45 protein-coding genes and 1 tRNA gene (1 of these 46 running past the window's edge) are annotated in these 57,671 nt (G+C 43.1%); 20 read left to right on the forward strand and 26 right to left on the reverse strand.

The features are described 5' to 3' along the window. Nucleotides 1-544 carry the start of a translocation and assembly module lipoprotein TamL gene (tamL, locus tag ACFSTG_RS01270; RefSeq protein WP_380747672.1) on the reverse strand. The gene continues 2,021 nt to the left of window position 1, outside the view, so the window shows 544 of its 2,565 coding nt (coding positions 1-544); the start codon lies at nucleotides 542-544; the stop codon falls past the left edge of the window. Nucleotides 545-581: 37 nt separating this feature from the next. On the opposite strand from tamL, the gene ACFSTG_RS01275 reads away from it, so the two are divergent. Further along, a complete protein-coding gene (locus ACFSTG_RS01275) occupies nucleotides 582-1,319 on the forward strand; it encodes a TrmH family RNA methyltransferase (RefSeq protein ID WP_380747674.1) in 738 nt (245 codons plus the stop codon). Here the strand turns inward: ACFSTG_RS01275 and porT are convergent. Then, nucleotides 1,313-2,023 carry a type IX secretion/gliding motility protein PorT/SprT gene (gene porT, locus ACFSTG_RS01280; protein WP_380747676.1) on the reverse strand — a complete coding sequence of 237 codons (711 nt, stop codon included), beginning with the start codon at nucleotides 2,021-2,023 and terminating at the stop codon, nucleotides 1,313-1,315. The two genes, ACFSTG_RS01275 and porT, sit on opposite strands and share 7 nt — an antisense overlap. Nucleotide 2,024: 1 nt before the next feature. Further along, nucleotides 2,025-2,753 (reverse strand): bifunctional demethylmenaquinone methyltransferase/2-methoxy-6-polyprenyl-1,4-benzoquinol methylase UbiE, encoded by a 729-nt coding sequence (gene ubiE / locus ACFSTG_RS01285; protein ID WP_380747678.1) that lies wholly within the window; start codon nucleotides 2,751-2,753, stop codon nucleotides 2,025-2,027. A gap of 131 nt (nucleotides 2,754-2,884) precedes the next feature. Here ubiE and trkA point away from each other — a divergent pair, with 131 nt between their 5' ends. After that, a complete protein-coding gene (trkA, locus tag ACFSTG_RS01290) occupies nucleotides 2,885-4,234 on the forward strand; it encodes a Trk system potassium transporter TrkA (protein ID WP_380747680.1) in 1,350 nt (449 codons plus the stop codon). Continuing rightward, complete coding sequence (locus ACFSTG_RS01295; protein WP_380747682.1) at nucleotides 4,234-5,730, forward strand: TrkH family potassium uptake protein; 1,497 nt, start codon at nucleotides 4,234-4,236, stop codon at nucleotides 5,728-5,730. The genes trkA and ACFSTG_RS01295 overlap by 1 nt, the downstream gene beginning before the upstream one ends. Before the next feature lie 252 nt (nucleotides 5,731-5,982). On the opposite strand, the gene ACFSTG_RS01300 is transcribed toward ACFSTG_RS01295, so the two are convergent. Beyond that, nucleotides 5,983-7,173 carry a pyridoxal phosphate-dependent aminotransferase gene (locus ACFSTG_RS01300; RefSeq protein ID WP_380747684.1) on the reverse strand — a complete coding sequence of 397 codons (1,191 nt, stop codon included), beginning with the start codon at nucleotides 7,171-7,173 and terminating at the stop codon, nucleotides 5,983-5,985. Between the two features lie 18 nt (nucleotides 7,174-7,191). Beyond that, nucleotides 7,192-8,292: a fatty acid desaturase family protein gene (locus ACFSTG_RS01305; protein ID WP_380747686.1), complete on the reverse strand. Its 1,101-nt coding sequence runs from the start codon at nucleotides 8,290-8,292 to the stop codon at nucleotides 7,192-7,194. A gap of 120 nt (nucleotides 8,293-8,412) precedes the next feature. Between ACFSTG_RS01305 and rsmG the strand changes: the two genes are divergently transcribed. After that, complete coding sequence (rsmG, locus tag ACFSTG_RS01310) at nucleotides 8,413-9,042, forward strand: 16S rRNA (guanine(527)-N(7))-methyltransferase RsmG (RefSeq protein ID WP_380747688.1); 630 nt, start codon at nucleotides 8,413-8,415, stop codon at nucleotides 9,040-9,042. A gap of 56 nt (nucleotides 9,043-9,098) precedes the next feature. Here rsmG and ACFSTG_RS01315 read toward each other — a convergent pair whose 3' ends face one another. The 3 genes from ACFSTG_RS01315 to pruA all read right to left on the reverse strand — a co-directional run bounded on the left by ACFSTG_RS01315 (nucleotide 9,099) and on the right by pruA (nucleotide 28,891). Further along, the gene (locus tag ACFSTG_RS01315; protein ID WP_380747690.1) at nucleotides 9,099-16,799 is read right to left on the reverse strand and encodes a LamG-like jellyroll fold domain-containing protein; all 7,701 of its coding nucleotides are present in this window, start codon (nucleotides 16,797-16,799) and stop codon (nucleotides 9,099-9,101) included. Nucleotides 16,800-17,061: 262 nt separating this feature from the next. Beyond that, entirely contained in the window at nucleotides 17,062-26,937 is a 9,876-nt protein-coding gene (locus tag ACFSTG_RS01320) for an Ig-like domain-containing protein (protein ID WP_380747692.1), read from the reverse strand. Between the two features lie 328 nt (nucleotides 26,938-27,265). Beyond that, nucleotides 27,266-28,891 (reverse strand): L-glutamate gamma-semialdehyde dehydrogenase, encoded by a 1,626-nt coding sequence (gene pruA, locus ACFSTG_RS01325; protein ID WP_380747694.1) that lies wholly within the window; start codon nucleotides 28,889-28,891, stop codon nucleotides 27,266-27,268. A 139-nt stretch (nucleotides 28,892-29,030) separates the two neighbouring features. Here pruA and ACFSTG_RS01330 point away from each other — a divergent pair, with 139 nt between their 5' ends. Beyond that, nucleotides 29,031-29,768, forward strand: coding sequence for an NRDE family protein (locus tag ACFSTG_RS01330; protein WP_380747696.1), 738 nt, complete (start codon nucleotides 29,031-29,033; stop codon nucleotides 29,766-29,768). On the opposite strand, the gene apaG is transcribed toward ACFSTG_RS01330, so the two are convergent. Genes apaG through ACFSTG_RS01345 form a run of 3 tightly spaced genes read right to left on the reverse strand, consistent with a single transcriptional unit; the run spans nucleotide 29,760 to nucleotide 32,527 of the window. Next, entirely contained in the window at nucleotides 29,760-30,146 is a 387-nt protein-coding gene (gene apaG, locus ACFSTG_RS01335; protein ID WP_380747698.1) for a Co2+/Mg2+ efflux protein ApaG, read from the reverse strand. The two genes, ACFSTG_RS01330 and apaG, sit on opposite strands and share 9 nt — an antisense overlap. Nucleotides 30,147-30,149: 3 nt before the next feature. Continuing rightward, on the reverse strand, nucleotides 30,150-31,250 hold the full coding sequence (locus tag ACFSTG_RS01340) for a DUF3667 domain-containing protein (RefSeq protein ID WP_380747700.1): 1,101 nt from the start codon (nucleotides 31,248-31,250) through the stop codon (nucleotides 30,150-30,152). 23 nt (nucleotides 31,251-31,273) lie between these two features. Then, nucleotides 31,274-32,527 carry a type IX secretion system plug protein gene (locus tag ACFSTG_RS01345; protein WP_380747702.1) on the reverse strand — a complete coding sequence of 418 codons (1,254 nt, stop codon included), beginning with the start codon at nucleotides 32,525-32,527 and terminating at the stop codon, nucleotides 31,274-31,276. Between the two features lie 160 nt (nucleotides 32,528-32,687). Between ACFSTG_RS01345 and ACFSTG_RS01350 the strand changes: the two genes are divergently transcribed. From ACFSTG_RS01350 to ACFSTG_RS01385, 8 genes are all read left to right on the forward strand, one after another. After that, a complete protein-coding gene (locus ACFSTG_RS01350; RefSeq protein ID WP_380747704.1) occupies nucleotides 32,688-34,031 on the forward strand; it encodes a Na(+)-translocating NADH-quinone reductase subunit A in 1,344 nt (447 codons plus the stop codon). A gap of 10 nt (nucleotides 34,032-34,041) precedes the next feature. After that, complete coding sequence (locus ACFSTG_RS01355) at nucleotides 34,042-35,226, forward strand: NADH:ubiquinone reductase (Na(+)-transporting) subunit B (protein ID WP_380747706.1); 1,185 nt, start codon at nucleotides 34,042-34,044, stop codon at nucleotides 35,224-35,226. A 2-nt stretch (nucleotides 35,227-35,228) separates the two neighbouring features. Next, nucleotides 35,229-35,966 (forward strand): Na(+)-translocating NADH-quinone reductase subunit C, encoded by a 738-nt coding sequence (locus ACFSTG_RS01360; RefSeq protein WP_380747708.1) that lies wholly within the window; start codon nucleotides 35,229-35,231, stop codon nucleotides 35,964-35,966. 5 nt (nucleotides 35,967-35,971) lie between these two features. After that, entirely contained in the window at nucleotides 35,972-36,730 is a 759-nt protein-coding gene (locus tag ACFSTG_RS01365) for an NADH:ubiquinone reductase (Na(+)-transporting) subunit D (protein ID WP_380747710.1), read from the forward strand. Between the two features lie 24 nt (nucleotides 36,731-36,754). Beyond that, nucleotides 36,755-37,369, forward strand: coding sequence for an NADH:ubiquinone reductase (Na(+)-transporting) subunit E (gene nqrE, locus ACFSTG_RS01370; protein WP_380747712.1), 615 nt, complete (start codon nucleotides 36,755-36,757; stop codon nucleotides 37,367-37,369). Between the two features lie 9 nt (nucleotides 37,370-37,378). Beyond that, a complete protein-coding gene (gene nqrF / locus ACFSTG_RS01375) occupies nucleotides 37,379-38,668 on the forward strand; it encodes an NADH:ubiquinone reductase (Na(+)-transporting) subunit F (protein ID WP_380747714.1) in 1,290 nt (429 codons plus the stop codon). A 123-nt stretch (nucleotides 38,669-38,791) separates the two neighbouring features. Further along, entirely contained in the window at nucleotides 38,792-39,148 is a 357-nt protein-coding gene (locus ACFSTG_RS01380) for a Na(+)-translocating NADH-quinone reductase subunit F (protein ID WP_380747716.1), read from the forward strand. 3 nt (nucleotides 39,149-39,151) lie between these two features. Further along, on the forward strand, nucleotides 39,152-40,177 hold the full coding sequence (locus ACFSTG_RS01385) for an FAD:protein FMN transferase (RefSeq protein ID WP_380747718.1): 1,026 nt from the start codon (nucleotides 39,152-39,154) through the stop codon (nucleotides 40,175-40,177). On the opposite strand, the gene ACFSTG_RS01390 is transcribed toward ACFSTG_RS01385, so the two are convergent. From ACFSTG_RS01390 to gpmI, 6 genes are all read right to left on the reverse strand, one after another. After that, the gene (locus tag ACFSTG_RS01390; protein ID WP_380747719.1) at nucleotides 40,174-40,947 is read right to left on the reverse strand and encodes a class I SAM-dependent methyltransferase; all 774 of its coding nucleotides are present in this window, start codon (nucleotides 40,945-40,947) and stop codon (nucleotides 40,174-40,176) included. The genes ACFSTG_RS01385 and ACFSTG_RS01390 overlap by 4 nt on opposite strands. Beyond that, nucleotides 40,944-41,507 (reverse strand): HNH endonuclease signature motif containing protein, encoded by a 564-nt coding sequence (locus ACFSTG_RS01395; RefSeq protein ID WP_380747720.1) that lies wholly within the window; start codon nucleotides 41,505-41,507, stop codon nucleotides 40,944-40,946. The genes ACFSTG_RS01390 and ACFSTG_RS01395 overlap by 4 nt, the downstream gene beginning before the upstream one ends. Next, nucleotides 41,500-42,324, reverse strand: a complete 825-nt coding sequence (gene map / locus ACFSTG_RS01400) for a type I methionyl aminopeptidase (protein ID WP_380747721.1) — start codon at nucleotides 42,322-42,324, stop codon at nucleotides 41,500-41,502. Before map ends, ACFSTG_RS01395 begins: the two co-directional genes overlap by 8 nt. After that, a complete protein-coding gene (locus tag ACFSTG_RS01405) occupies nucleotides 42,321-42,731 on the reverse strand; it encodes a BT0820 family HAD-type phosphatase (RefSeq protein ID WP_380747723.1) in 411 nt (136 codons plus the stop codon). Before ACFSTG_RS01405 ends, map begins: the two co-directional genes overlap by 4 nt. Before the next feature lie 63 nt (nucleotides 42,732-42,794). Then, nucleotides 42,795-43,355: a thioredoxin family protein gene (locus tag ACFSTG_RS01410; RefSeq protein WP_380747725.1), complete on the reverse strand. Its 561-nt coding sequence runs from the start codon at nucleotides 43,353-43,355 to the stop codon at nucleotides 42,795-42,797. Then, nucleotides 43,356-44,873: a 2,3-bisphosphoglycerate-independent phosphoglycerate mutase gene (gpmI, locus tag ACFSTG_RS01415; RefSeq protein WP_380747727.1), complete on the reverse strand. Its 1,518-nt coding sequence runs from the start codon at nucleotides 44,871-44,873 to the stop codon at nucleotides 43,356-43,358. A 281-nt stretch (nucleotides 44,874-45,154) separates the two neighbouring features. Here gpmI and ACFSTG_RS01420 point away from each other — a divergent pair, with 281 nt between their 5' ends. Continuing rightward, nucleotides 45,155-45,913, forward strand: a complete 759-nt coding sequence (locus tag ACFSTG_RS01420) for a murein L,D-transpeptidase catalytic domain family protein (protein ID WP_380747729.1) — start codon at nucleotides 45,155-45,157, stop codon at nucleotides 45,911-45,913. Here the strand turns inward: ACFSTG_RS01420 and ACFSTG_RS01425 are convergent. The 4 genes from ACFSTG_RS01425 to ACFSTG_RS01440 are packed head-to-tail and all read right to left on the reverse strand — an operon-like array spanning nucleotide 45,910 to nucleotide 48,915. Continuing rightward, nucleotides 45,910-47,550, reverse strand: coding sequence for a L,D-transpeptidase family protein (locus ACFSTG_RS01425; protein ID WP_380747731.1), 1,641 nt, complete (start codon nucleotides 47,548-47,550; stop codon nucleotides 45,910-45,912). The genes ACFSTG_RS01420 and ACFSTG_RS01425 overlap by 4 nt on opposite strands. A 25-nt stretch (nucleotides 47,551-47,575) precedes the next feature. After that, nucleotides 47,576-48,055 (reverse strand): GNAT family N-acetyltransferase, encoded by a 480-nt coding sequence (locus ACFSTG_RS01430; protein ID WP_380747733.1) that lies wholly within the window; start codon nucleotides 48,053-48,055, stop codon nucleotides 47,576-47,578. Nucleotides 48,056-48,058: 3 nt separating this feature from the next. After that, entirely contained in the window at nucleotides 48,059-48,352 is a 294-nt protein-coding gene (locus tag ACFSTG_RS01435; RefSeq protein WP_380747735.1) for a GNAT family N-acetyltransferase, read from the reverse strand. Next, nucleotides 48,352-48,915 carry a ClpP family protease gene (locus tag ACFSTG_RS01440; protein WP_380747737.1) on the reverse strand — a complete coding sequence of 188 codons (564 nt, stop codon included), beginning with the start codon at nucleotides 48,913-48,915 and terminating at the stop codon, nucleotides 48,352-48,354. Before ACFSTG_RS01440 ends, ACFSTG_RS01435 begins: the two co-directional genes overlap by 1 nt. Before the next feature lie 33 nt (nucleotides 48,916-48,948). Between ACFSTG_RS01440 and ACFSTG_RS01445 the strand changes: the two genes are divergently transcribed. The 5 genes from ACFSTG_RS01445 (at nucleotide 48,949) to ACFSTG_RS01465 (ending at nucleotide 51,684) form a co-directional block, all read left to right on the forward strand. Then, nucleotides 48,949-49,401: a GNAT family N-acetyltransferase gene (locus tag ACFSTG_RS01445; RefSeq protein WP_380747739.1), complete on the forward strand. Its 453-nt coding sequence runs from the start codon at nucleotides 48,949-48,951 to the stop codon at nucleotides 49,399-49,401. A gap of 122 nt (nucleotides 49,402-49,523) precedes the next feature. Then, nucleotides 49,524-49,596 (forward strand) — tRNA-Gly (locus ACFSTG_RS01450). A 134-nt stretch (nucleotides 49,597-49,730) separates the two neighbouring features. Next, the gene (locus ACFSTG_RS01455) at nucleotides 49,731-49,922 is read left to right on the forward strand and encodes a hypothetical protein (RefSeq protein WP_380747741.1); all 192 of its coding nucleotides are present in this window, start codon (nucleotides 49,731-49,733) and stop codon (nucleotides 49,920-49,922) included. Nucleotides 49,923-49,960: 38 nt separating this feature from the next. Next, complete coding sequence (locus tag ACFSTG_RS01460; RefSeq protein ID WP_380747743.1) at nucleotides 49,961-50,782, forward strand: GNAT family N-acetyltransferase; 822 nt, start codon at nucleotides 49,961-49,963, stop codon at nucleotides 50,780-50,782. Nucleotides 50,783-50,865: 83 nt separating this feature from the next. Further along, nucleotides 50,866-51,684: a CPBP family intramembrane glutamic endopeptidase gene (locus ACFSTG_RS01465; RefSeq protein WP_380747745.1), complete on the forward strand. Its 819-nt coding sequence runs from the start codon at nucleotides 50,866-50,868 to the stop codon at nucleotides 51,682-51,684. A 61-nt stretch (nucleotides 51,685-51,745) separates the two neighbouring features. Here the strand turns inward: ACFSTG_RS01465 and ACFSTG_RS01470 are convergent, their stop codons facing one another. The 3 genes from ACFSTG_RS01470 to ACFSTG_RS01480 all read right to left on the reverse strand — a co-directional run bounded on the left by ACFSTG_RS01470 (nucleotide 51,746) and on the right by ACFSTG_RS01480 (nucleotide 55,163). After that, nucleotides 51,746-52,960: a cation:proton antiporter gene (locus ACFSTG_RS01470; protein WP_380747747.1), complete on the reverse strand. Its 1,215-nt coding sequence runs from the start codon at nucleotides 52,958-52,960 to the stop codon at nucleotides 51,746-51,748. 125 nt (nucleotides 52,961-53,085) lie between these two features. Further along, nucleotides 53,086-53,829 carry a hypothetical protein gene (locus ACFSTG_RS01475; protein WP_380747749.1) on the reverse strand — a complete coding sequence of 248 codons (744 nt, stop codon included), beginning with the start codon at nucleotides 53,827-53,829 and terminating at the stop codon, nucleotides 53,086-53,088. After that, nucleotides 53,826-55,163 carry a S41 family peptidase gene (locus ACFSTG_RS01480; protein ID WP_380747751.1) on the reverse strand — a complete coding sequence of 446 codons (1,338 nt, stop codon included), beginning with the start codon at nucleotides 55,161-55,163 and terminating at the stop codon, nucleotides 53,826-53,828. The genes ACFSTG_RS01475 and ACFSTG_RS01480 overlap by 4 nt, the downstream gene beginning before the upstream one ends. Before the next feature lie 106 nt (nucleotides 55,164-55,269). On the opposite strand from ACFSTG_RS01480, the gene ACFSTG_RS01485 reads away from it, so the two are divergent. After that, nucleotides 55,270-55,881 carry an alpha-ketoglutarate-dependent dioxygenase AlkB family protein gene (locus tag ACFSTG_RS01485; protein ID WP_380747753.1) on the forward strand — a complete coding sequence of 204 codons (612 nt, stop codon included), beginning with the start codon at nucleotides 55,270-55,272 and terminating at the stop codon, nucleotides 55,879-55,881. Here the strand turns inward: ACFSTG_RS01485 and ACFSTG_RS01490 are convergent. Next, complete coding sequence (locus ACFSTG_RS01490) at nucleotides 55,871-56,800, reverse strand: glutaminase (protein WP_380747755.1); 930 nt, start codon at nucleotides 56,798-56,800, stop codon at nucleotides 55,871-55,873. The two genes, ACFSTG_RS01485 and ACFSTG_RS01490, sit on opposite strands and share 11 nt — an antisense overlap. Then, nucleotides 56,787-57,494 (reverse strand): dipeptidase PepE, encoded by a 708-nt coding sequence (gene pepE, locus ACFSTG_RS01495; RefSeq protein WP_380747757.1) that lies wholly within the window; start codon nucleotides 57,492-57,494, stop codon nucleotides 56,787-56,789. Before pepE ends, ACFSTG_RS01490 begins: the two co-directional genes overlap by 14 nt. Between the last annotated feature and the right edge of the window lie 177 nt (nucleotides 57,495-57,671).

Genomic DNA, 57,671 nt, shown 5'->3' on the forward strand with positions numbered 1-57,671 from the left:
GGTAAGGTTCTTTTGGTTGTACATAATAATTTACGGTAGCCCTTCTTTTTTTCTGCGGAAGGATCTCATAACTGGTTTCAGCATTGAACCATCCGTTGTTCCAGTACCAGGCCTTCAGTCTTTCAGAAGATCTTTTGGTGAGACTGGTATCGACAATAGCGGGTGGCTCTCCTGTCTCCTTGATCCAGTTATTGATATTGACATAAATGTTGCCCAGACGTACCACCTGTTTTTCAGACAGTACGTTTACCAGTCTTTCCTTACGGTTTTCTTTTTTGTTCAACCAGTGATTAAATGTGGAATCGGGATTGGCCTTGGCAAGGTTGTAAAAATGTAATTGTAGTGGTATGCCGAGTATACGGGAATTTGGCTCCTGGTAAAGTTGATTGTAGATCCTCCTTTCAGAGATCTCTTCCCCGTCAACTATGATTTTGTTGTGAGTTAGTAAATGTTCATCATTTGGAACTCTTTTAACGGCATTGCAGGAAAAAAGTAAGCTTACGGTTAAAAGAATTAATGATATTTTTGCCTCAAAGTATTTCAAGTAGTGATTTTAAAGTGTTCAAAAATACAACTTTGGTATGTTTAGCAAAAGCCAATTCAAACTAATAAACAGTCTGTCTCAAAAAAAGTACAGGTATAAACACAGACTGTTTGTAGTAGAAGGAATAAAGGCTGTTTCTGAGCTGCTTGAGTCAGATCTTGAACTTCATTCATTATTTACGACCCGGGATATTTTTAAGGCTGAAAAGGAAAAAACTTTCATAATAGAAGAATCTGAGCTTAGAAAGATCAGTAACCTTATCACCCCTCAAACATCCCTGGCAGTTTTTCACATGCCCGAAGGTCACGAGCCGGTTTTAGAAGGATTGGTCGTGGCACTCGACGGAGTCCAGGATCCCGGTAACCTTGGTACTATCATACGCATGTGTGACTGGTTTGGGATTTCCCAACTTATTTGTTCTATGGGAACAGTGGACTGTTACAATTCAAAAGTGGTGCAGGCTACCATGGGTTCCATTGCAAGGGTAAAGATAATTTATACCTCCCTGCCTGAGTTGCTTGGACAGGTCCAACCCTCGATTCCTGTTTTTGGGGCTTTTTTAGAGGGGGAGAATATCTACACTCATTCTTTACCTGCAGAAGGCCTTATAGTCATGGGAAATGAGGCTTCGGGAATAACCCCTGAAGTTGAAGCTCTTATCACTACCAAACTTGTGATCCCTCAGTTTGGAAAAGAGCAAAATACAGAAAGCCTGAATGTGGCCACTGCTACTGCTATATTTCTGAGTGAATTCTGCCGGAGGCAGTTCTATTGAAAGGTAAAATTCAGGAATAATCCCCTGGAGGACATTTTGTCAACATTTCCGGTATACATACTGGCGGGGTCGTTATCATCCCTTACCAGTTCGTCATTAATGGCAAATACTCCCCTGATGGAAGGGGTGAATTTGAAGTAATACAGATAAAGATCGATCCCGAAGCCTATTTCATAATAATAGGAGTTCGTTGTCATCCTGAACTGCCCCTCATAATTATCTTCCGGGTTGTTCTCATTACTCGAAAGGTTTAGGGAAGTAGAAACTCCTCCCACCACGAAAGGCTTGAAATTGTTTATTCGGGTGGTAGAGAATTTTAATAATAAAGGAACATGGACGTATGTGGAGTTGATCTCCCTAAAGGTATCCCCATCGGCTTTCCAGAATTGAAAATTGATCCGGTTGAAAGAAACCCCTGGTTCCAGGCGTAGGTCTAAATGATCACTCAAGCGTAGATTTCCTACCAGCCCTACATTAAAACCTATTGTTCGGTCTACAGAGAAATCTTTTCCGGTAGAAGGGTTGGCACTATAATCTTTATAGTCAAAATTGAGATCATACGTATTAAATCCAAGAAAATATCCCCAGGACCAGCGTTGCATGTCAAAATTAGGATTGTTGATCACTTTATCGCCTGAAAAAATCTGGGCTTGTGCAGGTAAAATGCTTAAAAAAAATATAGCTAGGATAAGAGTCTTCTTCATATTACTTTAATGCGGAATATATGGTGGCCACTCCCATAGTTTGTGGTTTATCTTCTACCTTACTAAACCCTGTTTTTCTTAAAATATTGTTGAAGTTCTCTCCATAGGGAAAGGCAGCTGCACTTTCACTAAGATAAGAATAGGCGACTTTATCTTTAGAAAAAAGTTTTCCTATCAAGGGAAGCAGGTTCCTTGAATAAAAATTATATCCTTGTTTGAAAGGAAATTTGGTAGGTACTGAAGTTTCCAGAACTACAAGGATCCCACCCGGTTTGAGGACCCTGTAAATTTCTTCCAGTCCTTTTTCCAGGTCTTCAAAATTTCTCACCCCAAAAGCTACCGTGATAGCGTCAAAACTATTGTCGCTAAAAGGGAGAGCTTCAGAATCACCCTGTATCATTTCAATTTTTCCGGTTAGGTTTTTTTCATTGATCTTCTTGCGGCCTACATTCAGCATTCCTTCAGAAAGATCAAGTCCAACGATCCTTTTAGCTCCTGTTTGAGCAAGGCTAATTGCCAGGTCACCCGTACCTGTTGCGATATCCAGAACGGATTCCGGATTGGTGTCGGACACCATTTTCACAACCTTTTTTCTCCATTTCACATCGATACCAAAAGAAATGACCCTGTTCAATCCATCGTAATTGGTAGAAATGGTATCGAACATTTGTTCCACCTGTTTCTTTTTATTCAGTTGAGAATCTTTATATGGAGTGACCTTTTTTGACATGTTGAAATTTTTGCCAAAGATACAAGTTTATAGCCCATTTGCTTCTTGTAGGCCATAAATAGTTAAAAGGTACTTTGTTTTGGTTGAGGTAAATACCTTAACTTTGTATCTCTTGAACCTAATTTTCCCTTATGAAAATAATAATTGCCGGTGCCGGTGAAGTAGGATTCCATTTAGCAAAATTATTATCGTATGAATCTCAGGATATTACTCTAATAGATATCAACAGGGAGAATTTACTGTATGCAGACACACATCTCGATATACGAACTATGCGTGGAGATGCCACCTCTATAGCAGTATTGAAAGATGCGCAGGTAAAAGACGTCGACCTGGTAATTGGTGTGACCAGTAGTGAAACTACAAATATTACGGTTTGCGTACTGGCAAAACAATTAGGTGCCCGTCGTACCATTGCCAGAATTGCCAATACTGAATTTCTGGACAATAAGGAGGAAATTGGATTTGTACAGTTCGGGATAGATGAACTTATTTCTCCTGAAGCCCTTGCCGCCCGTGAAATTGAATTACTCCTTAACCAGTCTGCCTTTAACGACAGCTACGAGTTTGAGAATGGCGCCCTTACTATGTTGGGTCTTGTGCTATCAGATTCGGCTGCTTTTGTAGGGAAATCTGTAAAAGAAACGGCAAAAATATTTCCGGGAATACATTTTATGCCCATTGCCATGCAAAGGAAAGGCACCCAGGAAACCCTCATTCCGCGGGGGAATACCGTATTTAGAGAGGGGGATCAGGTTTATTTCATCACTACCAAAGGAGGGGTAAATGACTTGTACAAACTTACAGGAAAGGTAAGGCAGGAAATTAAGAATGTCATGATCCTTGGAGGAAGTAAGATCGGAAGAAAGACCACCTACGACCTCTGCAAGAAAAAACTGAACGTAAAACTCATAGAAAGCGATAAAAAAACAGCTTTTGATCTGGCAGATGAACTTCCGAAGGCTCTAATTATACATGGTGACGGAAGAAATGTGGAACTTCTTGAGGAGGAGAGCATACAGGATATGGATGCTTTTATTGCTGTTTCGGGAAACTCTGAAACCAATATTATGACGTGTCTGGTGGCCAAATCCAAAAATGTCAAAAGAACGATAGCCCTGGTTGAAAACATGGATTATTTTCAACTTAGCCATTCCATAGGGATAGATACCCTTATCAATAAAAAACTGCTGGCAGCCAATAATATCTTCAGATATATTAGAAAAGGGGAAGTGGTTGCCATGACCCGGCTGAACAATATGGATGCCGAATTGCTGGAATTCATTGTTAAACCATCGTCTAAAGTGGCGAATAAGAAAATAATAGATCTGGATTTTCCCCGCTCAGCAATTATTGGGGGGATCGTAAGGGACGGGATCGGTCAGATCGCACTTGGAGAATTCAAGATAAGGGCAGGGGACCGCGCGGTTATTTGTTGTTTGCCGCATGCCCTTGGTAAGATCGAAAAAATGTTCTTGTAATGCCTAGACTGAACAAGCCCATTATTTCCCACATTATGGGGCTGCTGTTGCTGTGCAACGGCGGATTCATGTTAACTGCTGCCGCAGTTAGTATGTATTATCGGGATGGCGTAGCGCTCGATATCTTTACGGCAGCCCTGCTCACAATAGTGTCAGGAGTAGTTTTGATGTTCCTTACCAAAGGCCACAGAAAGGAAATAAAGAAGAGGGATGGATACCTCATCGTCACCATAGGATGGATACTAATGGCGGTAAGTGGTACCCTTCCATATGTTTTGAGCGAAAGCATTCCTTCCTTTACAAATGCCTTTTTCGAAACCATGTCTGGTTATACGACCACCGGAGCAACTATTCTTATCGATATTGAATCTATTCCGCGTGGAATTCTTTTTTGGAGAAGTCTTACCCATTGGATTGGAGGGATGGGGATCATCGTTTTGGCTATTGCCATTCTCCCTTTATTGGGAATAGGAGGGATGCAGCTTTTTGCTGCAGAAGCACCCGGTCCCAGTGCAGATAAACTTAAGCCAAGAATAACCGACACTGCAAAAAGACTTTGGTTGATCTACGTAGGACTTACCCTGGCCGAAACCTTACTTTTGAAACTGGCCGGAATGAGTCTTTTTGATGCCGCCAATCATTCTTTAAGTACCCTTTCGACCGGTGGGTTTTCAACCAAAAATGCAAGTCTCGCTTACTGGAATAACAATCCAATGATCCAGTATATCGTCATTCTTTTTATGTTCCTGGCAGGTACCAACTTCGTAATAAGTTATTTCGGATTTAAAGGTAAGTTTAGGAAGGTGGGAAGGGATGAGGAATTTAAATGGTATTCTTATTTTATAATTTCCTTTTCTATTATTGCTGCTCTTGTCATTTATTTTAAAGCAGATGTTGGACTTTCCTCCATTGAACATCCAATGGTCTTTGGGGAGTTTGAAAGCGCCTTTAGGCATGGTCTTTTCCAGGTTCTTGCAGTTGTGACCACCACCGGCTTTGTAACAGCAGATTATACCTTATGGACGCCCTTTTTGACGGTTTTCTTCTTCGGAATGTTCTTTTTAGGTGGCTCTGCAGGATCTACTGCCGGAGGGGTGAAAGTGATGCGCCACGTGATCATGATAAGGAACGGGCTGACCGAATTCAAGCGGACCTTGCACCCTAATGCAGTTTTACCGGTTCATTATAACGGAAAAAGCATCAACAAGAGGATCGTTTTCAACATCCTGGGGTTCTTTATCCTTTATATGCTGTCTTTTATAATTGGGGCAGTGGTGCTGGCCTCAATGGGTCTTGATTTTGAAACGGCTATAGGAGGTGCAGCATCTTCCTTAGGAAATGTAGGTCCTGCATTCGGGATCCTGGGTCCCGTGAATAATTATGAAGCGCTTCCATTACTTGGAAAATGGTGGTGTGCCTTTCTTATGTTGATAGGAAGACTTGAACTATTCACCGTATTGATCTTATTAACCCCATTCTTCTGGAGGAACAGGTAACTTAAGTGTTCAATGATCAGTTGACAGTTTTTTCCAATTACCTGGAAGATTAGTTGGCGCCGATTTGTAATTAGTGACAATACCAGGTACCAAGGCAGCAAATTCCAAATTCCAGATTCCAATTAAAACAAGAGGTCTCAATAATGAGATTTTTGAGACGTCTTGTTTTAGGTTCTATTATTCTCGAAATTATATTATATAAAAAATCCCTGGTTATTCAACAGGGATTTTAGTTGGATCTTTTAGAAAATACTAGTTCTCAGAAATGGCATTTTTGATGCGCTTCATTGCTTCCTCAATTTCAGATTCACTTGCGGCATAGGAGAACCTGATGCAGTTTGGGCTTCCAAAAGCGTCTCCGGTTACCGTGGCAACAAGGGCTTCTTCCAGGAGGAACATTGAAAAATCTGTCGCATCATTTATTTGGTGGCCTTTTAGGGTCTTTCCGAAGAAATAAGAAACATCGGGGAACACATAAAAAGCTCCTTCCGGTTCAGTGATCTGAAAGCCCGGAATATCACTTAAAAGGTCGACCATTAATTTCCTCCGGCTTTTAAACCTGTCGATCATGTACTGGATTTTACTCACGGGAGCTTCCAAAGCGGTAATGACCGCCCTCTGTGCAATACAATTGGCGCCACTGGTGATCTGGCCCTGCATTTTGTTACAGGCCCGGGCGATCTCTGCCGGAGCCCCGATATATCCAATTCTCCAACCTGTCATTGCGAAGGCTTTAGATACCCCGTTAACGGTTACCACCCGGTCATACATGTCTTCAAACTGGGCCATTGAAGCATGATCACCCACGAAATTAATGTGTTCGTAGATCTCATCGCTTACTACTATAATGTCTGGATGTTTTACCAAAACATCTGCTAAGGCCCTTAATTCTTCTTTGCTGTAAACCATCCCGCTTGGGTTGGAAGGAGAGCTGTACCACAGCATTTTTGTTTTTGGGGTGATGGCGGCCTCTAGCTGCTGGGGCGTCATCTTGAAATCAGATTCTACGCTGGTAGGTACCTCGATGGGTATACCTTCTGCAAGTTTTACGATCTCTGCATAACTTACCCAGTAAGGACAGGGCAAAATCACCTCATCTCCGGGATTAAGCATGACCATGGCAACATTAGCCAGTGATTGCTTTGCTCCTGTTGAAACCACGATCTGTGATCTGTCATAGGTTAAGGCATTGTCACGTTTGAATTTGTGAATGATGGCATCTTTTAATTCCACATATCCGTCTACCGGGGTATAGGAATTGTAATTATCATTGATCGCTTTTATGGCCGCTTCCTTGATGAAATCGGGGGTATTAAAATCCGGTTCTCCCAGGCTTAGGCCAATGATGTCTTTTCCTTCTGCCTTCAACTCCCTCGTTTTGGCTGCCATAGCCAAGGTCTGAGAGGTAGACATGCTTTTAATACGGTCAGATAAATTGTACATGTGAAAATGGTTGGTTGATTAAGCTGAAACTGCAGGTTTCGCTCCCATTTCCTTCAAGTGGCGGAAATGAGCGGCAATAGCAGCCCTGGTAGTTTTGTACTCGTTATATGGCAACTGGCATTCTTTTGCGGTCTCCTTTACGATCTTTGAGATCTTACTGTAGTGGATGTGACTGATATTTGGGAAAATATGGTGTTCCACCTGGTGGTTAAGCCCACCGGTAAACCAGTTAACGATCTTATTGCGGGTAGAGAAATTTACTGTAGTGAACAACTGGTGGATAGCCCATGTATTCTTCATTGATCCTGTATCATCAGGTAGGGGCATATCTGTCTTTTCTACTACATGGGCCAGCTGGAAGACGATGCTCAGGATAAGTCCGGCGGTGTAGTGCATCACGAAAAATCCTAAAAGGATCTTCCACCAGGAAATAGAAAGAATCAACATAGGGATGACGATCCAGATGGATACATAAAGAAGTTTAGTTACAGCCAAAAGGCTCCATTGTTTAATCGGGCTTGGCATTTTTCCGTAAGATAATTGCCGTGCAAGATAACGTTTGGTTTGTTTGAAATCTGTAGTCAGGGCCCAGTTAAAGGTTAGTAATCCATACAGGAAAACGGAGTAATAATGTTGAAACCTGTGAAAGCTGTGCCACTTCGCGTGATTTGAGAACCTTATGATACGCCCGGCATCCAGGTCTTCATCGTGCCCGTGAATATTTGTATAGGTATGGTGAAGTACATTGTGTTGAACCTGCCAGTTATAAACATTCCCGGCAAGAATGTAAATAGTTCCTCCCATCAATTTATTGACCCAGTTTTTCGTGGAATATGACCCATGGTTTCCATCGTGCATGATATTCATGCCAACACCGGCCATACCAATTCCCATGACCACCGTAAGCAACAACATCCACCATTGGGAAATGTCAAGCGTAAGGATCAGGAAATAAGGAGTGAGGAAAAGTGAAAACATAACAATGGCCTTGAAATGTAAACGCCAGTTTCCTGTTTTCGATAACTGATTCTCGTTAAAATATTGATTGACCCTTTTGTTCAGCGTGCGGAAAAATTTAGCTGAATCTATGCGGGAGAAACGTACAGATGTGGTATTCATTTATGTAAAAATATGTAATAAAATTAATATACAAAGGTAGAATATAAAAGTTCTTTTGGAGTATATAAGCTCATAATTAACTGCTCTAATTTAGTTACTTTTGCTAAAAAGTGTGAAAAATTGGAATTAATCGAAAAATATTTTCCTGAATTAACCGAAGACCAGAGACAAAAATTCAAACAGCTCAAAGAGCTGTACAAGGATTGGAACAGCAAGATCAACGTGGTATCCCGTAAAGATGTGGATGAACTATACCTGAGGCATGTACTGCATTCCCTGGGTATCGCGAAGGTGCAATCTTTTCTGCCTGGAGCTACTATATTGGATGTAGGTACCGGGGGCGGTTTCCCCGGAATTCCCCTGGCGATCCTTTTTCCTGAAACGTCATTTCGATTGGTGGACAGCATAGGGAAAAAGATAAAGGTTGTTAATGAAGTCTCTGAAGGTTTACACTTAAAAAATGTAGTAACCACCAATTCACGGGTAGAAGAGATCGACGGCCATTTTGATTTCATCGTAAGCCGGGCCGTGGCGGCCATGCCTACTTTTGTACATTGGGTAAAAGGCAAGATCGCAAAGGAAAACCGGCATGAACTAAAGAACGGCATCTTGTACCTTAAAGGTGGTGATCTCACAGAAGAACTGGCAGATTATCCAAAAGCTACGACCTATAATCTGAGTGACTATTTTGAAGAGGAATTTTTTGACACCAAAAAAGTGGTACATCTCCCGCTGAAGTTTAAAAAATAAAGTTCAAAAAAATAGCCCGGTTTTCCCGGGCTATTTTTTTGAATCAGTTCTATAATTTATTCAATAATGAACTTAAGGGAAACCGTTTCATTTTCAAGAGTAAGTCTTACCAGGTAAACTCCCGCGTTTCTCAATTCAACAGGTAATTTCACTTCCAAATCTAATGGAATAGAGCTGTAGGTTTGCAGCTCTTGTGCCAACCCGTTATAAAGAACCGCTTTCAGGATCTTCCGCTGCCCGGGATTTCTGATGATAATTTTGCCCTCGGTATTAGAATATCCCAGGGTTACCGGTTGAGGAGTAGTGGCTTCAGTCTCTTCTGAACCGTCTTTTCCATCCTCTTCTGTGTTCTCTTCACCAGTTTCTTCCTCAGTTTCTTCTTCGCCCGACTCTTCATTCTGACTAAATACCAATGAATAGCGATCATGGAGATTTCCTTTGACTGCAGTGCCAATGAAATCAGCTTCTCTCAGATCGTGATAGGTCTCAGTCTCTTTATCTTTGATGAAAATCCTGAACTCATCGTCTATATTTTCCAGTTCATCTATTGAAATTGTGAATTCCCCACCTTCGGCTGTTTTAATTCCAAGTGGTAAAATTCGGTCTTTGTTAAAATCAGGAACCCCCTGTATCACAAGTTCTATTTTGCCCATCATCCAATACATATCTTCCTTATTGTTCTCTATAAGAGGAGCATCGTAACCCAAATCAAAACCAGATGTAGCATTTTTATCGGCTGTAACCAAAAGTTGTCTGTGATATCCTTCAGGAGATTTGAATTTAATCCAGATCCTTTGTCTGGTTTCTTTGGTGGAATTAGAAGAGGTTTTTTTATCTTTTCTTTCCTGGGAGTGATAAACTGACTTGGTTTTATCAATTTCGGTAACAAAGAAACGCTGACTGTTCTTAAAGCGAATTTCACCGCCATGGATGCTGATATTAGATTGAGTGGTAATGGAGTTATCCAGAACAGTGTTCACAAAAAATGCCTGCCCCACAGGAATAAATTGCTGTGGTTTCTCGCCGCCTTCTTCCAGAGTGGCGTTCACCCTTTCATCATTTGCTATTGCTTTAATACCTCCGGAAAGATTATATACCGCATACCCGCCTATGTAATAATTCAAATAGTGGGTATATCCCGAGAAGTGTGACCAGAAGTATAAAGACCCATTAAAAACATTCGTTCCATCTCTTCTTTCCCCGAGATTATCCCTTATGAATTCATTTGCATCTATGGCCGAAGGATAAGGGTTTCCAATGAGATAATTTTTTCCCGGCGTTATATTTAACGGAATGGTTCCATTATTCGGCATCCCTGTGAATGTATAATTCTGCAGGTCAAGAATTGCTTTAGATCCTGAAGAGCCTTTCATAGAGAAGCCTTCTCCCGATTTTAATAGACTTGACTTAGCGTCGATTCTTTCCCATTGACTGTATTCATTGGCATCCCCAAAGAATTTGTGAAGCCAGAAACCACTTATTTTTATAGGAGTGGCGGGAGGGCCATCTGCATGGCGAAAAGAAATATCGAAATTGATATCTCTGGGTGTTACAGGAGCCGTTCCGTCTTTCATTACAGAAAAGATCTTATAGCCCGTGTTTTGAGAGTTGCCGCTAATACTTACGGGTGAGGTCCAGTAATTGTAATTATAGCTACTTGCTGTACCTTGTTGGTCCCTTTGAATATTACCGTTTCCTACTAAAATACTGCCTTCTGTCTGGATCAATTGGGACTCCCCATTGAGATCAATAAATCCTCCCAGGTCAAGATATTTTGTTATAGTGAGACCATTTCCTGATCCCGATTGAAGGCCACTGGCAGTTCTCACCGGATTATTGCCCAGCATGTCCAGTTTACCGCCATTCAGTAGGAATCCAAGAAGGGTAATATTTTTGGATCCGGAATTTAACTCATGAGTTACATAGGCTATGTTCCAGTCAATGTTGGTACCGTTTATTCCTTTATCGTTAGGCCAGGTCCAGAAATTCTCGCCATCACTTCCTATATGGATATCCCAGGAACCCCGTGTTTTCCAGCCTCCGTTAGCTTCTGAAATGTAGGGTAATGGAGCGGTGTTTTTCTGAAGGGTTTCAATATTTCTTAAATGGCCATCCAAACCGTTGTTAGCTCTGTCTACAGCTATTCCATTGGCCACCTGTGCATCTTCTGCTATCAATCTGTAGTAGCTTACCAGAGATGACCAATTAAGTTCTCCGGGAACATTCATTGGAAGAATTTCCCCTTTTACGGCAGTGCCATTGGGAACAATGCGCTGGTTCATCATAAACCGGATTTGCTCCACAGTTAGCGCCGTATTCCATACCCGAAGTTCTTCGATCCAACCCTCAAAATAGTTCTGGGGAACTTCCGGTTCATTTGCGTTAAACATGGCACCAATCAGGAAGGGAGAAGCATTTGAAACCGGTTTTGATCCAGTGGAGTTTCCAACTTTGATGCCGTCTACATAAAGTTCAACTTCCGAACCTTTAAAAATAACTGCGAGATGGTACCAACGATCTGTGCCCACTTTATAGGAGGTAGATACAGATTTACCATTCCATCTGAAAGTGGGGGCACCGTTATTTATTACCAGGTCATATCCGCCTGCGGTAATATTTGCAGTGTTGCGTTTAGAAATAACAGTTCTTAATCCATGAACAGATTCCGGTTTTACCCATACTTCGATACTAAAATCAGAGGACGGGAAATTATTTCTATTTCCTATGAATACATAATCGTCAATTCCGTCAAAATCAAGAGTGCTGCAATCTCCTTTGAAAGTGATCAGCATATCGCTGGAAGTACCACAGCTGCCATCTGCATGTGCGATGGTCCATCTTAAAGTATAGGTACCGGCCGGAGCATTAAAGGCAGAATCAGGATTATTTGGTTCAGGTAATTCCCAGTTGGTATTGGGAGCATCAATTACCGTCCAGGTTCCTACACCTGTAACGGGAGTATTAGCTTCCAGGAATGTATTGAAAAAACCACATCCAAAATTTTGATCGGGTCCTGTTTCAGCCACTGTAAGTTGTTCGGGTTGAGTGATAACCACGGTTTCTAAAGTCTGACATCCGTTCGCGTCAATAACTGTAACGGTGTATTCACCTGCGGGAAGGTTGGTGGCGGTTGGAGTGGTCTGTTCCGAAGGATCATTCCATAGATACTTATATTTTTCATCATTTTCCAGGGCCCCTGGTTCAAAGGGTGTACCTATACCTTCCGGGGAAATTACCGATACCGTTGCAGTTCCTGTATACCCAAAACATAAGGGTGACGTAAATGAAGTTTCCGCAGAAAGTGAGGTCTCAGGTTCGGTGATGATAACTGTTGTAGTTTTTGTTTCACCTGCTGAATCCTCGACATAAACGGTATAAGTCCCTGCCTTAAGATTATAAAATTGGTTACTGTCCTGCGACGTACCGGTTTCTGATAGCCTATACCCATAAGGAGCAAAACCTCCGGAAGCTTTTACTGTTATGGTACCGGTTTCATCCCCCTTACAAAGAATATGAGTGGGGGACGCTTCTATTCTTAATTCTGTGGGTACTTGCAAAGGTTCATTGGTAGACCAGCAGAATTTATTATTGTTTGCTCCACATTCTTTTCTTGAAACATTCGTCCAGGTAATGTAGAAGGTGTCAATATTTAGGTTATCCCCACAATCAAACTCGATAGGCGTTGTGGTTAACTTAATAAATTTTCCTACACGGTTATCTTGATTTACAGTGAGATCTTCATCAATATTTTCTTTTTCCCTACATCCGTCGGCATAATAAGTATTGGTAACAACTTCAATGGAGTTTGAAATAATATAGGTTAATTCTATGTAAGGATTATAGATGTTGGCACTTTTAGTAACTCCTAAAAAAATAAATTTTTCAATGGTAGGATCACAATAATCTTCACTTGTTTTATCCATACGAGTACCATCTGAATAACCTATGTAAATATCATTAGGATCAAAATCTATATTACTGGATCTTCCGCAGGGGTTATAACATTTCCCAACATATTGTTCCTGAGTTGTAGTGTAGGAGACGCCTGTGGAGTCTGATACGGTTAAAGTAATAGTTTTATTTCCTATGGTAGTATAATCCACTGAAAATTCCCCTATTCCTATACGGTCCTGATCTATTGCGCCATCTCCAAAATCCCATGAATAGGTGTAGGGAGCAACGCCTCCCAGGGCAGTTTCATCCTGGACGATATAATGAAAGGTACGAATAGCATCAATGTCACCTTCAATTTCACAGGTACTTCTGGTTAGAATAAAAGCCTGGATAGCATCAATTATTTCAACTTCTTTAATAATTAATGGACATCCTTTAGAATCAATCACCGTAACCTCATAAAAACCGGCTGGCAAACTTGTGGCAGTCTTGGTATACTGTAGAACATTCTCTTCTCCTTTTCTTCGCCATTCATAGGTATATCCGGGGGTTCCTCCGGAAGCTTCTACCGTGGCCGATCCCGTGGAAGTTCCATAGGCCAGCGTCCTGGTAGTGGTCACTTCTGCAGATACAGGAGCAGTTGGTTCTGTAAGAACGTATGCCGGGTCCAAGTTTACAGTACATGCAGGATATGCCGCATCCCTAACAGAAACAGAATAGGTCCCGGCGGTAAGACCGCTAAAAGTTGCTGCAGATTGCCAGGTCGTGCCATCGATACTGTATTCATACGTTTCGTGTCCACCAGAAGCGGAAGAAATAGTGATGGTCCCGTCGCTCCCTTCGAAGCAGCTCACATTGGTTTTGGTGAGGTTTCCGGTCAAAACATTTGGCTGAGTAACTGTAATCGGAACCTGTAGTGCACAATTATTGGCATCTTTTACAAAGATGGTGTGATTTCCTGCACTTACCCCTTCGAAAAGGCTGGTGGAGTAAAAATTGACATTATCAATAGAGTATTCAAAGGGAGGGGTACCTCCTGTTACGTTTCCTGCAGTTATAGTTCCGTCATTTCCGCCATGGCAGGTCACCTCTGTAGTTGTTGGTGTAGCCATAGAAAGTCCTGCAGGTTCGGTGATCACAAAATCCTCTTCCAATAAGCAGGAATTCTGATCTTTTACGGTAAAGGTGTAGGATCCCGGAGCAAGGTTCGTAAATTCCTTTGATGATTGGAAAGGCCTTCCGGTGACCTGGTATTGGTAACCGCCAACTCCACCTGTGACTTCCCCACCAATGACAGATCCGTCTCCTGCATCATTACAGGTAACATTGTTAATCTGGAGGGAGGTCATGCTTAATTGAGAAGGTTCTGTAAGAGTTATATCCATAGGAGCTGCTTCACAACCATTACTGTCTTTAACAGTAACTGTATATGTTCCTGCAGTAAGACCTGTTTGAGTTGCACCGGAGCCAAGCCCGCCGTTCCAGGTATAGGTATAAGGAGCTACTCCTCCGGAAGCATTAAGTCTAATTTCTCCTGTCGCGGCTCCATGACATAAAATATCCACTTTAGTGGAAGTTACCTGCACGGGGGAAATCGTAATGTTTTGCGGTGCAGTTGAACTATTGCCGGCAGCATCTGTAAAGGTCCAGATGATTGTCCCCGAACTGGTGAAGGTGGTTGATCTGTTTGCCGTTGCCGTAATTGTGCCGGAACAATTATCAGGTGCCGTTGGTACTAGAACTGTATACGCACATCCCCAGGTAATATCTTCTAAAACAGGCACTATAGGCGCTTCCTTATCTTCCACCGTGATCGTTTGTTGAACATCGGTAGCCTTATTATTATTTGCGTCGGTAACAGTCCAGGTTATAGTGGTAGTTCCTACTGGAAATGCAGCAGTTAATGCGAGACCGTCGTTTCGTGTTCCTGAAGGTTGTCCTACACTACAATTATCGGTTGCGGTTGAGGGGGTAACCGGGACTTCCGCAGAACATTCTCCGGCATCATTAGGAACAGTAAGGTTAGCACCTGCAGTTATTACCGGGATCTCATTGTCTAAAACAGTAATTTTTACTGAATCTTCAGAAGTATTGTTGGCGGCATCTGTAACCGTATAGGTAATAGTAGTTTCGCCAATGTTCAAAGCTCTTGTCCCTACCTGTCCTGTGCCAGATCCTGAGGTGGCTCCGCTCATGCTCCATGCAAGGGTGCTTCCGGTGCAATTGTCATCAAAAGAAGCAGTAGGAACAGCAACTGAGGCTATACATTGTCCGGGATCTGTATTTTTACTGAAGTCGGCGGCTGCGGAAACAGTCGGAACTTCATTGTCTAAAACTGTAATTATTACTGAATCTTCAGAAGTATTGTTGGTGGCATCTGTAACGGTATAGGTAACAGTTGTAACACCAATATTCAAAGCTTTAGTTCCCACCTGGCCGGTTCCTGAAGCTGTGGTTGCCCCGCTCATGTTCCATGCAAGGGTGCTTCCGGTGCAATTGTCACCAAAAGAAGCAGTGGGAACAGCAACTGAGGCTATACATTGTCCGGGATCTGTATTTTTGCTGAAGTCGGCGGCTGCGGAAACAGTCGGAACTTCATTGTCTAAAACAGTAATTTTTACTGAATCTTCAGAAGTATTGTTGGCGGCATCTGTAACGGTATAGGTAACAGTTGTAACACCAATATTCAAAGCTTTAGTTCCCACCTGGCCGGTTCCTGAAGCTATGGTTGCCCCGCTCATGTTCCATGCAAGGGTACTGCCGGTGCAATTGTCATCAAAAGATGCAGCAGGAACAGCAACTGAGACTGTACACTGTCCGGAATCTGTATTTTTACTGAAGTCGGCGGCTGCGGAAACAGTCGGAACTTCATTGTCTAAAACTGTAATTATTACTGAATCTTCAGAAGTGTTGTTGGCCGCATCTGTAACGGTATAGGTAATAGTTGTAACACCAATGTTCAAAGCCTTAGTTCCCACCTGGCCGGTTCCTGAAGCTGTGGTTGTCCCGCTCATATTCCATGCAAGGGTGCTTCCTGTGCAATTGTCCTCAAAAGAAGCAGCAGGAACAGCAATTGAGGCTGTACACTGTCCGGGATCTGTATTTTTACTGAAGTCGGCGGCTGCGGAAACAGTCGGAACTTCATTGTCTAAAACTGTAATTATTACTGAATCTTCAGAAGTATTGTTGGCCGCATCTGTAACGGTATAGGTAATAGTTGTAACACCAATGTTCAAAGCTTTAGTTCCCACCTGGCCGGTTCCTGAAGCTGTGGTTGTCCCGCTCATATTCCATGCAAGGGTGCTTCCTGTGCAATTGTCCTCAAAAGAAGCAGCAGGAACAGCAACTGAGGCTATACATTGTCCGGGATCTGTATTTTTCGAAAAATCATTTCCAAGGGTGATCGTAGGGAATACTTCATCAGTCACAGTAACGATCATTGAATCCTGTGCGCTGGTGTCGTTATCGCCATTCGCTGTAAAAGTTATAGTCGTGATGCCTTTTGAAAAAGTCTGAGAGCCTATTTGTCCGGTTCCCGACTTCGTTGTAGCTCCGGTCATGGACCAGGAAAGACTGCTTCCAGTATAAGTGACTGAAGGAATAGTGATCGTTGCAGAGCAATTTCCTGCATCTGTTGAAGTTTGGATGTCACCCGGTGCAGTGACTGTAGCATTTTCCTCATAGGCGGAAAATGATAGGGCAAAGATCCCATAAGGGGAATCTGACCAGGAGTTTTGTTTCTGATCATTTTGAGGGAAATCATAGGATCCAGACGTAGAATAATTCCAAAAGGAGGCTAGTGCTGAGGAGGTCAGCAGTAAAAAGATTCCCAGAATTTTTAGAGAAGTAAAGATTTTACTCATACGCGTAAGCTTTTACACATTATCGGTAAAAGTACGCATTTTAACGATATTTTGTAAGTTTTAACTAGAAATTAGTAGTCTAAAACTCTAAAATCCAGCGGGAAAGAGGGCTGGAGAGAGAAATATTTTTGATTGTGGCACAATTTCAAACGTTTTCGAATAGAAAAATGTGAGTTAAAAAGGATTGGTGGGAAGGCTAAAAAGCAAAAATGGTGATCTCATTTGCATGAAAGTCACCATTTTATATTTTATATTTTTAAAATTATTCCAGGATCACTTTCTTCGTCCTGATCCCTTTTTCAGAATGCACTTTAACGATATATACTCCCGAACTGAACCTTTCTACCGGTAAGAATATTTCTTTCTCGGTGGGGATATCGTAAAAGGTATGAACCTGCTGTCCCAGCATGTTGTTGAGATAGATCCTCGAAATATCCAGAAGCTGAGGGTTTCTTACCAGAACCTCCCGACTTCCGTTCACGTAAAGGATCTCGAATTCTCCGTCTTCCACCAAATCTTCATCGTCAATCGCAGTTTTATCCCGGAATACCAGCTTGAACCGATCCAGGAATATCCCGGCCTCAGACTTAGAGACATAATCTTCCTCCCGAAGATCGTGAGTTACCTGAAGCAGACTGTCTTCCAGGAATATGTTCATATCATCAGGAATATTCATGAGATCATCAATACTAATGGTAAAAGTGCCCGGTTCTTTAACTTTTATACCTAAATTTAATTCTCTGTCCAGATTAAAATCACTAACCCCCTGGATCACGAACTCGTAGTTGTTGAAATACCAGTACATATCCTCCACGTTATCTTCAATGAGGGGAGCGTCAAAACCAAGGTCGAAGTTGTCCGAAGCCCTTTCATCGGCTGTTACCAGGATCTGTCGGTGATATCCTTGAGGAGATTTGAACTTCAACCAGATCTTGGATCTTTCATCACCATCTCCTGAATTAGAAGCTGAATTTTTACCATCTTTTCTTTCCTGGGAGTGGAAGACAGATGTACCGGAAGCTTCTATTTCAAAAACTCTCTGACTATTTCGAAACACTACCTTTCCTCCATTTACACCGGATAGACCAGCATTTTGCATTGCAGCTTCTAACGTCTCGTCCAACAGTGTATTGATAAAAAAGGCTTGTCCTACCGGAATGAATTGTTGAGGTACCTGGCCTCCTTCATCGTCAGTTGCGTTTATTCTTTCATCTATAGCTACTGCTCTTACCCCTCCGCCAAGGTTAAAGGCGGCATACCCTCCAATGTATTCCTGGAGATAATGGGTCTGGTTAGCGAAATGAGACCAGAAATAAAGAGTTCCGTTAAAAACGTTTGCTCCGTTTTCATGTCCATCTGCGAGATTATCTGCGATGAATTTTTCTGCATCTATGGCAGAGGGATATGGATTACCTACCAGATAGTTTTCATTTGTACTTGTGCTTCCCGGAGATACGTCTCCATTATTGGGTAGCCCTCGGAAGGTATAATTCTGGCTGTCGTCAATAGCAGCGGTCCCAGCGGTCCCTTTCATGCTATAACCTTCTCCTGCGTTCATAGTACCTGTACTTCCTATATGGTCCCAGGTAAAATAATCATTTGCAGTTCCATGAAACTTATGTAGCCAGTACTCGCTAATTTTTCGAGGTGTGCTATATCCTCCGTCCGCATGAGCGTAGGCAGCCCCGAAGTCTAGTGTCTGTGGAATGGGATCAGAACCATCCATCATTACAGTAGCTACAGAATAAGCAGCGTTACTGGTTTCAGGTGCTACGGGTGAAACCCAGTAATTATAGTTATAACTACTAGCGGTTCCCTGTTGATCACGGTCCAGATGACCTGAACTATTAACATCAACAATACTTCCCGTTGGTTGAACTAATTGAGATTCTCCATTGAGATCAATGATTCCATCTAATAGGAGATAATGAGATAAATAAAGCTTATTTCCGGTTCCACCCGTAGTCCAGCTATTTGGATTCTGGCCCTCCATATCAAGGGTATTGACTTCAGAGATTAGACCTAAAAGTAATATGTCTCTGCTTCCGGAGGTAATATCATGAGATGTTCTCGCGATATTCCATTCAATAGGTCCGGTGTGTGGTGGATCCCAAACGTCAGGTCGTAACCAGGTAGCATCGGTTCCCCAAACTCCATTGTTGCCGGAATAATAAGGAAGTGGTGCGGTGTTTTCCTGGTTCGTTTCCATATTCATCAATCTACCCGGAACTTTTGTAGTTGCGCGATCCGGAGTCAGACCATTTGCAGGCATGTCTTCAGCTAAATAGACAACGGGACTTACATCTAAAGGTTCTGGGTCAGCAGAAATAAGCCTGTAATACCCTGCAAGATCTGAATAGGTAAGTCCGTCGGGCACATCCATAGGGATCTGCTCACCCATTTTCGCTCCATTTGCGATGAGTCGCTGATTCATCATAAATCGAATTTGTTCTACGGTCAATGACTTATTCCAGATCCTGACTTCCTCGATCCAACCCGAAAAATGATTTTCAGTAGTTTTTGCAGAGGAATTCCAACGTGCACCGATTATTGTTCTATTTCCTCCGTGGCCATTTACAGTAATTGCATCTGAAGGAATACCATCCACCCACAGTTCTCCGGTATTGGAAACTGCAATGTGGTACCAACGGGTGCCAGGTATGATGGTAGCAGGAAGATCTCCCATGCTAATTTCAAATCCGGGTCCACTAATTATAGTGCCGGTAGAGGCATCAGTATTTGCAGATCCATCTGGTAATGGTCTGTTAAATGGTCTGATCCAGGCTTCAAAAAAGGTATTACCTTGATAATTACTGCCAAGGTCCACATAATCATCGAACCCATCAAAATCGAGGGCAGTACAATCATTAATGTCAATGGTTACATCAGTATATATCGGTGGGCAGGTTTCATTCGTCAAATCGTCATCAGCGGAGCGGTTAAGAGCCCATCTTAGCGTATATGAGCCAAACATCCCCGGTGAGAAAACTGCATGAGGATCATTCACTGCAGGGGTAGTGCTGTCTCCGTTGGTGAAATGGGCTTCAGAAAAAGTATATCCGGTAGGGCCTGTTACTACTTCCCAGCGGGCAGAGTAATCATCCCTGGTTGGAAATTCCGTAACTAAAGTTGAGGTGCTATTTACTATCTCTCCATTTAATTGAACATTGTTACTTCCGCAGCTACCGGAAACTGCCGTGGCAGTCGAAGTATATTGATCAAAAACAAATACACTTATTGTTTTCCAGTTTTCAACTACAGGGCATTGTTGTCCTGTGCTATCAAAGGTTAGTCTGGTGCGTATTTCGAAGTCATTCCATCCTACAAGTTTTGGCGCCCACTGTTCAGAATTATCCGTTCCAATTAAAACAGGATTTGCAGGATCTGTATAATCTCTCCATGTCAAGTCAACATTAGTAGGTTCAACTGGAAGGCTTATAGCATCTACGGCCCAAACATCTCCAGGTCGGGTCCCTTCATACCTGAACCTAATTCTTAAATTAGGGAGATTTGCATAGTCTGTTAAATCCAGGCTGATTTTGTTTTCGGCATTTGCATCGTCGTCTCCAAAACTGTCATAATTACCACTGGTCCCATCGTCAGCATCTGTAGCAATTAGCTCAAATAAAGGTACAGGATTATAATTTTCGCCGCCGTCAGTCGAAATATCCACATAGATCGCTGACCCGGGAGTAAGATTATAGGCCTGGTCAAAGGTGAGCACAGGATTGTCAACGGCAAAAAGATTGAAGACCGAGGTTTCCAGAGTGGAAGGATTAGGTCCTGAAACAACGGCAAAACCTTTATTTCCTTCATCACCTGCACTGGAATCCCAGTTGCTGTAGGTGTATGTGCTATACGGAGAGGTAAGATGAGCAGTAGTTAAAGGTAAAGGATTGGTTCTCAGCCATATTGCGGCAACCCCATTGTCGGCACTTGAGTCGAAATTAGATTCTACGCCATTTTTGTCTTTTATTCTCCAACCTTTATTAGTAATAGAAGAATAGTCAAAAGCTCCTGCTTCCATCCCCGGACCGGTTCCATAACCGGTGCTTCCACTAAGAGTAACCTCTTCCCCAAGACATACAACCCCCGGAGTTACCGTAACAGGATTAGGAGCGATGTCTGATGAGACGATACCCAATGTTGCATTTTGAGAAATGGCATTTGGCGTACAGGCACCGCTTGTGATCTCCACCTCAAAAATGGTGGATTGATTAATCCCCAGGCTTCTTATTAAAGCAGGGCTTAGGGTGGTGCCGGTAAAATTCTCTCCTCCTTCCATAACGGTTGACCATTCGGTAGCAGAACCTTCTTTATACCTCCACCGAACAATATCACCCGCCTGACCGGTTAAACTTAAGGGAATATTGTAATCTGGTCCCGGGTTTGAGCAGGTTTCAATGGTTCTTCCATGGCCATCGAAGGCTAATTCTCCTCCCACTGGTACAGGATCAACAGAAACTGAGATTTCTGTTGAAGGAACTTCGGCACATACCCCGTTTTTTACAATAGCCCTGAAGGTGGTAGTGCCTGAAATATTTTGAAAATCTAAAGTATCAGAGGTTTGAGCAATTGCTGTCCAGTTTGTGCCGTCAGTTGAACTTTCCCATCTCTGGATTTCTCCTTTAAAGTCAGATACCGCAAGAGTTCCCTCATTTTGAGTTTCACAAACAGAAGAAGGGCCCGACACAGTTCCTCCCTCAGAAGGTTCTTCAACTTTTATGCTAATAACATTTTCATTCACACAGCCATTGGCATCTGTTCCAACTACTTTGTACTCAAAGGTGCCGGCATTCTCTCCCAATATCGAAATTTCACTAGTTTCACCTATTACATTTTCACCGGAGTACCAGGTATAATTAGTTGCCCCGGTAGCAATCAACTTAGTGCTGGTGTTCAAACATATTTCAGCAGAATAACCTTCAACAACGCCAATATTAATATTTGGAAGTTCATTTATAATAATGTCTACTTTGGTTCGGTCACTTTCGCATCCCGTACTGGTTAAAGTTTGACTCACCCAATAGGAGGTGAGCTTAACCTCACCGGTTTTTGGAATTGGTGCAGAACCCAGGGCAGTAGTTGCATCTACTGCGTCATACCAGTTCAACGTGGATCCATCATCAGGAGTTATCGAGATCGGATCGCTAACTGTCTCCTGGAAACAAAATTTAAATTCAATAGTTTCTGTTGCTACAGGCTCAGGTTTATCATATACGGTAACTACAAGTTCCTGGGGATCACTTTCACAGGTATTGGGTTGCTTTTGAGTTACCCAATATGAAGTAGTACCTACTGCACTAGTACTTGGAGTAATAGAAGTCCCCAAATAAGTATAAATGTCTGTCGCAGCATCATAACTGTACCATAGCAACTCATTGTTTTCGCTAGTTTTAGTAGCTGTTAAGGCTACCGGAGATGCATTCAGACAATATTCTACAGCAGCAGTAACAGGTTTCTCGGGTCTTTTATTAACTCTGAAGGTGAAACTTTTTGAAGTTGCCTCCGAACAGGTGAAATGTTCCGGACCATCGATCTCGACGGCATAAATTCCGTCGTCGCTCAGGTCAATATTTAAAATTGTCAAAGTGCCGGTGTAGACTCCATCCGCATCTGGCCCTGATCTTGTCATCTGATACTTATCAGCAAGCTCATTTATTGGGCTTCCATCCTTGATCCATTGAAAAGAAAGTTCGGCACCATTAGCATGTGCTTCGTACTCAAAAGACAAGGTTTCATAATCGTCTTCACAAATAGTTTGATCCTCTACAGGTTTTGTAATAATTATGTCTTCATCAATGTTCAGGGTTACGGGATCAGAAGTTTCTGAAATACACACAGCATTACTGCTGCTGACAACTACATGATATTCTCCCGCATTGGCTGAAGTTGCATTATTGTATGATAAGATCGCATTTGTCTCTCCATTTATTTGGACAAAAGTTCCACCTGCATCCTTCTTATACCATTGGTACTGAAGATTATCACCTGTTGCAACTACTTCGAAAGAAGCCGGATTGCTCGAGCAGGTACCGAAATTTACCGGCTGAGTAGTAATCTGAACTTTTTCAAATATTTCTACCTGAGTAGTCGCTTCTATAACATCACAACCATCCCCCTCAGTATCCTTTGTATAGGTAACAGTATGAATTCCGGGAGTACTGGCTTGAGGATCAATTGTTCCCTCGGCATTGATAATCAAACCTGCAGTTGCGGAAAATATACCTCCGGAATAATCGCCGAATGTACTGCTGTAGCTGACTCCCGCCGGATCGTCTGAATTACATAATAGGGTGTTGTAACTGATAGTAACCTGCGGCAATTTAGTAATAGTCACCTGTGTATCTACTACAACAACATCGCAGCCTAAAGAAGCAGGAATGGTATAGGAAACGGTATAGGTGCCCGGTGTGGAATTTTGAGCAGTTATGCCACCAGTATCAGGATCAATATTCAGACCTCCTGGAGTAGAAGAAAACGTTCCATCTTCATAATCACCAATACCATTATTAAAGACAACTGGTTGAATCGTAGCATCTGAAGTGCAGAAGGGTCCGGCATAGCTTATTTCCACTGAAGGAGTTTGAGTAATAGCAACCTCTGTTGTTGCAGTTACTTCCCCACAGGCCGGAGATGCAGGAGTTGTATAAGTCACGGTATAAGTTCCAGCAGTGCTTCCACCAGGATTAATTGCACCCGTGGAAGAATTGATAGAAAGTCCTTCCGGAGCTGAATATGTTCCTCCGGTATAACCATCTGTCCCATCTAATGTAACTGCTTTTTCTGAATTGTCTGATAAACAAAAAGGAGCTTCAGGGTAGGATATGGTTGCCGTTGGATTATTAGTAATAGTAACCTCTGCGGTAGTACTAACAGGGGAACACCCTCCCGCTTCGGGAGTTTCATAGGTCACTGTATACGTGCCTGCTGTACTGCTACTGGCGATAATAGCTCCTGTACTGGAATCAATTGTTAATCCGTCCGGTGTAGCAGTGAATGTTCCTCCGGAAAAACCATCCGTTCCGGTAAGAGTAACAGGTTTTGCATCAGAATCTGATGTACAAAATGGAGTGCCGGAATATGATATAGTTGCCGTTGGTTCTTTTGTAATCGTAACTTCAGTGGTGGCAGTTACTTCTGCACAATCACCTGCTTCGGGTGTATTGTAAGTAACCGTATAGGTGCCGGGAGTACTGCCGCTTGGTATAATAGCCCCGGAAGCAGCATCAATTGAGAGGCCTTCAGTCGAGGAAAATACTCCTCCTGTATAGGCATTAGTTCCGGTTAAAGTTACTTCCTGCGCACTGGTTGCAGAACTGCAGAAGGGTCCTGCATAGGAAATACTGGCCGTGGGCTTAGGGGTAACAGTAATTATCGTGGATCCCGAGAGTGTATTAGTACAAGCCGGGGTGTCAAGATTAAGGCTGCTTACTAAGGTATAAGTGGTGTTAGCGGTTAAAGGACCGGAATTTAAAGTTGCAGTTCCAGAATCGTTTATGTCAATTGTCTGATTGGCGCCGTTATCTTTTTTATAAGTTATTCTACTATTTGGAGTTCCTGTGAAAGTAACAGTTGAACTATTTCCATTGCACACGGGTGAAGAAGCTTCAACTGTGGCTGTGGGAAGTGATTTAAAAAAGATTGTCATTTCGTCCTTTCCCGTACCGCAGGAAGTACTATTCCCACTGGTTATCTGAGGTATGGTCATAGTAATCGTAACCTCCCCCAGGTCATAATCGGCTTGTGAAGGAGTATAATTTAAAGTGAAATCTCCTTTTTTATTACTGGGAATATTTTGGAAGGTTCCAGACCCGGAGGTTGAAAAAGTTGGGCTTAAATTGGAATTACCAAAATTCATAGTACCATTAAGGGTAAGCTGAGGTATTGAATTAACAATTTTACAAACCGTTAAATCTGATCCAATGTTGGCAATTATATAGTTATCAAGATAAATATCCTGTGATGTACTTGTCCCGCTTTCACCACATATATTAGTTGCTTTTACTTTTACTGTTGTCGGACTGACGTACGACTGAGCAGCGGTAATGTTTACTGTTATGGTCGAGGTGTTTTCTCCGGAAGTTATCTCCCATCCGGTAGGAAGCGTCCAATTGTATCCTGTGGCTCCGTCTACAGGAGTTATGCTAAATGTTTGATTATTTACAGGAGGGCATATAGCAGTAGAAGGTAAACTTGTTGTAATCGCACCTGGAGTTGCAGGTACGCCAGAGGTTACTTGAACATTTAAAGCTTGAGATTGCGCGCTGGTTCCACAAGTATTTGTTGCTTCAACTTTTATATCTGCATTTGAGGTACCGGCTGTTACTGTTACAGAAGCGGTTCCAGATCCCGAAGTTATGCTCCAATCTGCAGGAATAATCCAGGTGTAGCCATCTGCATTTGGAATTTCAGGAATAGAATATGTTAATCCGGTCATACCCGCACACACAACTGTTTCACCCGTTATGTTTCCAGTCATCACAGGAGCAGGCTTATCAACAGAAACCGCAAAACTAGCTGCAGTCCCGGTGCCGCAATCATTTTTTGCCTTGACCGTGATATTACCGCTGCCAGATTGTGCGGTTGTTACAGTTATTTCCTCAGTAGAACTACTGCCACTCCATCCACTTGGTAAAGTCCAGATGTATTCTGTTGCTCCGTCCACGGGAGTAATAGAGTAGGTTTCAGATGTGCCGGGACAAACTATATCCGAACCGGATATTGATGCCGGAGTTGCAGGAGTACCAGGTTTTACTGTCACGGCAAAAGTTTGGGCTTCACTTGTCCCACAATCATTGATCGCCTTTACAGTTATATTCCCATTTGTTGTACCTGTAGAAACAGTTATAGAGGTAGCGGTACTTGTGCCGGTCCAAGTGTTATCTGGTAATGTCCATTCGTACGAAGTTGCACCTGTAACTGGTGTTATAGAATATGTTTCTTGAACTCCCGGACAAACAGCCGCTGTTCCGGAAATTATTCCCGGTTGCCCCGGTGTTCCTGCTTTAACGGAAACAGCCAAAGTTTTGGCTGTACTCGTTCCGCAATCATTTTTTGCCTGGACTGAGATGTTCCCTGAGCCCGATGCACCTGTCGTTACATCTATAGAATTAGCTGTACTTGTTCCTGTCCATCCATTTGGTAAGGTCCAGATGTATTCAGTGGCACCTGATATAGGCGAAACAGAATAGGTCTCTGAAACTCCTGGACAGACAGATGTTGTTCCCGTAATATTGCCGGGAACTGCAGGAGTGCCATCCTTTAATGTTATAGAAATACTTTGTGCCTCGCTGGTGCCACAATCATTTACTGCTTTGACTGAAATTGAGCCGCTTGATGTACCGGCCGTTACATTTATTGAAGTAGATGTACTGCTTCCTGCCCATCCGGAAGGAAGCGTCCACTGATATGAAGTGGCGCCTGTTACAGCATCAATTGAATAAGTCTGAGATGTTCCCGGACATATTGATTGTCCAACAGATGTTGCTATTGTTCCCGGTGTTGCAGGTGTTCCCGCTCTTACCTCTATGCTGTTGGAAAAAGCTTCAGCTGTATCGGAAGTAGTACAATCCAGGCTGCTGTTTAAAACCACCCGTATGCGATCTCCATTATTTAAGGATGTTGTAGTGAACTTGTTTGAAGAACCTGTTTGAAGAGCTGAAGTTCCGCTATTCAGAAAGAAGGAGTACTGCGGACTAGTACCTCCGTTAGTGTTGTTTGCAGTAAAAGTTACACTTTCTCCAGGACAAATTGAGGTAGTATTGGCCGATAAAGTTACTGTCGGAGTTTTGTTGGAATTCACCGTCATGGAGTAATTACTACTCGTCGTGCTACAGGTAGTGTCATCAGATGAGGTGACAGTAAGGGTCACATTGTCTCCATTTTCTAAACTTGAAGTGGAGAAGTTAGTGCTGTTTGGACCGACATCAGCTCCGTCAATTTTCCATTGATAAGAGAGGGTTCCAGTACCACCGTTAATGGTGGCTGTAAAAGTTACAGGTGTTCCATCACAAATAGTCTTACCTGTATCAGCAGAAATACTCACAGACGAAGGACATTCCTGCCCCCACCCCCAAGCAGAGGTCAGTATAAAAGCCCAGAAAATGAATACTTTTAAGAGTAATTTTTTAACCATAGTCGCAACATTTAGGTAGGGGGAGGGAAAAGACTCCGGTTGGGAGCCATTTAACAATCTAATTTACAGCTTATTAATGGTAATAAAAGAAGTATTCGGTGTAATTACTAAAAAATCGGTGAATTGTAAATAATTTCAGATAAATTGAAATTTTGGGAAATTATGTGTAAGAAAAAGATGAATAAAATGTAGAGGTAACTGTTAAAAAATTAGGAAAACTTTAAAGTTTGTTTAGTGTAAAGCGTTACTTGTTTTAGAACTTTTCAGAAAAGTAAAAACCGCCAAAATTTCTTTTGACGGTTTTTTTTAATTTGATCGTAGCATTCTGCTACTCACCCAGGAACGGATATCTGTAATCTGTCGGGGTAACAAATGTTTCCTTGATAGTCCTTGGGGAGATCCATCGGTAAAGGTTCAGGATAGAACCTGCCTTATCATTGGTTCCACTACCCCTTGCACCTCCAAAAGGCTGTTGCCCAACAACCGCCCCGGTAGGCTTATCGTTGATATAGAAGTTCCCGGCTGCATTCTGTAAAGCTTTGGTCGCTTCGGCTGCCGCATAACGGTCCTGTGACAGAATAGCCCCGGTTAGTGCATACTCAGAATCATCTACTAATTTCAGGGTTTCTTCCCATTGATCCTCTTCATAAAGATAAACGGTCATGACCGGTCCAAACAATTCAGTACACATGGTGCTGTATTTTGGATTGGAAGTAAGTATAACGGTAGGTTCAATAAAATAACCTTTGGACTTATCGTAATTTCCACCAGCCACGATCTCTGCATCGTCATCGTTCTTCGCGGCATCAATGAATTTTGCCAACTTGTCAAACGAACCTTCATGGATCACTGCGGTAATGAAATTGCCCATATCTTCCGGCGAACCCATTTTAAAAGATTTTAGATCCTCTACCACATATCCCTTAACTTCTTCCCACATACTTTTAGGAATATAGGCTCTGGAGGCGGCGCTACATTTCTGGCCCTGGAACTCAAAGGCTCCCCTGGAAATTGCCGTAGCTACTTGTTTAGGTCTCGCACTCTTGTGAGCAAGGATGAAATCTTTTCCTCCTGTCTCCCCAACGATCCTTGGGTATGACCTGTAGTTGTGAATGTTCTCTCCAATTTGTTTCCAAAGGTTCTTGAAAACGGTTGTACTTCCGGTAAAGTGAAGGCCAGAGAATTCACGGTGGGCAAGTATAGTATCAGTAATCATTACCGGATCACCCATAACCATATTGATCACCCCATCTGGCATCCCTGCTTCTTTAAAAACTTCCATGATCACCTGTGCAGAATATACCTGCGAATCACTCGGTTTCCATATAGCCACATTTCCCATTAATGCAGGGGCAGAAGGTAAGTTTCCGGCGATGGCGGTAAAATTAAAGGGGGTTATTGCGTATACGAAGCCTTCCAGCGGACGATACTCCAACCTATTCCATGCTTCTGAAGTAGATTCAGGTTGTTCTTCATAGATCCTGGTCATGTATTCCACATTGAACCTAAGGAAATCTATTAATTCACAGGCTGAATCGATCTCTGCCTGGAAAATATTTTTGGATTGACCTATCATGGTTGCAGCATTGATCTTGTAACGGTAAGGACCGGCGATCAACTCAGCAGCTTTTAAAAAGACAGCCGCTCTTTGTTCCCATTCAAGGTTTGCCCATTTCTCACGCGCATTTAATGCCGCATCAATGGCTTTTTCAACATGTTCTTTAGAAGCTTTGTGATAATCCCCCAGATGATGCTTGTGGTCATGAGGAGGGTTCATGGGAGCAGTGTTTCCCGTTTTGATCTCTTCACCTCCAATATATAAAGGAACTTCAACTTTTGAATTCCATAACTCTTTGTAGACTTTGAGGACTGCCTCTCTTTCCGGAGTACCCGGAGCATATGATTTTACAGGCTCATTTACAGCTTGTGGAACCTGGAATACACCTTTTCCCATAGTATTTTAAAGTTTTTGTGATTTGAAATTTAATGGTGCGTAAAGGTAATTAAATTAAAAGAATTTTATATCCTCTCAAAAATGCTGAACTTTAGGTAAAATCAGGCATATGAAGCCTTTTTCTTAAAATATCCATAAAATGTGTACAGTGACCTTGGCGCCTTTAAGGGGTCGTTCCAAAAGTTTTGTCCTTACTTCCAATCGGGATGAAGCACCGGGGCGTGAAACCCTGCCCCCGCAAATTTATACTGAAGCCGGGGTGAAAATGTTGTTCCCGAAAGATGTGGAGGCGGGCGGCACCTGGCTGGGGGTAAGTGAACGCCAAAGACTGATTTGCCTGCTGAACGGGGAGTTTGAAAGCCATCTTAGGAAGCCTCCTTACCGGCTTAGCAGGGGAGTGGTGGTAAAAGATCTTTTGGCTGCGGAAGGGGAAGATCTTGCCACTGTGGCTGAAGATTACGACCTAACAGATATAGAACCTTTCACGATAATTGCTGCGGAATGGGCTTCGAAAATGACATTTTCTGAACTGGTATGGGACGGGCGCCGGAAGCACTTCAGAAACCTGGAACCACGACCCCTTATCTGGTCTTCTTCACCCCTTTACAATGCCGAAATGAAGCAGCAACGGGAAAACTGGTTCAGCAAACTTCAGACACAGGAGGAATTGGAAGCAAACAGCCTTCTCAATTTCCATTCTTCCGCAGGAAGCGGGGACAATAATACAGATGTGGTGATGGATCGCGGCTTCGTGAAAACCCGAAGCATTTCGCAGGTGATCCTTTCCGAAGAAGAACTCAGATTTTTTTACAGGGACCTGGCAACAGATGAGGTAACAAAAATGGCATTTTCGAAGGATCTTTCCCGATCAATTTAAAGCAAAAGGTGCGCTTAGCTTAAAAGAGGGAATGGCCACCCTGAACTTTCGGGTAGAGGTGAAATTGATCATATTGTAGAATCCGCTCATGGATCCAAAAGGGGAGGTGAGAAGGCAACCGCTCCTGTAGGTATGTGATTCCCCGGGTTTGATAACCGGTTTTTTACCTATTACTCCTTCGCCTTCAACGATCTCTGTACGGTTCAAAGCATCTTTTATCCTCCAGAACCGGGACGTCAACTGCACAGAATCCTTGCTTTGATTCTCTATGGTAACCTGGTACCCAAAAGCGAAATGTACCCTGTAGTTCTTGTAGAAGGTACCTTCAAAATTGGTCTCTATGGAAATTTTAATTCCCCTGGTTACTTGTTGTATCATGACTTAATAAATAGCGAAAGATGCGAGTACTGAGAAGACGGCCGCAACTATGGCTAAAATAAAGAATATAATATTGATTATTATAAATTTTAAAACGGTTTTAACTCTCCCCTGGCCGTAAAATCTTCGGAAGGCTTTATAGAGGTAAAACAAAAAGAGGAACATGGCAATGCCGGCGAACCAGTTGGTAGCCAAAAAGAAGTCCAGTATCAAAGCGATCCCAAATAATACAAACCAGGTGGTTTGATTATGAAAAGTGAAAATAAGATGCTCCATGTACGTAAAAGGCCTTCTCAGGTAGAGAAGCCAGATGAACATCGCAAATACCGGAAGGTAAAAGAAGATGATAAAAGGCACCTTGCCGTAAAAATAGTTCCAGAAGAGATCTGAATCTGAACTGAAGCGTTTTATGTCTACTGTTTTTTTGTAAAACCATTCATTATAGTTGGTGTGCCTGTAATTCAAACTGTCCAGTGCAACATTGATATTCCTAATTTCGGTTCGCTCATAGAAATCTGAAAACACTTCCCATTTTTTCTGGGTGGCATTGAGAAAACTCATGGTATCTACATATTTTTCAGCAATGTAGCGGTCAGTTTTTGGGGTCGTGTCTATCTGGGGGATGATAAGATCAAGTCCGGGCCTTAATTCACGCTGTTCGGTAAGCACCGAATCGATCACAGCCTGTTCTTCCGGGGTGGGGGTGTCAACGTTTACAGGTGCTTCAGTATTGTGGGTAAGGCTCCAAACCAGGAAAAAGATGATAGAAGCACTCAGGTAAAACCGGTACGGGTTGGCATAGCGTACTCTCTTTCCTTCTATGTAATCTTTGGAGATCTTTCCCGGTTTTAAAAGGAGTACTCCAAGGGTCCTGTAAAACCTCGAATCATAAGCGAAAATTCCCGCAAAGAATTCATTGAAAAAGTCATCAAAGGCGAGTTTCTTTGTGCTGTTGAGCTGTCCGCAATTGGGGCAAAACTGGTCACTTTTATCCAGCGGGTGATAGCAGTTAAGGCATTCGGTGCTCCTGTACTTGAACTTATGCCTTTCTTTTTCGATCCCGGAGGTATAAACTTGCGGAATTGTCTTTTTATCGGTATTCATTGTGGTAAAGATTCCCGGATGTATTAATTCGAAATATTGACAGAACTTGCATTTCCCATACCAATGATCCTGGAGTATCTGGCTCCGGGAGGATGGTAATAAATCAATACACTGTAGTCATTCTCAGTCTCTTCAAAATTTCCACTGATGAAGCCCTCATCCAACACCCCGTCATCTCTCAGGAATACATATTTGTAATCATAATATCCCTGTTTGAACAGCCTTGCGGTCTCATAAGCCCCGGTTTCCATGTTATAGATGAGGCGGGTGCTGTCATCGAGAATAAAATTATTGAATTCTCCATATAAATGCACTTCCCCGCCTTCGAAAATATCGAAAGTCTGAAGGGAAAAATGTGTCCATACATAACCTGCTTCAATAGCGGGATCACGGCCCTGCATGGTCCTTATCACGAATTTTCCATTAATGTCAGGGTTATAGGTGTAGGGTTCAAAAGCCCTTATCCGGTCACTGAACAAAAAGTGGTGATAAAGGTCACGAGCTTCGATAAATTTGATCTTTACCGTCGCTGCCCTCAGGTCTTTACTGTCAAAATTAAGATACTCATTGCCACCCCAAAAAGAGGTAAGTTGATCATATTTATAGATGAGCTCACTTCCAATATGATATTGTGGTTTGACATTGAAGATCCCGGTTTTTAAATTGTTATTCTGAAGGATCACAGCGTAGATGGATTCCTCGGGATTCCTAATGATAAAGTCGGGAGAGTTCACTGCGAAATTCACCACCTGTCGGGTGTGGATGAATTTTACATCTCTTGATCTTTTTACTTGTACACCTACCTGGGTAAGGGGTTCGTAAATCATGAACTTTCGCGAGAATACTATTTCTCTTGCTTGATTGAAGATGTTAAGCATGTAATTGCCAGTTACCTTAAGGGCGTGGGTATCCTCGTTAGGAATTGTCAGTTTGTAATGGGAATACAACTGCAGAGTGTTGAAGGAGTTGGTGTAGTTGGTTATGCGAACATTGTCGAACCCTTCCATGTATTCAGATTTGACTAGTTGCGATGGGGTCCAGTCATAATCGTAATGTTCGATCGTATAATAGTAATTAGCTTCATCACCAATAATATCATCAAATTCAAGATTGAACATTTCCCCGATCCTCAGGACAGGTGTGCCGCTATACCCAGAGCCGTCATTAAAAATTACGGTTCGTATGTAATTTGGGGGAGGCACCTCCTGCACCCCTTGTGCAGTAAGAAGAAGTGGAAAAAAGACCAGTAAAAACAGAAGAGTAATTTTTGTTTTCATGCTGCCAAATAAATTTTAAATATACTGAAAAACTGATTACCATCAGGATTTGGATGATTTAACAGAAATGCGAGGGAAATTAATTGATTTTTAATTGGGAAGTGTGGGTCGAAAATGCATAAATTTGCACGATTTTAAATGAATTTTAACACTCCATCCTATGTCAAACGACATTAGAATAAAAAGAGGGCTTACTCTACGATTAAAGGGGGAAGCGGAAAAAACCTTGGTTGAGGCGCCCCGCTCTAAGACTTTCGCAATTAAACCGCCAGATTTTCATGCAGTTGTTCCCAAAATGGTTGTAAAAGAGGGAGCCGCCGTCCAGGCAGGAGATGAACTTTTCTTCTCCAAATATGCTCCTGAGGTGCGCTTTACTTCGCCGGTTAGCGGAACACTAAAAGAAATTAAACGTGGGGAGAAGCGTCGCATCATGGAAGTTATCCTTGAAGCTGACCCTTCTGATACCTACCGCGAATTCGGGACGATAGATCCTGTTTCTGCAGGTGCAGAAGCGGTAAAAAACAGGATACTCGAAAGTGGTTGCTGGGCATTTATCAATCAGAGACCTTATGATGTAATTGCAGACCCTAAAGATACTCCGAAAGCTATATTTGTATCAGCTATGAACACCGCGCCTTTATCGGCAGATGTGGAATTTATACTGAAAGACAGAATGGATGCTTTCCAGGCAGGGCTTAATGCACTGACCAAACTTACTCCGGGAAAAGTTCATGTTTCCGATCAAAAAGGAAACTCGCTCTTCTCCGGACTGGAAAATGTTGAATTACACCATGTTTCAGGTCCGCACCCTGCGGCCAATGTGGGAGTTCATATCCATAATGTAGATCCAATAAGTATTGGAGAGCGGGTTTGGACAGTTAATCCTGAAGATGTTGCCAATATCGGAGATCTGTTCCTTTCAGGTAAATTCACTGCGGTACGTACTCTTGCGGTTGCAGGAACCGAAGCGAAGGACAGGAAATACTTCCGCACAAAGATTGGTGCGAATGTGGCTGATCTTGTTGGGAAAGTAGATGAAGAAAACGTAAGGATCATTTCAGGAGATGTGCTCACCGGTCAAAAAGTTAGTAACAACGGCTTTATCGGTTTTTTCCCTAACGAACTTACCCTAATTCCGGAAGGAAATAAATACAGGATGTTCGGATGGTTGCCGTTCACTTACAATAATATTCCTTCTAATTCCCGCACTTCTTTGACCTGGTTATTTCCGAAGAAAAAATACGAGGTCAATACCAACCTGAATGGGGAGGAAAGAGCGCTTGTGGTTACCGGTGAAATGGAAGAGGTGATGCCAATGGATATTTTTCCAATGCAATTGTTAAAGGCGTGTATGGCAGCCGATATTGAAAAGATGGAAAACCTTGGGATCTACGAAGTCGCTCCGGAAGATTTTGCACTGGTTGACTATGTGAACACTTCAAAGATTGAGGCACAAGAAATAATAAGACTAGGTTTGGATTTAATGCTCACTGAAGTAGGATAAACTGTTTACTATGGAATGGATTAGACAAAAATTAGATAAATTTAAAGAGCCCTTTGCTAAAGGGAAGAAGCTTGAAAAGTTTTCACCGGCATTCAATGCCCTTGATACTTTCCTGTTCACTCCAAATCATACTACCCACAAAGGGGCCCATGTTAGGGATGCAGTAGATTTGAAAAGGGTGATGATCACCGTGGTGCTTGCTTTGGTCCCCGTGCTCCTCTTTAGTATGTGGAATACAGGGTATCAGTATCTTGTTCAGGTAAATCCTGAAGTTGACTTCTGGGAAGCTTTTGGATATGGAGCTCTAAAGATCCTTCCTATGATCGTTGTATCATATGCGGTGGGTCTTGGAATCGAGTTTGCTTTTGCCATTTTTAGAGGGCACGAGGTAAATGAAGGATATTTGGTTACCGGGCTTTTGATCCCGATGATCATGCCGGTAGGCCTGCCATTATGGATGCTTGCCATCTCTGTGGTTTTTGCAGTTATAATTGGTAAAGAAGCTTTCGGGGGAACCGGAATGAACATTCTAAACCCGGCTTTGACGGCCAGGGCTTTCGCCTTCTTTGCATACCCAACTTACATGTCTGGTAACAGCGTGTGGGTCATGAATGCGTCGGAAGTTGACGGGGTTTCAGGAGAAACAATTTTGGGAACTCTTGCTGCAGGACAGGATATACAATACAGCGCGATGGACATGTTCCTCGGAATCATTCCCGGATCGGTTTCTGAAACTTCTGCCGCTTTGATCATTTTAGGAGCCTTGTTCCTTATCTTAACAAAGGTTGGAAGCTGGAGAATTATGCTAAGTGCGGTAGTAGGAGCAGCCGTAATGGCCTTGATCTTTAATGCACTTCCTTCACTTGGAATTGCAGGGAATGCACTTACAAATTTCCCCTGGTACCAGCACCTGTTGGTAGGAGGATTGATGTTTGGTATCGTTTACATGGCAACAGATCCTGTATCGGCTGCACAAACCTATAAAGGAAAATGGATCTACGGATTCCTTATCGGGTTCTTCTCGGTCATGATCAGGGTTTTCAACCCTGCATATCCTGAGGGAGTGATGTTGGCTATTTTGTTGATGAACGTATTTGCACCAACGATTGATCACTATGTGATACAGGGCAACATCAAACGCAGGTTGAAGAGAAAAAAAGCGGGTATTAACCAACAAGTTGAAACTGCAGTATAGTTATGGAAGAAAAAACAGTAAATAAGACAAACTCCAATTCTTATACCTTCATTTTTGCCATTATCATGGTGATCGTGGTAGGAGTAGTACTTGCATTTGCGGCGACCTCTTTGCAGCCATTGCAGTATAAGAATATGCGCCAGGAAAAAATGCAAAACATTCTCGCGACAGTTGGAGTTGAAACAGACAGGACAGGAGCTCAGGCTCTGTTTGAAGAAAATATCAAGGAGCAGATCGTTCTTGACAGTAACGGGGAAGTTAAAGAAGGGGTGAATGCCTTTGACGTTGACCTTGCCAAGGAGCTTAAAAAGCCGGCTGAAGAACAAAGTTTTCCTTTATATATCGCCGATGTTGAAGGTAAAACTTACTATATCATTCCTTTAAGAGGAGCCGGTCTTTGGAATGCCATTTTTGGTTATATAGCCCTTAAGGATGATGTAAACACGGTGAAAGGAGCTGTTTTCGATCACCTGGGGGAAACACCGGGTCTTGGTGCAGAAATTACTCAGGAGTGGTTTAGACATCGTTTTGATGATGAGAAAATCTTTGATGATAATGGAGAATTGATAGGAGTATCTGTTGTTAAAGGAACCAGTACCTCCAAAGATGATAATAAGGTAGATGCTATTTCGGGAGCGACCATTACAGGAGATGGAGTTTCGAATATGATCTCTGAGAGACTGCGCCACTATTTACCTTATTTTAAGAGTAAAACTGATGTAAAAGTTGCAAATAATTAAGAATTATGGCACAGGAAATAAAAAATAAACCTGAGCAATCTGCTGAGGTTACGAAAGAAGAGAAGAAGAACGCGATGATCCTTTTTCTGTCAGATTCAGAAGAAAGGGAGCATTTCTTATCCAAAGCTAACCGGAAGCTTCTTACAGATCCGTTAGACGATGATAACCCTATTACGGTCCAGGTTCTTGGAATCTGTTCGGCTTTGGCGATCACCGTGCAACTTGAGCCTGCTATTGTTATGGCTATCGCGGTAATGGCGGTAATGGCTTTTAGTAACATGATCATTTCGGCAATGCGGAATATGATTCCAAACCGTATCCGTATTATCGTACAGTTAGTGGTAGTAGCATCTCTGGTGGCCCTGGTTGACCAGGTATTACGGGCTTATGCTTATGACGTTAGTAAACAGCTTTCGGTATTTATTGGGCTTATCATTACCAACTGTATCGTAATGGGACGTCTTGAAGCCTTCGCTCTGGGTAACGGAGTTTACAAATCCTTCCTTGACGGAATTGGGAACGCAGCAGGATACGGACTTATCCTTATCATAGTTGCTTTCTTCAGGGAACTTCTTGGAGCAGGAAAATTATTTGGCTATGAGATCCTGGGTCATAAAGGGGCAACTCTGGCCGAATCAACCGGGCTTTACTCGTTCGGATATGAGAACAACGGATTAATGTTGCTTTCCCCAATGGCTTTAATTGTTGTGGGAGTGATCATCTGGGTACAACGTTCAAGAAACCGTAAACTAATCGAAGCCTAATCTACAACAGCAAAAAATTCAACTATGGATTATATAAATTTATTCGTACGGAGTATTTTCATTGAAAATATGATTTTTGCCTACTTCCTGGGAATGTGTTCCTATCTGGCAGTATCAAAAACCGTAAAAACAGCAGTAGGATTAGGGTCAGCGGTGATCTTTGTATTATCGATCACTGTACCTATCAACTTCTTACTTGACAATTACCTGTTACGTCCGGGAGCCTTATCATGGCTGGGCGCAGAATACGCCACCATTGACCTTAGTTTCTTAAGTTTCATCATGTTCATCGCGGTTATTGCAGCAATGGTACAATTGGTGGAAATGGTTGTTGAAAAATTCGCCCCGGCACTTTACGGTGCGTTGGGTATCTTCCTTCCGTTAATCGCTGTGAACTGTGCCATTCTTGGTGGTGCGTTGTTCATGCAGCAAAAAGACTTCAGCGGAATTGGGGAAGCAGCAACCTATGGGTTTGGTAGTGGAATTGGATGGTTCCTTGCCATACTTGGTATTGCTGCCATTCGTGAGAAGATCGCTTATTCAAATGTTCCGGCTCCTTTAAAAGGGTTAGGAATAACCTTTATCATTACCGGATTAATGGCTCTTGGGTTCATGAGTTTTATGGGAATCAAAATATAGAAAGAAGCAATGGAAGTAATTATAGCAAGTGTAGTTGTATTTTTAGTATTGATCCTGCTTTTGGTTGGCATCTTGTTGACGGCAAAGGCCAAGCTGGTCCCATCAGGACCGGTAACGATCAATATTAACGGAGAAAAAGATTTGGAAGTCAGTTCGGGGGGAACCTTGCTTTCAACATTGGGAGAGAACAAATTGTTTCTGCCATCTGCCTGTGGTGGTGGTGGAACCTGTATGCAATGTAAATGTATTGTTTCGGAAGGTGGTGGAAGTATATTGCCTACCGAAGAACCCAACTTTACCAGGAAAGAGATCGCAGATGGCTGGAGACTTGGTTGTCAGGTGAAGGTTAAACAGGATATGAAGATCCAGATACCCGAAGAGATCTTCGGGATCAAGAAATGGGATGCTAAAGTGGTAAGTAATTACAACGTTGCATCCTTTATTAAAGAATTTGTGGTTGAGATCCCAGAAGATATGGACTACCAGGCAGGTGGATATATCCAGATCGAGATCCCTAAATGTGAAGTGAAGTTCGAGAATATGGACATCACTGCACATCCTGAAGAACATCCTGGAGAACCTGAGAAATTCAAAAAGGAATGGGATACATTCAACCTGTGGCCTTTAGTAATGAAAAATCCTGAGGTTGTGGAAAGAGCCTACTCTATGGCTTCTTACCCTGCAGAAGGAAGAAGGATTATGCTTAACGTCCGTGTGGCTACTCCGCCATGGGATCGAGCTAAGAACGACTGGATGACCGTTAATCCGGGGATTGCGTCTTCATATATTTTCAACTGTAAACCGGGAGATCCGGTGACCATTTCGGGACCATTTGGGGAGTTCTTTATTAACCATTCAGATTCCGAGATGCTTTATGTTGGTGGTGGAGCCGGTATGGCGCCAATGCGTTCTCACCTTTACCATCTTTTCAGAACCCTTAAGACTGACCGTAAGGTTACTTATTGGTATGGTGGTCGTTCCAAGCGTGAATTGTTCTATACAGAACACTTCAGAGCATTGGAAAGGGATTTCCCTAACTTCAAATTCTATGTCGCTTTGTCTGAACCTTTAGAGGAAGATAACTGGAAAGTGAAAGATGGAATTGAAGGGGAAGGCGATGGTTTCGTAGGATTCATCCACCAGGTAGTGATAGATAATTACCTGAGCCATCATGAGGAGCCCGAAGAAATAGAATTCTATTTCTGTGGACCACCATTGATGAACAAGGCCGTTGAGAAAATGGCTGAGGACTTTGGGGTACCACCGGAAAATGTGAGATTTGACGATTTTGGAGGATAAGAAAACTCCTGTAAAACATAATATGAACAGCCGTCATACGACGGCTGTTTTTTTTGCTTTTTATCTAAAAGGAAATTTCCCTTTGATTTTTAGCAGGTCGCAATTAAACCCTAAATTTGCCCTATGGCAACACTTACAGATCAGGAACTGCACAACCTCGCGATGAACATTGTGGGGAAGGATCTCGAAGATCAGGGTTATGAATTCCTGGGGGTGAACAGTGAGTTCAAGAAAGATCCGCAGTTTGTGGCACTCAAGGATAAAAAACTGCATTTTGTAATAGTACGGGCCATCGAATATCCACATGATCCTAAAGAGGTTCCCTTTATATTCCTGGAAACTGTAAAGCAACACGCTCAGAAATTCAAAGCACGTACCTTTTATGCTGGAGTAGGCCTTGCAAATTCGCGTGACTATGAATTGCCGGTATCCAGTTCAGAGGATTATGTAGTGAACTACGCCGGCCTTCAAGAGATTTAAACCATGATCAAAATTTACTTTTTACGTCCCCTTGTCGTAATCTTTCTTGCCCTATTTCTCTTTTCATGTGATAGAGGTCCGGTGGAAAGAAGTGCTGTCGGGGAGGCATTGGGAACCACTTACCAGGTAAAATATTTTTCTGAAGAAGATCTGCCGATAGATAAAGCGCTCGATTCTATTTTTGAGCGGGTGAACCAATCCATGAGTACTTATAGAAAAGATTCAGATATTTCTCGTCTGAACCGTGGAGACAGTCTGGTGAAGGTAGATTCCCTCTTTCAGGAAGTATTTCGACTTTCAGAAAAAGTATACAGGGAAAGCGGTGGCTATTTTGATCCTACGGTAGGGAACCTTGTGAATTTATACGGATTTGGTCCTGAAAAAGGAGCGCGGGAAATCGATTCTGTGAAGATCGATTCTATTATGCGGGATGTCGGACTCGGAAAGGTGAAAATAGCAGCAGATGGCAAGGTAACCAAAACTTCCCCAAATGTCTATTTGGATTTCAATGCTATCGCAAAAGGTTATGCCATAGACCTGATAGGACATTATCTGGAATCTAAAGGGGTAGAGAATTATCTGGTAGAACTTGGGGGAGAGCTCCTGGCCAAGGGAGAGAACCTGTCTAAGGAGGATCACTGGATGGTGGGGGTTGATGATCCCGGCCAGAAGGCTGATGAGCGTACCCTTACCGCCGCAGTTAAATTAATTAACCGTGCCATGGCAACTTCAGGAAATTACAGGAAGAACCGTACCGATCCCAAAACCGGGAAAATGTATGTACACACTGTGAATCCTCTTACAGGGTATGCTGAACAAAGCAATGTGTTGAGCGCTTCTGTACTTGCAGAAAATTGCGCTCTTGCCGATGCCTATGCCACTGCTTTTATGGCGATGGGACTTGAACGGTCAAAACAGTTGCTTTCCAAACTGGATAATGTAGACGCCTTTCTTATCTATGCTAAAGAGAACGGGGAAATGGGTAGATATGCAACTTCCGGCTTTGAGGAAGTCCTCGTAGAGCTTTAGGCTAACTTTTTTGCTACGGGAATGATCTCTCCCTTGGCCAGCCGGTATCTGTCTACCAGTTCCGAAGACATTTGTGCGGTGAGGTCCACTTCCTCCACCTGGAAACCTGTTTCCCGCAGTTTGTCAAAGTAATCCCTTCCGTAGACCCGCACATGATCGTACTGCCCAAAGATTTTTGCCCGCTCTTTAGGATCGGAAATGGAATCATCCTCAAAAGTGTATTCCCGGCTTAGGTCCTGCGGAATTTGCAAAATAGCCGTGCCGCCGGGGGAAAGAACCCTGTACAACTCCTTCATAGCTTTCTCGTCATCGGGGATGTGTTCCAATACATGATTGCAAAGAATAAAATCAAAAGAATCGTCCTCAAAAGGTAGATTGCAAATATCTGCCTTTACATCGGCTAAAGGGGAATTGAGGTCGGTGGTGGTATAATCCAAATTCTCCAGCTTCTTGAAGCGGCTGTAAAATGCCTGTTCGGGAGCAAAATGTAATACTTTATGCGGGGCTGTGAAAAAGGCGGTATTTTCCTTTAGATAAAGCCACAGGAGCCTGTGACGTTCCAGGGAGAGGGTAGAAGGGGAGAGCACGTTCTCTCGCTGCTGTTCATATCCGTAAGGCAGAAATTTTGAGAAACTTTTCCCGTCGATGGGATCAGTATACCTGTTTCCACGCAAACCCAGCAGCAAAAATGGCCTGGCCAGATAACTCAACCTGATCAAAACCGGACGGGGAATATGGTTAAGAACAAACTTAAAGGCTTTTTTGATCATACCTTGATGTCGCCCCAGTTTTCACCCGACTTGATGCGGTAAAGTTGCATTTCTGAAACCCCGAACTGCTTTGCCAGCACCCTGATGCGGGTTTTCCTTTCGGGATCGAGCAATTTTTTCTTTAGAATAGTCGCCTGTGCAAAGGTGAGTTTTGAGTAACATTTAATGGTTCCCCTGCGGCGTTTCACTTTATTCTCCTTCACCTGCGGATTTTCCTGCTGGTGTGCCACCCATTCTTCTTTTGTTACCCAGGCAAGATTGCTCACCTTATTTTCGGTCTTAATGTAATTGAGATGGATAACGAATTTATCGTCTTCTTTCTTTTTTAGGAAAAGTTCGGCTACTACCCGGTGAATATAACAGGCTTGTTTTTTGCCATTTTTAAGATTGGCAACAAAGGTTAGGAAGCCCTGAGACCTTCCGCCTTTTAATAATTCACCCGCCGGATTTTTCACATAACTCACCACCCTTCCATAATTGGAGATCTCATACCTAAACCGGTCCTGCCAGGTCTCCTTATGGTAAGGTTTCCACCTTTCCTGTCGAAAGTTTTTAATCATTGAAGCTGGTGCTTTGCGCCCGGAATTCGTCTTCTTCGTTACTGGCTATACCAAGGGCCTCATAAATGTAATGAAAAGTTGACAATAGTTCAGGTTTCCCATCAATTAATGCAACATCATGTTCAAAATGCGCGCTGGGTTTATTATCGGCAGTAAGGATGGTCCAGCCATCCTTCAGTTGTTTAATGCGGTGGGTGCCGGCATTGATCATGGGTTCGATGGCAACCACCATGCCTTCTATGAATTTTTTACCCCGGCCTCTTTTTCCGTAGTTAGGCATTTCAGGGTCTTCATGCATTTTTTGGCCTAAACCGTGACCAACCAGCTCTCTCACTACTCCAAAACCATTTTTTTCTGCATGCTGCTGTATGGCATATCCTACATCACCCACCCGGTTACCCATCTTGAATTCGCGAATACCAATGTAAAGTGATTCTTTGGTCACCTGCAGCAGTTTCTCGGTTTCAGAATCTATCTTTCCCACCGAAAAGGTGTAGGCATGATCTCCGTAAAATCCGTTTTTAAGGGCTCCACAATCAATAGAGATAATATCCCCTTCAATAAGGGGGGTGTCGTTGGGAATACCGTGTACTACCTGCGCATTAGGGCTCATGCAAAGGGAGTTCGGGAAATCATACATTCCCAGAAAACCGGGTTCGGCCCCATGGTCTCTAATGAATTCTTCAGCAAGCTTATCCAGGTGCAGGGTCGTCACGCCAGGTTTAACTTCAGAAGCCAGCATTCCCAGCGTTTTGGAAACGATAAGCGCGCTTTCCCTCATTAGTTCGATCTCTTCTCTGGATTTCGGTATGATCATGAGTCTTTTTTAAAAAGTTGTAATATTCCCTTCTTTTTCTGCGGAAGAGATTTGGGTTTTGTTTTGGTTAACTGATGGTACACTTCTCCCCAGGGCGGGAGACCATTGATGTTGCGGTCATCGATGAACAGGTCTGCAAGGATCTTCCGGCTGATGCCTTCCTCGTATTCCTCTTCGGGATAACTTTTGTTCACCGCATAGAATTCTATTCCCTTGCTTTCACAGAATTCCACGGCCTCCTGAAGTTTGATACCGCTACGGTACGTCCACAGGATGATCTGGTGGCCTTCCTGCTGAAGCTGGCGAAGGGTTTCAAAGGCAAATATAATGGGTTTTCCAATTTCGGGATACCGGTTCTCTACCAGGGTTCCGTCAAAATCTACTGCTATGGTCAATAATTTTGGCATGAGGCAAAAGTAACAAGATTGGCAGAATTATACCATTTTAATGCACTTGCTTTGGGTTAAGAATTACTGGTAAGAGTGTCGGTACTTCTTTCCTGAAACGATTGTTGCGATATCTTTCTCCAAACTTTGTTGAGGATACTCTACAAACCGGTTAACTTCTTTCCCGTCCTTGTAAAAAATGATGGTAGGTACATAAACGACATCGAACTCCTTCTGCAGGTCGTTGGGAAGGGTCTTATCCTCTTCCACGGCTTCCATTTCAAGATTGTCCATATCAAAATTACTTAGTTCAAGTAATTTTAGAAAATATGGGACCTGGTATTGACTATCTGAGCACCAGGTGCCCATAAAAAGTTTTATCTCGTAGTCGTTGATGTTGTTTTTGATCGTTTTCAGGGCTTCCGGAGCCGGTTTATACGAGGAATAATTCGGTTCGAACCAGGCGTTATGAGGAGCTTGTTGAAGGTCGCTCTTTTGAATGGTTCCCACCAGGATGTAACTTTGCTCCTCCTGCGTGGCGGGAGTGGGGGTTGTGGTATTATCTGCCACAGGTTCAGCACTGTTTTGAGTGCTTCCGCAGTTAAATGCAGTAGTCAGCATGAAGGCGTATAAAAATAATTTCATCTAAAAAAGTGGTTTTTGAGTCATCAATTCGGGTTTTTCAATTCCCATGAGTTTTAAAATAGTAGGGGCGATATCTCCCAGATTTCCGTCCTTGATTGATTGTACATCCTTGTCTACAAGGATGAAAGGTACGGGGTTGGTGGTATGTGCGGTATTCACGCTGCCATCGGGATTTTTCATGGTTTCACTGTTCCCGTGGTCTGCTATGACTAAAACTGAATAATCGTTCTCCACAGCGGCCTCAATAACATCCTTTGCGCATTTATCTACTGTTTCACAAGCCTTTACAGCTGCTTCAAAAACCCCGGTATGACCCACCATATCAGGATTGGCAAAGTTAAGACAGATAAAATCTGCGGACTGTTTCTTTATTTCGGGAATTATAGCGTCCCTCACCTCATAGGCGCTCATCTCCGGCTGCAGGTCATAGGTTGCAACTTTTGGAGAATCTATCATGATCCTTTTTTCCCTATTGAAGGGTTTCTCCCTTCCACCGGAAAAGAAAAAGGTCACATGAGGATATTTCTCTGTCTCGGCAATGCGAATTTGTGATTTACCGGAATATTCAAGCACTTCTCCCAGGGTAGCTTTGATATCATCCTTACTGTAAACTACGTTTATATTATTGTAAGTATCATCATACCGGGTCAATGTCACATAGTAAAGGGGCAGCTTTTTCATCTCCCACTCAGGAAAATCCTTCTGTGAAAGGGCTTCTGTAAGTTGTCTACCTCTATCTGTCCTGAAGTTAAAGAAAATGACAACATCTTCCTTATTAATGGTGGCGACAGGAGTACCGTCAGGGTTTGTTATTACGACGGGTTTTATGAATTCATCGGTGATCTCATGGTCATAACTGTTTTGCACCGCCTGCACAGGATCAGTTGATTTTTCCCCTTTTCCATGCACCAGGAGATCATAGGCAAGTTTGGTTCTTTCCCATCGCTTATCGCGATCCATGGCGTAGTAGCGGCCAATTATGCTGGCTAGTTTTCCGTTGGTGGTCTTAAGATGTTCCTGAATTTCTTCAACAAAACCTTTCCCGGAATATGGATCAACATCCCGCCCGTCTGTAAAGGCATGAACGTATTTTTCTGAAACCCCAAACTCTTCCGCAGCGGTCAGGAGGCCCTTAAGATGATTGATATGGGAATGTACCCCCCCGTCACTTAAAAGTCCCATAAAATGAATGGGTTTATTATTTCTTTTGGCATAATCAAAAGCCTGTTCCAGCACAGGTTCTTTGCCCAGGCTTTTATTTTCTACTGCCATATTGATCTTGGCAAGATCCTGATAAACGATTCGTCCGGCTCCCAGGTTCATATGACCCACCTCACTGTTCCCCATCTGCCCTTCGGGAAGGCCTACGTTCATTCCGTCTGTCCTCAATGTGCTGTGGGGATACTTATTATAAAGGGAATCAATAAACGGGGTATTTGCTTTTGCGACAGCAGATACTTCGGGGTTTGTTCCAATTCCCCAGCCGTCCAGGATCATTAGGATCACTTTCTTGTTCATCTCAAAGTTTATTTCCGTAAAGATAAGAAAACATAGCTTTCAGCCTTAAGGAGAAACTCTAATCTTACAGTAAAGAAAAGCCTAAAAACGCCCCCGTTTACCCAAATTATTTTTAACACTTATTTTGAGCCTCAATACAATAAACCTATAAAATGAGAGTTATTGTCTATGGGATTAATTGCCTTTAAAAGCTTGATCTTAACTGAATTACTTTTAAATTAACCCTTTTTGGTATGACCTTTGAATATTATATAGCCCTTAACAAAAATTAACACAACGATATGATAAACAAAATAATGATCCTTGCAGTGGTTTTAACTGCTTCTTTTGCTTTCGCCCCGAACAACGAACCTACCCCTACCACTTCTGCCCCTGTTACAGAAACACCCCTAAACGACATTAATGAAGAACCGATCGCTTCCGCCGAAGAAGAAATTAATCTTTTATATGAGTCATTTTCTTCTGCGAATGCGTCTATGCCATCACAGGCTGCTTTCACCTATGCCATGACAGGATACCAAAAACTATTGGAGGAGAACAAGATCGAAAAAGAGATCCTGACGATCGTTGATTTCGGACTTAAATCTACTCAAAAGAGAATGTGGATCCTTGATATGACGACTCAAAAAGTGCTTTTTCACACCCTTGTTTCCCACGGAAAGAATACCGGCGGCGATATCGCAACCAGTTTCTCTGATACCCCAAATTCCTTTCAAAGCTCCCTTGGCTTCTATGTAACTGCCGAAACTTACTACGGAAAGAATGGTCTTTCCCTTTTTATTGACGGAATGGAAAAAGGTTTTAATAAGAACGCACGTGACCGTTATGTTGTGATCCACGGGGCAGATTATGCCACTAAAGATTTTATAAACCGTGCCGGAAGGTTAGGAAGAAGTTATGGCTGTCCTGCCGTTCCTACAAAAGTTTCCAAAGAGATCATCGAAACTATTAAAGGACAGTCTGTACTGTTCATCTTTCACCCCAACAAAAATTACCTGGAGAAGTCAACCTACCTTAACCAGCCTGCCGAGACAGTCTAATTCACTGTCCCTAGTCTGGAAATGATCTCCTCATCCAGTTCATAGATATCACCCGTAAATACAGTTTTATCCCCGGCCCGCCAGGCTGTCCAATAGAAATGATGGACCCTGATGGGCTGGTTAATTTGTACTTGTTGTGTCTTTCCTGTGGCTACAGCTTCATGAATCTTCTCTTGCGTCCAGTCTTCCTGGCTGCTCAGCACGTAGCCTGACAGGTCCAGGGCATTCTCAACCCTAACGCAACCGGAACTTTCTGCGCGTTGATTCTGGCTGAAAAGGTCTTTAGCCGGAGTATCATGCAGGTAGATAAGGTGTTGATTGGGATATATGATCTTTACCCGCCCTAAAGGATTTGAAGGTCCTGCCCGCTGTACGAAATTATAGGAATTTACATCAGACGATGACCAGTCTATATTTGAAGGGTTGATAACATTACCCTCATTGTCTGTAACCGTCATGTTGTTCTTGCTCAGGTAAGAACTATTCTGGGAAGCTTTGGGTATAACGTCCTTGCTTTTAATGGTTGGAGGTACATGCCATTCAGGATTGATCACTACATATTCCAGCGAATCTGAAAAAACTGGAGTTTGCCTTGCCTTGGTTCCGGCGATCACGTTGTGGCTCCTTACGGTATCCCCGTTCTTTACCACTGCCAGCTGGAAAGCCGGAATATTGATAAGGATATGATGTTCACCCAGATCACGTGGGTACCAGCGCCATCTCTCAAGGTTGGCCCGAATCTGATCATATCTTTGTGCCGCTGTTTTATTGAGTTCAGAAATAGTGGAATTGCCCAGCACCCCGTCTACCTGTAAACCAAGATTCTTCTGAAAGTCCTTAATGGCATTTTGCATGGTATCGTTATAAGTACTGTCCCGCGGAGGGTTTTCGGCAGGATAAACTTCCAGTTCCTGAAGTCTGTTAACAATAGCCGGTATTCTGTCATCTTTTTGGCCCGGTTTGATCAGTTCGCCGTGAGCGATCTTTTTAAAAGAAGCCTCGGTATCCTTTATTTCCCGGAATTCTTTCAGGGCTAATTTAAGATCACGGTAAACCTGGTGTGAAGGCCTCAGATCACCGAGATCCTTGGCGATATCTCCATTATTTAAACTTTGATGTAGCAGCTGTTTCAGGTCTTTTTCTTCTTTCGGGACGCCCCACAGCGAATAGAGCTCTTTAGGATCAATTTTTCCGAAGTAAAGATCATGGGCATAAGAAAGGTAAGCATCGGTAAGCAGAATATCGAGTTCTGCAGCTTCAGCTTCATTCAGATCATCGGCGTCTTCCAGGAGTGGTCTTAATTCAGTTCCGTGATAATCAGAAAATCTCAGACCTTCCTCTCCGGCTTCAGTAAGTGCGTTGAAAAAACCGGTTCTGTTTTCCGACTCTTTCCAGGCAGGGGCGTGATCTCTATTTTGATAGAATTCCTCTACCTGCTCTTTATTATGTAACCCTTTACCGATGTTTGCCGTCTTAAGGCTCTTCCTGATATCTTTAGCAGTATGTTCAAGTTCAAAACCTGAATCTTCAATGGTATTTTCACCATTATTGTTGGATTTATCCTTCCCGGAATCACAGGAGGTAACTACACTAATCAATGCCACAAGGGCAATATATTTCCATTTATTCATTTTCATAGGTCTTAAGATTTGAGTTGGAGCGTTAACCGGATCTGGGGACCAGGTTTTTGTACATCACGATATGTTTACAAACATTTGGTATCATGAACAGTTCTCCCGTGGTTTTGTATCCGTAGCGCTTATAGAAATCAATAGCCGACTCCCTGGCGTTGAACCAGATTAAAACATTTGAAGCCTGGTCTATAAGTCGTTTTTCTCCTTCGAGTAATAGTTTTTCCCCGAGTTTTTTGTTTTGATACTCCGGTAAAACCGCCATCCCCCGTAGCTGGTATTGCTCAGGTTCGTTAAAATGACTGTGCTTGTTCTTCATGAAACTGGCAACCCCAACAAGGGTATAGCCCAAAAAGGCACCGAGGTGGAGGGTAGAGGAAGTGGTATCCCCTTCAAAAATACATTCTTCCGGGTGTCTTCCCGGTCGAAGCACCGGTTGCCGCACGGGGTAGGTCTCTCCTGCAGTTATCTGCAGAATTTGGAAAGACTTATGGTTATCCTCCTGGTCCAAACGCTATTCAGAAGCCTTTACGTCCCGGTATTCTTCATGCCTCTCAAATTGTTTGGCGGCATATTCACAAAGAGGATCGATCTTAATATTTTTTTCCCTTGCAAATTCAACGCTGTGTTTGACAAGGCTGCTGGCAAGACCTTCACCTGTCATATCGGGGTCAGTCTCTGTATGGTCTAGCGTCATAATATTGCTGTCATCCAGGGTATAGGTGAGTTCGGCAACGATATCCCCGTCTTTTTCAATATAGAACATACCCTTCCCTTCAGTTTCCTTCTGCTTAATTTCCTTTTTCATTATATGTGTTTTTCTATTATCTGGTCTATGATGCCGTAGTTTTTTGATTCTTGCGCATCCATCCAGTAATCCCGGTTAAAATCTTTTAGGACCCTGCTATATTCCTGATTACAGTTCTTTGCCAGGATCTTTGCGCTGAGATCCTTAATTTTCAGGATCTCGGTCGCCTGGATCTCGATATTGGAAGCCTGGCCCTGTGCACCGCCACTTGGCTGGTGTATCATCACCTTGGCATGTGGTTGTATAAATCTCCTGCCTTTCGCGCCGGCTGAAAGTAGAATAGAGGCCATTGATGCCGCCAGCCCGGTACAGATCGTCGAGACGGGGCTGTTCAGGGAAAGCATGGTATCATAAATCGCGAAGCCGGAAGTTACATATCCTCCCGGACTGCTTATATAGAATTGTATCTCCTCATTTCCTACAGAGTCCAGGTATAACATCCTTTCAATCAGGTGTTTGGCGGATTTTTCATCTACCATTCCCCAAAGAAAGATCTTGCGTTCACTAAGTAAGGAGCGATCAATGATATCCTGTAATTTACCCTGTTTTTTATTATTTTCCATTCTAAGTGTTTCTCTAATTATTTAGCTAAAAATATGACTATTTTTGCGGAAAAGTTGTCTATGAAGCCGGCATTTAACAAGATTTTAAAAAAGGAAATCCCACAGATACTTCCGCTGGTGCAGCGCCATATGGAAAACCAGTTCTCTGATGAAGTACTTATTGAGCGGTTTAATGAAATGTTCGATCAGAATTACGAATGCTTCGGGATCTATTCCGAAGAGAAACTTATCGGGGTCTTTGGATTGTGGTTTATGACCAGGCATTATGCAGGCAGATCTTGTGAACCGGACCATATTTTTATTGAAGAGGCCTACCGCAATAAAGGAATAGGGAAGAAGTTGTTTGATTTTATCTATAACTACGCCTTGGAAAAAGGGTGTGAAACTTCAGAACTCAACTCATATGTAAGTAATTACAGAAGCCATAAGTTCTATTTGAATGAAGGTTATGTAATAAAGGGCTATCACTTTATAAAAAACCTTTAATTTTATTTTGAGAGATAAAAACTTTCAGATTATATTTGCAGGGCTAATGCGGGAGTAGCTCTCCCGATAGCGATCGGGAGGTAGAGCGTCAGCCGCTTCTCATAAATACAAAATCTATCAATGCGGGAGTAGCTCAGTTGGTAGAGCGTCAGCCTTCCAAGCTGAATGTCGCCGGTTCGAACCCGGTCTCCCGCTCTAAAGCCTCATCGAAAGATGGGGCTTTTTTTATTTAAAGAATATGTTAATATATTCTTTAAATTATAAGGGAAGTCCAGGTTCTTTTTCTTAAAAACGTATCTTCCGGTATAGAAACTTTAAAATCACCGGAAATGAACAAGATCAACCCCTTTTTCCATATCGGTACAGTGGGAATGCTGTTTACAGCAATCTTTCATATTCTAATGGCTACTTTTTCAGAGGGAGCTCACGCTTCTTTCTCCATCATGTATCCGGTTTTTATTGTTTTTCTCATTGTGGGGACAAGTATCATGATCAAAAAGAAAAAACCTCTGAAAGCATAATTTTTCCGTTAATTTGATCCTTTATCCCAAAGGACCATATGAAGATCAAAAGTTTAGAAGAACTGCCCCTGGAGACCCTGATGGAATGTTTTCTCATTTCGTTCCAGAATTATTTCGTTAGCCTTCCGCAGAGTACAGAATACTGGAAAGACCGCTTCGCAACGGCCAGGGTTGATTGGACGCTTTCTTTCGGCATGTTTGATGGTGACCTGCTGGTAGGTTTTATTATCAACGGTATTGATGAGCACAACGGAGTGCTTACCGCCTATAATACCGGTACCGGGGTCCTTCCCGAACATCGCGGCAAACAGATCATCGAAAAACTTTATGCCCATGCCATTCCTTTGTTCAAAAATAAAGGGATTGTGAAGTGTCTGCTTGAAGTGATCGTGGAGAACGAACGGGCTAAAAAAGTCTATGAGAAAATTGGCTTCAAAGTGACCCGTACCCTACGGTCCTTTAAAGGAACCCTGGATGCTGATGCGGGGAATGAATACGAGGTGGAGGGTGTCTCTTACCGGAAGGTGCTGGACCTGGAACTATATGATCCAAAATTCTATAGCTGGGATAATTCGGCGGAAGCGGTTAAAAAAGCCGAAGAAAATACCGAATCCCATTTATTGATAGACGGAGAAAATGAACCTTCAGGCTATTTTACCATAGATAATGCTCAAAATATATTGCAGATGGAAAGTACGGATAAGCATTATGCCGGACTGTTGGATGCTATTTCTGAAGTAGCCACCACGGTCCAGATCAAAAATATCCCTGCTGAACGTACCGAACTGATCGAGGCACTACTGGCCAGGGGCTTTGAAAATACCGTGAATCAATACGAAATGGAGTTGTGGCTGGAATAACATTTATTAATTCCGGTGTACGTGGAAAGGAGATTTTCTGCTCTTTACTGTAACAAGTGTGTCCAAATGTTGTTCTTTTTGGTATGAAAACAGGAACAATTCACCCAAAACAATTTCTAATCCTCACTTTCCTTTTCTCATGGATGGTTTGGGGAGGAATGATAATTTTTAACCCTGCAGACCAGTATTTCCTGCCGCTCCTCTTTTTAGGGGCTTTCGGCCCGGCAATAATTGCAGTTTATCTCATTCACCGCTACGGGAATTTAGAACAGAAAAGGGATTTTTGGAGTCGTATTCTCAGTTTCAGACGTATTGGCGCAAAATGGTATTTTTTCATCTTCCTTATTTTTCCACTCATATTGTTACTGGGTTATACCTTTCTTTCTTTTTTCGGTGGAAGTTTCTCCGGATTGGATAGTTACTTTGGAGGGATCAATGGTCCGTGGGACTTTATGTATCTGCTGGTTTTTATGGTATTGGGTGGTCCGCTGGCTGAAGAACCGGGGTGGAGAGGATACCTGCTCGATCCTTTGCAGGAGAAATGGGGAAAACTGAAAGCCAGTCTTGTTCTTGGAGTGATCTGGACCATTTGGCACCTTCCGTTGTTCTTTATAGCAGGTACCTCACAATACCAAAAAGGTTTTGGGATCGCATTCTGGAGCTGGACCCTGCAGTTAATGGTCATCTCTGTAATCATGACCTGGGTCTATAACCATACCAACCGAAGCATTCTTGGCGCGGTACTGCTTCATCTTATGGCCAATTTCGCTTACCCCTTGAACCTGGATGGAACGGGCGAGATCGTATTTAGTGTGGTGAGGATACTTATTATAATACCTATCCTTCTTTGGTGGATGAGAAAACCCGCTTCAAAAAAAATGCTTTCAGGCTCTGCTTTTTAAGCAACCATTTTTTAACCTTTAAAACAGAATTTTAAGTGGCTTTTGGAAAGCTCCTTTAAATCTACTCCGTATCTTTCTTTGCTTTGGTTTCGATCTCCCCTGCTTCCCGTAATGCAAACCTTGTAACGAAGGGAGTAATGAGCTCAAAAAGAATAGTAGACCCTAGAATGACATTGAGTAGTAGGGCACCGGTTTCTTCAAAACCTGGCTGGTTTCCGGCACGAATAGCAAGTCCTATAGCTACGCCTGCCTGAGGGAAAAGGCAGAGGCCCAGCAGGTGCCGGGTTTTCTTTTCAGTGCGTATTAAATACATTCCGGTATAGGCACCGGAATATTTTCCCAGAACCCTTAGGAACACATAAAGAAGTACCAGGAGCATAGAATCAAGAAATGAGTGAATCTCAAATTGTATACCTGCAAGGGTAAAAAAGAAAAGGAAAACCAATTCTTCGATATGCTGAAGGGGTAACAGCCATTCCGCTTGTTTTTTCTGATAGAAGAGTACCGAAACAAAACCCAGGGTCATGCAGCTTAACAAAAGAGAGAGGCCGAGTAGGGAGGAGATCCCGAAAACAAGAAAAATGAACCCAATGATGGTAGCAAGCCGAAGTTCTTCCTTTTCCAGAAATTTTCCTAAAATACCCAGGACAATACCTAAACCCGTACCCAGCAGAAGAGAGCCGCCAACTTCGGTAATACCTTCCAGAATACTTCCCGAAAAGCTTCCTTCGGCACCCATTCCCAAAATCAGCGTAAAGAATATGATTCCAATAGCATCATCAACGGCGATAATTCCCAGCAAGGTGTTTGTTAGTTTTCCTTTAGCCTTGTATTCCTCGATAATTCCAAGTGTGGCTGCAGGTGCGGTTGCAGTAGCCACGGCACCAAATATAAGGGCGTGGTAAAAACTAATCTCATGAAAGGGATATATCTTGCTTAACCCCCACAAACCGAGACCTACAAAAAGAAGGACCCCCAGTGACTGACCAATGACCGTGACGGTCACAATACCTTCTTCTTTTTTAAGATCTGAAGGGTTGATCTCAGATCCAATTATATAGGCAATAATGCCCAGGGCGATATCTGTAATGACAGGTGACCATCCTTCCGTAGAAAAATTAAATAGTCCGCCTAAAAGGTCAGGGGAGAACACAACCCCCACTAAAATGTAGATCACGATGCGGGGAAAATTCACCTTCTCGGATAACAATCCAAGAATGGAGCCCAGAGTGATAAGAACTCCCATTATAAGAACGGCAGGCAATTCTTCAGGCATTTTCTTTAGTTTTACCGGCTAGAAAAGCGCGGTTATCTAAAGTTAAGGATTGGCAGTAGATTGCACAAGCAGAAGAAGTACTGGTTTTAATGTGATTTCCAATAAAAAAGAACTCTCTATTTCCACTATTTTTTCATAAAGCGAAGATCTGAGATTATTTTGATCTTTTTATTTTGAAGCGAATCCATTAGCCTGTTGCGGTGATTTGCCCCAACCAGGATAAGGATCTTTTTGGAAGAGTTCCTCCTGATCAGCTCCAGCGCATTTTGGGTGATCTGCAGGTCCCGCTTATTATTGAAACGGGAATAATCTTCATAAAAGGTATTTTTATACAGACGGTCTTCAATACTGTACTGTCTGCCGCTAAGGCTGTCGTATTCCCCTTTCAGAAAGTCATTTGCAGAGGAGTTCAAAGCCATCTTTTTTTGTGCTTCATATATTTCCGGAAGACCTGAACTTTCAAATCTGCTCATCAAGACCGGATCTTTTTTCATATCGTTCTGCAGCTTCTTTAATTTTCCCATTTCTGAAGCAGTATCTGTGAACATATCCCTGTGCACGGGGATCTGTTCAGAGCTTTCGCTGTAAAAATCTATACCTGTCACCTTTCCGGGGAAAGAATCCCGTATGTTGATCATTTCAATGGGATAGAATTTATCCAGGCTGTCACTGTTCATTTCCATATCTACAGGCCGTATTTCAACCCCGATCACATCAGGATCAAAGGCTTTTGCGATCTGCATAAGGTCATCATAAGTGTAGTTGTCATTGAGTTCATGTGCCCCGTGAAGTGTGGGTAGTACCAGGACTTCGGGGGTATTACAGGCCAGCATTGACATGACCACTAAAAGTATCCCTATCTTTCTCATTGCTGAAGGTATTTAAGTGCAGCTTCCAGGGTTTCATCCTTTCCGGCAAGATAATTTTCCAGCGTTGGGACGACCTCAATATCGGGTTTTATCCCGATGCCTACAAATTCGGTTCCATCGGGCATCAGGTCCCTCTTGGAACAAACGACTCCCATTCCCCCAAAGGGCAACGGAAAGAACAAAGGTTGCCCGGTGCTGCCTCCGGTGGTTTGCCCCATGACCACTCCGCGTTCCATTCCCTTGAAAGCGGCCGTAAAATCTTCAGCAGCCGAATAGGTGTCGGGGCCGGTAAGTACAACCACTTTTCCGGTAAAGGTATGGCCTTTATAAGGTTTCCAGTCATACTGCATAGTTTCGAGCTTATCTGGATCATTACCCCAGGCACGGTTAGTAGGGCCGTAAGACCTCATCATGTTCTTGCCTGTTAAAAAGGGTTTATCGGTAAGATAACCCAGGAGTTCGAATCCATTACTCCCGTTTCCGCCTCCATTGTTCCTCACGTCAATGATGAGGTTTTGTGCATGAGGCACCTTTTGAAATATACTGTCCAAAAAGGCCACAATTTTGTTGTCATTATAGGTGTTGATGGTGAGCAGAGCAGTGCCCTCAGCCATTTTCCTGTAGGTCCACCCCTGTGCAGCCGGGAACATTTCGTCCCGGGTTTCCCTTCTGAAAGAGTGGATTTTTTTCCGGCCTTCCCGAGTGATGAATTCCAGCTCAATAGGTTCGTCTGCATCTCCCTGGGTGAAGAAAAACGAGTAAAGCCTAGCAGTTTGGTCATGTGGGGTGCTGTAGTTCACATAGGGCGCAACGTTCTTTTGGGTATACTCCATTACCGGGATCCCATTCACCCTGGTGATTATGGTCCTTGGCTGCAGGTCCTGGTATTCCTCCTTTGTACTGTTAAGGGCGGTGATCACCACCTGGCCATCCAATAGTTTAGCTCTTATTGGCAACCTGGCGATCATCTGGTCCCATAATTCTTTCGGTGGAATGATCCCGCTGTGGCCGTCATTCAGGTTGAGGTAAAACCGGCTTAGCTCCCTGTAATAATCCACCTTATTTTGGGCTGCTGTGACCTTTGGGATGTAGGCATAATAAAGGCTGTCCCAGTTCACTTTTGGAACAAGATCGAAATTGGCAAAATTGAATTTCGCCTCCGCCCAGGCTTTGCTGAGTCCGGCAATTTTTGTCTCCGTTGAAAGACTATCCTCAAAAAAGTGATTTTCAAAGTTCTCTTTATAGACCTTTTTATAGGCGGTACTGTCAAATACCTGGGAAAAACTGTTAGCGCTAACTGCGATAAGCAGGAAGAAAGTGAAGATGTGTTTCATAACTGTTATAAAAACCCGTTAAAAATAATTAATAAGTGTTCTGTTTGACAGGGAGCTGTAATTTTATGACCAAGACAGGAGAGATCGTATTTTGTTACAAAAAAAGATGAAGAATTTTCAAAACACCGGGGTCAGGAACCTGTTGCCTGAAGGAGGGGAGGCCTTTTACTTCGGAAAGATCCTTGAAGAGAAGGAAGCTGATGATTTCTTCAAACAGCTTTACGACAAAGTTGAATGGACGCAGGATGAGGTGATCATCTTCGGAAAAAGGATCGTTACTAAGCGGGAAACAGCGTGGTATGGCGCTACCGACTTTGACTACACCTATTCGAAAATCACCAGAAAAGCAAGGCTGTGGCTTCCTGAACTGGTTAGCCTTCGGGACCTCGTAAAGGACATTACAGGATATGAGTTCAATTCCTGCCTGCTAAATCTCTATCACAGCGGGGAAGAAGGTATGTCCTGGCATTCAGATGCTGAAGCAGAGTTGGGAAAAGATCCTGTCATCGCTTCCCTTAGTCTGGGGGCCGAAAGGAAATTTGTGCTGAAAAATAAGATCTCGAAAGAGAAAGTTTCCGTAGTCCTGGAACCCGGGAGTTTACTGCTCATGCAGGGGGAGACACAGAAGAACTGGTTACACAGCCTTCCGAAGACAAAAAAGGTCCACGAACCCCGAATCAATCTCACCTTTAGGGAGATAAAGAAGATCAGAAAATAGAATAACCCGTAAGCGTGGTCAATCGTTCAAGCGCAGCCATTCCCAGCGCTGAATTGCCTTTAGGGTTGAGCGGCGGACTCCAGACGGTAACGGCAAAATGGTTGGGATGTACCGCAACAATTCCCCCGCCTACACCACTTTTTCCGGGGAGACCTACCTCAAAACTAAATTCCCCGGCTTCGTCATAGAACCCGCAGGTCTGCATAAGGGCATTGATCCTTTTTACCTGCCTTCCGGTTAGGAATTCCCGGTCTGAGTCCAGTAAATTTCCGTGATTGACAAAAATGATGAATGCCCGTGATAATTCTTTGCAGGACATGGCGATGGAGCACTGGTGAAAATAGAAGTCCAGTACTTTTTCCACATCGTTCTCAATATTCCCGAAAGATTTCAGGTAATTCACCATGGCATAATTGCGGTAACCTTCAGACTGTTCTGAAGCTGCAACTGTGGTGTCAAAATCAATACTTGTGTCTCCCGTGATCTCGTGCAAAAAGGTAAGCAGGGCGGCTTTTGGATTGGTGAAATAGGATACAAGAACGTCTGCCACTACCAGCGCCCCCGCATTTATGAAAGGATTTCGCGGGATTCCCGAGTCATTTTCCAGCTGAGAGAGCGAATTGAATGGGTCTCCCGATGGTTCAACCCCTACACGGTTCCAAAGGTCATCGCCCACCACCTTCATGGCCAGTGCGAGGGTAAAGACCTTGGAAATAGATTGTATGGAAAAGCGCTCATTACTGTCCCCGAAGCTATAATTTTCCCCGTTGAGGTCGTATAGGTGCATCCCAAACTTATCTGAAGGGACTTTTGCCAGTTCGGGGATATAAGAAGCGACCTTCCCCGAAAGCTGGATCTCTGAGAATTCCTGCTGTATCTGGTTTAGGATCTTCTGGTATTCTTGTTTACCTGAGGTCATTTAACTTGCTTTGGGGTTCAACTTCGTAGGCTTCCTTTCCCGTCTTGAAGATCCGGGCTGTTTTATCCCCTTTTAGGGAAATATCATTTCCTTTCACTTCCAGCCAGCTCCCTTCACGCAAACCTACTACCGGTTGATTGTTGAAACAGTGGAATTCTTTGATCCTGGTTTCACGTGTCTCTCCTTTATGAGTGGAATTTGGATCGGGATCGAGGTAATGCGGATTAATATTAAAGGGAACGAAGCCCAGGGTCTTAAAGCTGGGAGGATATACTATAGGCATATCATTGGTGGTCTTCATGGTAAGACCGGCAACGTTAGTACCGGCACTGGTGCCTAAATAAGGAGTACCTTTTGAGATCGCAGTATTCAGCGGTGTCAGCAGATCATGGGTATACAGCTGCTGTACCAGGAGAAACGTATTTCCGCCTCCTGTGAAGATCCCTTCAGCTTTGGCAACAGCCTCCCGGGGTTCCTCAAATTCATGGATGCCTTTTACCTTAATTCCCACTTTAGTAAAGGCTTTCGCTGCCACCTCTGTATATTCTTTATGGGAGATCCCGCCGGGACGGGCGTAGGGTATGAACAGGATCTCTGAGCATCCTGCAAAATGCTGTTTAAGTTGTGGGAGTATATATTCCAGGTATTCCTGCCCGTGTAGGGTAGAGGTACTTGCCAGGATCAGGTTCTTCATAAATGGAGGATTTTTTGTAAAAATAAGTAATTGTTGTGACCTAGTGAAGTTGTGAGCAGGTGATCCTGTCCCCAGGTCGCATCATTCCCCTCGTCCCCCAGTCCCCCAGTCTCCCAGTCTCCCAGTCTCCCAGTCCCCCGGTCCCTTCGTCCCCCAGTCTCCCAGTCCCCCGGTCCC

Origin of the sequence: Salinimicrobium flavum (assembly GCF_042684505.1) — a bacterium.
Lineage (GTDB): Bacteria > Bacteroidota > Bacteroidia > Flavobacteriales > Flavobacteriaceae > Salinimicrobium > Salinimicrobium flavum.

Coding starts and splice junctions, on each gene's coding strand:
- ACFSTG_RS01410 (WP_380747725.1), bottom strand. CDS start 43,355: ATGAAATTATTTTTATACGCCTTCATGCTGACTACTGCATTTAACTGC.
- ACFSTG_RS01385 (WP_380747718.1), top strand. CDS start 39,152: ATGATCAAAATTTACTTTTTACGTCCCCTTGTCGTAATCTTTCTTGCC.
- ACFSTG_RS01395 (WP_380747720.1), bottom strand. CDS start 41,507: ATGATTAAAAACTTTCGACAGGAAAGGTGGAAACCTTACCATAAGGAG.
- ubiE (WP_380747678.1), bottom strand. CDS start 2,753: ATGTCAAAAAAGGTCACTCCATATAAAGATTCTCAACTGAATAAAAAG.
- ACFSTG_RS01305 (WP_380747686.1), bottom strand. CDS start 8,292: ATGAATACCACATCTGTACGTTTCTCCCGCATAGATTCAGCTAAATTT.
- ACFSTG_RS01425 (WP_380747731.1), bottom strand. CDS start 47,550: ATGAAAATGAATAAATGGAAATATATTGCCCTTGTGGCATTGATTAGT.
- pepE (WP_380747757.1), bottom strand. CDS start 57,494: ATGAAGAACCTGATCCTGGCAAGTACCTCTACCCTACACGGGCAGGAA.
- ACFSTG_RS01465 (WP_380747745.1), top strand. CDS start 50,866: ATGAAAACAGGAACAATTCACCCAAAACAATTTCTAATCCTCACTTTC.
- ACFSTG_RS01345 (WP_380747702.1), bottom strand. CDS start 32,527: ATGAAAACAAAAATTACTCTTCTGTTTTTACTGGTCTTTTTTCCACTT.
- ACFSTG_RS01355 (WP_380747706.1), top strand. CDS start 34,042: ATGGAATGGATTAGACAAAAATTAGATAAATTTAAAGAGCCCTTTGCT.
- ACFSTG_RS01320 (WP_380747692.1), bottom strand. CDS start 26,937: ATGGTTAAAAAATTACTCTTAAAAGTATTCATTTTCTGGGCTTTTATA.
- map (WP_380747721.1), bottom strand. CDS start 42,324: ATGATCATACCGAAATCCAGAGAAGAGATCGAACTAATGAGGGAAAGC.
- ACFSTG_RS01485 (WP_380747753.1), top strand. CDS start 55,270: ATGAAGAATTTTCAAAACACCGGGGTCAGGAACCTGTTGCCTGAAGGA.
- ACFSTG_RS01390 (WP_380747719.1), bottom strand. CDS start 40,947: ATGATCAAAAAAGCCTTTAAGTTTGTTCTTAACCATATTCCCCGTCCG.
- nqrE (WP_380747712.1), top strand. CDS start 36,755: ATGGATTATATAAATTTATTCGTACGGAGTATTTTCATTGAAAATATG.
- ACFSTG_RS01340 (WP_380747700.1), bottom strand. CDS start 31,250: ATGAATACCGATAAAAAGACAATTCCGCAAGTTTATACCTCCGGGATC.
- ACFSTG_RS01420 (WP_380747729.1), top strand. CDS start 45,155: ATGATAAACAAAATAATGATCCTTGCAGTGGTTTTAACTGCTTCTTTT.
- ACFSTG_RS01380 (WP_380747716.1), top strand. CDS start 38,792: ATGGCAACACTTACAGATCAGGAACTGCACAACCTCGCGATGAACATT.
- ACFSTG_RS01460 (WP_380747743.1), top strand. CDS start 49,961: ATGAAGATCAAAAGTTTAGAAGAACTGCCCCTGGAGACCCTGATGGAA.
- ACFSTG_RS01405 (WP_380747723.1), bottom strand. CDS start 42,731: ATGCCAAAATTATTGACCATAGCAGTAGATTTTGACGGAACCCTGGTA.
- ACFSTG_RS01435 (WP_380747735.1), bottom strand. CDS start 48,352: ATGAAAAAGGAAATTAAGCAGAAGGAAACTGAAGGGAAGGGTATGTTC.
- gpmI (WP_380747727.1), bottom strand. CDS start 44,873: ATGAACAAGAAAGTGATCCTAATGATCCTGGACGGCTGGGGAATTGGA.
- ACFSTG_RS01470 (WP_380747747.1), bottom strand. CDS start 52,960: ATGCCTGAAGAATTGCCTGCCGTTCTTATAATGGGAGTTCTTATCACT.
- ACFSTG_RS01275 (WP_380747674.1), top strand. CDS start 582: ATGTTTAGCAAAAGCCAATTCAAACTAATAAACAGTCTGTCTCAAAAA.
- ACFSTG_RS01445 (WP_380747739.1), top strand. CDS start 48,949: ATGACTATTTTTGCGGAAAAGTTGTCTATGAAGCCGGCATTTAACAAG.
- ACFSTG_RS01350 (WP_380747704.1), top strand. CDS start 32,688: ATGTCAAACGACATTAGAATAAAAAGAGGGCTTACTCTACGATTAAAG.
- nqrF (WP_380747714.1), top strand. CDS start 37,379: ATGGAAGTAATTATAGCAAGTGTAGTTGTATTTTTAGTATTGATCCTG.
- ACFSTG_RS01295 (WP_380747682.1), top strand. CDS start 4,234: ATGCCTAGACTGAACAAGCCCATTATTTCCCACATTATGGGGCTGCTG.
- pruA (WP_380747694.1), bottom strand. CDS start 28,891: ATGGGAAAAGGTGTATTCCAGGTTCCACAAGCTGTAAATGAGCCTGTA.
- ACFSTG_RS01455 (WP_380747741.1), top strand. CDS start 49,731: ATGAACAAGATCAACCCCTTTTTCCATATCGGTACAGTGGGAATGCTG.
- ACFSTG_RS01365 (WP_380747710.1), top strand. CDS start 35,972: ATGGCACAGGAAATAAAAAATAAACCTGAGCAATCTGCTGAGGTTACG.
- ACFSTG_RS01330 (WP_380747696.1), top strand. CDS start 29,031: ATGTGTACAGTGACCTTGGCGCCTTTAAGGGGTCGTTCCAAAAGTTTT.
- ACFSTG_RS01480 (WP_380747751.1), bottom strand. CDS start 55,163: ATGAAACACATCTTCACTTTCTTCCTGCTTATCGCAGTTAGCGCTAAC.
- porT (WP_380747676.1), bottom strand. CDS start 2,023: ATGAAGAAGACTCTTATCCTAGCTATATTTTTTTTAAGCATTTTACCT.
- trkA (WP_380747680.1), top strand. CDS start 2,885: ATGAAAATAATAATTGCCGGTGCCGGTGAAGTAGGATTCCATTTAGCA.
- ACFSTG_RS01300 (WP_380747684.1), bottom strand. CDS start 7,173: ATGTACAATTTATCTGACCGTATTAAAAGCATGTCTACCTCTCAGACC.
- ACFSTG_RS01360 (WP_380747708.1), top strand. CDS start 35,229: ATGGAAGAAAAAACAGTAAATAAGACAAACTCCAATTCTTATACCTTC.
- apaG (WP_380747698.1), bottom strand. CDS start 30,146: ATGATACAACAAGTAACCAGGGGAATTAAAATTTCCATAGAGACCAAT.
- ACFSTG_RS01440 (WP_380747737.1), bottom strand. CDS start 48,915: ATGGAAAATAATAAAAAACAGGGTAAATTACAGGATATCATTGATCGC.
- ACFSTG_RS01490 (WP_380747755.1), bottom strand. CDS start 56,800: ATGACCTCAGGTAAACAAGAATACCAGAAGATCCTAAACCAGATACAG.
- ACFSTG_RS01315 (WP_380747690.1), bottom strand. CDS start 16,799: ATGAGTAAAATCTTTACTTCTCTAAAAATTCTGGGAATCTTTTTACTG.
- ACFSTG_RS01475 (WP_380747749.1), bottom strand. CDS start 53,829: ATGAGAAAGATAGGGATACTTTTAGTGGTCATGTCAATGCTGGCCTGT.